Origin of the sequence: Algoriphagus halophilus (assembly GCF_900129785.1) — a bacterium.
Lineage (GTDB): Bacteria > Bacteroidota > Bacteroidia > Cytophagales > Cyclobacteriaceae > Algoriphagus > Algoriphagus halophilus.
The window spans coordinates 288,080-345,750 of record NZ_FSRC01000003.1 but is presented as its reverse complement, the minus strand read 5'-3'; the positions used below and the strand labels follow the sequence as shown (position 1 = coordinate 345,750).

Genomic DNA, 57,671 nt, shown 5'->3' with positions numbered 1-57,671 from the left:
AAAGGTCCATTTTGGAGATCCAGATAAAAACCTATACGACGTAGGCCGGATTTTCGTACAGCAGCTTCAAAAGGATGACATTGTTGAAAGAGCAGGCTCTGTAGCATTTAGCTTTACCTTGGCCCTGTTCCCCTTAATTCTGTTTCTTTTAAACATTGTCCCCTATTTACAGGATATTTTCCCAATAGTAACCACTCAAAACATTCTGACTTTTGTTCAGGAAATATTACCTGGTGAACTGTATTCACAAGCAGAAACCACGATTATGGATATTGTATCCAGACCCAGACAAAGCTTGATTTCCTTAGGTTTTTTCTTCGCTCTTTTTTCTTCCACCCAAGGAGTGGTATCCATGATGAATTCTTTCAATTCCGTTTATCAAACCAAGGAAAATAGAGGTTTTTTTCAATCCAGAATCATTGCTGCCAGTATCGTTTTTCTTTTGGTTTTGACCATTGTAGCAGCAAGCACGGTGATGATTTTGGGTAGCGTGATCATTCAAAGAGTAGATGAACTTCAGGTATTTAATTCTGGATTTATGATTTTCCTTTTTTCTACTTTAAAGTTTCTGGTGCTATTGTTTATGTTTTACATAGCGACTGCATTTATTTTCAGGTTTGCTCCCGCTGTACATGATAAATGGAAATTCTCATCTACAGGAGCAATTTTGGGAGGGTTATTGATTACGTTGGGATTTTATGGCTTTACTTTTTACCTCAACAATTTCGCCAGTTATAATAAACTTTATGGCTCCATTGGTACTTTGATCGCTTTGATGCTTTGGTTATTGATCACTTCATTGATTGTATTGGTTTGTTTTGAAGTCAATGTTAGTCTGGACTTAGTGGAAGAAGAGAAGAAACTCAGGGAATTTGAGGAGGAAGAGGGCTACGAACCTATTATCACTAAGAATAATGATTAGGCATGTAGCCCCCATTCGATATGAGTAAAAGCTTCCTTTTATTTTGATTGACTATATTTAGATAGTTAATCATGTTTTAAGGCCCATCACCAATCAAATTCCAATGAAACCCCACTTCTTTAGTCTAATTATCACCTGCCTACTGCTAGCAGGCTGCGAAACAAACAATGTACCTTTAGATCAATCTGAAGAAATCAATGCTTGGTTTGATGAGGAATATGAAGAACTCCTACAAATGAGTCCTCTCCAACTAACTGCTCAAGGAAGAAAAGATCATTATTCTGAAATCGATGATATGAGCGAAGAGGCAGAAAAGAAAACATTGGAGTGGTTGAAGAAAAGTGTGGAAGAAATGCATGAGCAATTTTCTTTCGATCAACTAAACAAAGAGGCTCAACTTTCTTGGAAACTATGGGAATACCAATATGAACAGGCGGTGTTGAGTTGGGAGTTTAGAAGATCTGGCTACATTTTCAATCAAATGAATAGCATGCATTCTACCCTGCCTCAGATGCTCATCAATTTTCACAAGGTAGATTCCATTGCAGATGCAGAAGCCTTGTTTAATAGGTACACTGAAGTAGGCCGAGCAATCAAACAACTAATACAAAGAGCCAAGCTTCAAGCAGAATCAGGATACAGGCCTCCCAAATTCGCATATGAATATGTAATTCAACAATCTGAATCCTTGATTCAGGGACCACCTTTCATGGAAGGTGATAAAAACTCTGCCTTATGGAATGACGCCATTTCAAAAATTTCAAAATTAAAGGAAGAGGGAAAAATTAATGAAGAACAGGAAGAAAAACTTTTGAGTGAGGCAAAAGAATCTCTAATAAATGGCTTCAAACCTGCCTACGAAGAATTGATTTCCTGGTTAAAATCAGAGCTGGAACACCTTGAAGATAAGCCTACTGGTCTTAGCCGGCATGATAACGGGAAGGAATATTATGCTTTCCGTTTGAAAACCTCCACCACCACTGATCTTACTGCGGAAGAAATCCATGAGATCGGATTACAAGAAGTGGCTAGAATTCAAAACGAGATGCTTGCCATCAAGGACCAAGTTGGCTTCGAAGGAGATTTGAGAGAGTTTTTTGAATTTATTAATACCGACCCACAGTTTTTTTATCCTAATACAGATGAAGGCAGAATGGGATATCTTAATGATTCAAAAGCATTTTTGGACACCATTACTCAAAAACTACCTGACTACTTTGGAATCCTTCCTAAAGCTCAATTGGAAGTAAGAAGAGTAGAAGCATTTCGAGAGCAAGATGGGGCGCCACAACATTACTCTCAAGGAACTCCTGATGGAAGTAGACCAGGAACCTATTACGTTCACCTTTCCGATATGAAATCAATGCCGAAATCCACAATGGAAGGTGTCGCCTATCATGAAGGAAATCCGGGTCATCATATGCAAATTTCGATTCAACAGGAATTAGAAAGTATTCCAAAATTCCGAACACAGTTCTTTTTCAATGCATACGTGGAAGGTTGGGCCTTGTATTCAGAAGCTTTAGCGAAGGAAATGGGGCAATATAAAAATCCATACTACGATTTTGGTCGCTTAGTTAATGAAATTTGGAGAGCAATTAGATTGGTTACAGACACGGGGCTACATGCCAAAGGTTGGACAGAAGAAGATGCCATCAACTATTTTGCAGAAAACTCTTCTATTGCCCCAGGAGCTATCCAAGCAGAGGTACGTCGATATATGGTAATTCCAGGTCAAGCTACCGGTTATAAAATCGGAATGCTAAAAATTCAGGAACTCAGAGCAAAGGCAGAAAGTCAGTTAGGAAATCAATTTGACATCAAAAAATTCCATGATAAGATTTTGGAACAAGGAGCCCTTCCTCTGAATTTGTTAGAAGAAGAAATCAATCTTTGGATTACCGAAACACAGTCAGGCAGATAACTTTTGACGCCAAGAAAATTTTTCTCTCAAATAATCAGCACCTTAGAACAAAAAGAAAGAATCTGTTTTGCAAAACACATGAATTCCCCTACTTTTGCAATCCTAATCAGGGAATAAAACCTGATAACGACCTAGAGGAGTGGCAGAGTGGTCGAATGCGGCGGTCTTGAAAACCGTTGTACCGCGAGGTACCGGGGGTTCGAATCCCTCCTCCTCTGCACTAAGCCTGATACTGAAAAGTGTCAGGCTTTTTTTGTACAAACCGATCCAATCTCCAATCCATATTAACTTATAGTTAGGAGATTGCTATTTCTTTTCGAGAAAGTCTCTTTCCCTAAAAGAAACTTTTATCTTGGGAAACAATTATTTAAAAGCTTTTCTGTATGAACCATTCCCCATTCAAACCATTATTCTTTTCACTTCTTTTCTGTTTTTTAGTTTTCGAATCCTTTGCTCAAGAACCTGTTCCTTACACAGCTCCAATATTTGATATGGAGTGGAGCAAACCAAGTGTATACCCTGATCGAATCATCATTAATTTCGGAGCAAATCCAGCCAGCGAAATCAGTGTTACTTGGAGAACCAATGAAGAAATCGATACTGCTTATGTTGAAATTGCTAAAGCCACAGGTGATCCCAAATTTTGGGAAAACAAAGAGACCCTATTAGCCAACACGGAAGTTCTAGATGCCGACACCATCGAAACTGCAGAAGTATTGGCCCACTACCATTCCTTGGAAATAAAAGACCTAGAACCTAAAACAATCTATGGATATCGCGTTGGGGATGGAGAGCGATGGAGTGAATGGTTCCAGTTTGAAACTGCCTCCGACCAATTGGATGATAAATTCTCCTTTTTATATGTAGGCGATGCCCAAAATTACATTTTGGAACTCTGGTCCAGGCTTATTCGGGAAGGATTCAAAACTGCTCCTGAGGCTAAATTTTTCATACATGCTGGAGACTTGGTCAATACTGCACATAAAGAGCAAGATTGGCACGAATGGTTTACTGCAGGAGGTTTCATCCATAGTATGATCCCTGCTGTTCCTACCCCAGGAAATCATGAATACAGAGCGAAAGATTCTTTAGAAAATGCTGCCAAAGAAAGAAGTTTATCCATTCAATGGAATCCACAGTTTACTCTCCCTCAAAATGGTCCTGAAGGGTTAGAAGAAACGGTCTATTACATGGATTACCAAGATGCAAGAATCATTTCTTTAAATAGTAATCGTGAATTGGAAGTCCAAGCTGAATGGTTAGAAAATTTATTACAAAAAACTACTCAAAAGTGGATCATCGTCACCTATCATCACCCCATGTATTCTGCCTCTTCAGGAAGAGATAACCCGACTCTGAGAGAAATCTGGAAACCAATTTTTGACAAATACCATGTGGACCTTGCCTTGCAAGGACATGACCATAGCTATGCTAGAGGAAGGGTCTCACCTGGAGAAAATATATTAGAAGGGGTAAATCTCAGAGATCAAACCGGAACGGTGTATGTGGTCTCTGTCAGTGGAGGGAAAATGTATGACGTAGGCGGAGACTGGACAGACCTAGGAGCAACCAAAGATCGAAGTGGGGAAAACACCCAATTATTTCAGGTCATCACAGTGGAGGGAAATCACTTACTTTTTGAAAGCTACACAGCAGTTGGCGAATTGTATGATTCATTTGAATTGATCAAGACCGAAGATGGCCCAAATAAATTCATTGAGCTACGAGCAAAAGCCATTAATGAAAGAGTAGAACCAGAAAATTAAATCTGACCTCATCATAGGGCATAGGGTTGAAGAAATGAAATGTATTTCTAAGAATCCTATATTCATTCAACCACTCATCCAATGAAGCAATAGGTTCAACAAGGAATCAAAGCATCTTAAGGCTTAAAGTATTTGAATCTTTTATATTTGAGGGCTCAAAAAATCAGCATTTAATAAAAAAGTAACCTATTTACATTTTAGCATGACTAAAATCAGAATTCCAATTTTAAGCACCCTGTTGCTTTCTTTACTTTTTGGTTGTTCCAAATACAAACCTGCCACCACGTTAGATAATGATGAACTGAAGGCCTACTTCAGCCCTGCCAATGTCGACCCTAGCAATATCCCGGCAGACAGCACTCTACTTGACATGACCAACATTGCAGGCCCAGATATCGTGCCGAGTCCTGCTTGTTTGGCTGTGAGCCCCAATGGTGAAATTTTCGTGGGAGTAGATATGATGGGTTCTTTGGGTAAAGAGCCTGGAAAAGGAAGTATTGTCAAGTTGATAGACCGCGACAACGATGGGGTTTATGAAACTCATATTGAGTTTGCAAAAGCAGACAACCCACGTGGTATCATGCCTGTAGGAGATCAAGTCTTTGTCCTGCATACGGTGTTCAACGAAACTACCGGGGAAGCGGAAAGAATGGATTTAGTGGAGTTTGTTGATAAAGATCATGACGGTGTTGCTGACGGTCCTGCAAATCCTCTGATCAAAAACATTTGTTCTCCAGAATCATTAAGAAGCAGAGGAACGGACCACGCTACCAATGGCATCAGAATGGGTATCGATGGATGGATCTATGTAGCGGTTGGTGACTTTGGCTTCCATGAGGCAGAAGATAGAAGTGGCAAAAAGATGACCATGCTTGGTGGTGGAATCGTAAGAGTTCGACCTGATGGAACAGAAATGGAAGTGTATGCACACGGTACTAGAAATATTTACGATGTAGCCATTGACCCATTTATGAATATCTATACCCGAGGAAACACCAATGATGGAGGTGGATGGAACATTCGCTTTATCCATTATGTCCAAAGTGGAGAGTATGGCTATCCTAGCCTATTTAAAAACTTTACTGACGAAATCATTCCTGCCTTAGCTGACCTAGGTGGTGGTTCAGGAACAGGTTCCTACTTCATGGATGATGACCGTTGGCCAGCGGAATTCAATCACGTACCGATGATGGCTGATTGGGGTAGAAGCCAACTTTTCATTCACAGAGTAACTATGGATGGACCTGGTTTCACCCAGCAAGACGAACGGTTTATCAAACTTTCACAGATCACCGATGTGGATGTGGATGGATCAGGAAGAATGTTCTTGGCTGCATGGGATGGTGCCGGTTATAAAGGAAGCCCTGAAAAAGGATATGTAGTAAAAGTGGTTCCAAAAGATTGGACTTACGAAGCATTTCCTGATTTGAAAGCTGCCTCAGTCGCTGAACTTGGAGAATTGTTGAAAGCAGGTAATTCTGTGACTCGTTTCCATGCGCAGCAAGAGCTTTTAAAAAGACCTTTGGACGAAGTAGCTATGGAGGCTTTGAAAATTGCGCAAGACAAAACTTTACCGCTTCAAAATCGAGTAGCTGGTATTTTCACTTATGCCCAAGCGGCATGTACAAACGGAGTCGAAGAATTATTAAAGCTTAGCGAAGAAGATAAAATCCGAGAATTCGCGTTAAGAGCTCTTACTGATCGAAAGTCTTGTTTGAGCAATGTTCCCGAGGAGCCATTTCTAGCTGCAGTGCATGATGCTAATCCAAGAGTACAAGTAGCAGCTATTGTTGGGTTGGGCAGATTGGGCAAGAAAGATGCAGCGAAAACATTGCTTGAAATTAATGTTCCTGCTTCTGCAAAAATCCCTCAACCTGGAATAGAAGGTCCGCATGCCACACCAAATTCAGACATTATCTTACCACATTTGGCGGTGAAGTCTTTGGTGGAGCTAGACGCTGTGGATGCGACAGTAGAGGCCATCAGGACAAATCCCAAATTGGCACTTTGGACCTTAAGATACATGCATGACCCAAAGGCAGTTGAAGGCTTGATGAATGCCTATGAAGGATCAAGCGACCAAGAATTAAAAGATGAAATCCTAAGTACCTTAGCCAGACTTTATATGGAAGAAGCTCCCTATGATGGCAGCTGGTGGTGGAGTACCAGACCTGATACGCATGGCCCTTATTATAAAGGAATTACTTGGGATTCTTCTGATAAAATCAAAACATTCCTAGTTCAGGAATTTGAAAAGTCTAATCCTTCCAAAAAGAATTTCTTTGCAGGATTAAATGATCGAAATAGATTGGAAATCTCTGAATTGGGAACCGTTTCTGAGGAAGTAATTATCGAAGAAAACCCACAGGTAGACTTTGAAGCTATCAAAAATAAAAAAGGCCAGGTAGGAGAATCTTCCATCGAAGATGTAATCTTGGCTGTTGCTGCCATCAAAGGTGATCCTGTAAAAGGAAAAGCATTATTCACTAGCCAAGGTTGCATTGCATGCCATAGCATCGAAAAGGGTGATGTAATGAAAGGTCCGTTTATGGGGCAAATTGGTTCGATCATGAATCGTGATCAGATCACGGAATCCATCATGAAACCAAATGCCTCTATTTCACAAGGTTTTGCTTCTTTTATGATTGATACCAAGGATGGGGATACTTATATGGGCTTTATCACCGCAGAATCTGCGGATGAATTAACTCTTCGTGATATCACAGGAAAAGCGACGACCATCCAAAAGAATAACATCAGAAGTAGAAAAGAGATGGAAAATTCTATCATGCCTGCTGGATTAGCCAATTCGCTTTCATTTGAGGAATTAGCATCACTAGTTACTTATCTTCAGCAACAAAAATAACCAATAGGTCATTTTTACTTGAAAGGTCTCAATGGCAAATGCTAATTGAGACCTTTTTTTTGTCTTGATCTATTCTCATCCTTAAAAACATGATATAAATCACATCTAACGCTGATTAAAGGCACCCCCTATTAGGCCCTTGCAGGAGATTTCCTTGGTAATTTTGAACCTAAATTTTATTGGAACTATTATGAATCAAGCTATCTCTCCTCATTCTTTTCATATTCCTGTGATGGGATTAGGATTTACTGTGGACAGTCCGATCAAAGTTGCCAAGTATGGTATCTCCAGTGTGATTTCCATTATGGATGACCATCTGTTGGAAGATATGAGAAGAATCTACTCTGAAAAATTCGATCTTCCTTATTCTCCTATTTCCGAAAAAGAAGAAGATTTCAAAGCCAAAAGAACAACTGCATTTTTAGACCTGACCCAGTTGCTGGTGGACAAACAAATCCAAGAAATCAAAAATGCTATTCCTGAGAAAGGTCAATTATTCCAAAACTACATCGATCTACTTCCTGAAGCCCACCCACTGAAGCACTTAGCCCAGGAATTAATACATCAAGATCTTACCCCTCAACAGGTTGAAACCATAAAATCCATGATTCTTCCCGGAGCAATTGATGTCAACATCATGACCAAGGTAGACAAGATGAATTATGACCAAAATGGTGATTTGCTTCCAAGGGAATTCTCAGATGCTTTGGCCGCTTTAAGAGGTTTTGCTAACAGTAAATTATCTAGCTCTGTAATCTTTTCTGCTGGACTAAACCCAGCACTCTATAGCTATGCTGAGCAATTTGATTGCTTTTTCCCAACGCCTCAACATCCAAATTCTAAAAGTATTATTCTAAAAGTTTCTGATTACAGATCGGCCTTGATACAAGGTAAATTTCTAGCTAAAAAAGGGCTTTGGGTTTCAGAATTTAGAATTGAATCAGGATTGAATTGCGGAGGCCATGCATTTGCCACAGATGGTTTGTTGGTCGGCCCTATTTTAGAAGAATTCAAAACCAATAAAAAAGAACTGCAATCTTCATTGATGGAGGTCTACGAGAAAGCCTTAGAAGCAAAAGAACTAAGTGTGCCCCAAACACCTGGGATAAAAATCACTTACCAAGGTGGAATCGGAACTTCCAAAGAAGATAGCTTTTTACGAAATTATTACCAATTAGACGGGACAGGTTGGGGAAGTCCGTTTTTATTAGTTCCTGAGGCAACTTCAGTCGATGAAGACACACTCCAGCGAATCTTGAAAGCAAAAAAATCAGATTTTTACCTGAGCAATGCTTCTCCACTTGGAGTCCCTTTCAACAATCTAAAAACCAGCAGTGGAGAGGATCAACGCAAGCAAAGGTTAGAGCGAAATAGACCTGGAAGTCCTTGCTATAAAAAGTTCTTGTCTTTTAGTACAGAGTTTACCGATAAACCTATTTGTACAGCATCCAGACAATATCAAAACCTGAAAAGTAAGCAATTTCAAAATGGTGAAATTTCAGAAAAAGAATGGAATGAAGTGGCTGAAAAAGACTGCTTGTGTGAAGGGTTAAGCGCTCCGGCTATTTTATCCAATGGGTCCACTCCAAGGAGAAACCTAAATGCAGTGACCATTTGTCCTGGCCCTAACCTAGCGTATTTCAAAGGCACCTTTAGTTTAAAAGAAATGGTCTCTCATATCTACGGAAAATTAAACCTTAATCTGGATTCAGAAAGACCTCATGTATTTGTCAAAGAGGCCCAGTTGTATGTCAGCCATTTGAAAAAGGAATTTCAAAACCTTATCGCTAGTCCTTCTAGCAAGCAAGAAAATTACCTGGACAAATTTCAAAAAAATCTAGACCAGGGAATTGAGTATTACCAACACTTAATCCAAACAGTACAGCTAGATTCTGAAGAGATGCTTGAAAAAATGAAAGTTCAATTAAAAAACCTTCAACAGGAACTCAGTGTATTAAAACCCACATTAGCCTAATTGAATATCATATCCCTGTTTACCTTAAGCAGGGATATTTTTTTACTATATTTTTTTCATAACCTTCTAAAAACCTGCAAGTAGATTGGCTAACCTACCTAAAAATTCTACTTTAGAAGTTGGATTAGATTTAATCCTATCAGATGCCCATATACCTATTCAAAATGAAAAGACCTATTTATTCTATTCTACTAGCAGCAAGTGTAATTTTTTCCTGCTCAAAATCGCAGAAATCAAAACTTACAGATGCACAATATGCTCAATTGACGGAAGAAGAAAAGAGATCTTCCGAACACGCGCTTGATGGCATTGTGGTGGAGGATGAGCGGATTGAATTGACATTATTTGCTTCCGAACCCATGATGATCAATCCCACCAACATGGATGTAGATGATCGCGGAAGAGTTTGGATTACGGAAGCCTATAATTATAGATCGCACTTAAACCCAAGAAACCCGACCAATGAAGAGGGGGACCGAATTTTAATCATGACGGACACTAATGGAGATGGTGTGGCAGACGAATCAAAAGTATTCTACCAAGGAAATGACATCAATGCCGCATTAGGGATAGCGGTATTGGGAGAGAAGGTTTACGTTTCTGTCAGCCCCTATGTATATGTTTTCACGGATGCGGATGGAGATGATGTGCCCGAGAAAAAAGAAATCCTGTTTGAAGGTGTTGGCGGAGTTCAACATGATCATGGAATGCATGCTTTCACCTTTGGACCAGATGGCAAACTATATTTCAACTACGGTAATGAAGGTAAAGGTATTCATTATGCGGATGGCTCCCCCATCCTGGATCCATTAGGCAGGCCAGTGAACAGTGAAACACATCCCTATCGTGAAGGAATGGTTTTCCGAATGGATCCTGACGGCACGGATGTGGAAGTACTAGCCTGGAATTTCCGGAATAATTACGAGGTAGCAGTGGATAGCTATGGCAGAATGTGGCAATCTGATAACGATGATGATGGAAACAGAGGCACCAGAATAAATTACGTGATGGATTACGGGAATTATGGGTTCAAAGATGAAATGACTGGAGCTGATTGGAGAACCAGAAGAATCAACATGGAAGATTCTATCCCATTGCAACATTGGCATCTGAATGATCCAGGAGTAGTTCCCAATATGTTACAGACTTATGCGGGTTCCCCGACTGGAATTCTGGTCTATGAGGGAGATTTATTACCTGATGATTATCATAATCAACTCATTCATTCTGATGCAGGCCCAAATATCGTAAGAGCATATATCACAAAACCTGATGGTGCCGGATTTTCAGCGAGCATCAAAAACTTAATGAATGGAAATGGTAGAGACAACTGGTTCAGACCATCGGATGTGACAGTAGCTCCGGATGGCTCCCTATTCGTTTCGGATTGGTACGATCCAGGAGTCGGAGGCCATGCCATGGGAGACCAGGAAAGAGGGCGAGTTTATCGACTGGCGCCACACGGGGTTGATTACGATTTGCCAAAACACAATTATAACAACATTGAATCCTTGGTTTTTCTACTTCAAAACCCGAATAGAGCTACTCATTTTAAAGCATTTATGGCCTTGGTAGAAAAAGGGGAAGAGGCGAAAGAGACCTTGGAGACATTATATGCCGATGGGGACTCTAGAATGAGAGCAAGAGCCTTCTGGGTATTGACTAAATTACCGGAAGGAAACAATTTCATTCAATTAGCTTCTTCAGATCCTGATCCAAATATCCGTGTGGCAGCTATTAGAGCCTCAAGAATCAATCAGCTAAACGATCCTAATTTCCTTTTACGAATGGCGGAGGATGAAAACATTCAAGTAAGACGAGAAGTGGCTTTGGCCATCAGATATCAAAAAAATGAGGATGTTTGGCTGAAATTAGCCGCTTCCTACCAAAGTGGCGATCGTTGGTTCCTGGAAGCACTAGGGATAGCTGCAGATGGATTCTGGGATGAGTATATAAGCGCTTATTTAGCAAATAAGCAGGATTCTTGGATGCAAATTCCTGAAGCAACAGATATTGTATGGAGGTCAAGAAGCAGCCAAACTTCGGAATTACTAGGAAAAATTATCCTCTCTCAGCCTGGTAGAAATAATCAGCGCTACTATAGAGCCTTGGATTTTCAAGAGCCAAGTAGTAAAACCAAAGTATTGAAATCTCTATTGGCATCTGCTCCTGAAGAAGATCAGCTAATCATTTTAAGACAAATCAATTTTGATCCTACTTCCCCAGACAGGGAGTTGCTTTCTTTAGCAAAGAAAACAGCAGGAGACATCGTTGATGATCGCGACTTTCTGGATATCGTTAGCAAATACGGTATTTCGGATCAAAAAGAACGGTTAAAGTCACTTGTATATCAATCTGAAAACAATCGTCATTCTCAAATGGCGGCAATTATTTATGCCTCACTTTATGGTTTGGATGATATCAAAAATGAGTTTGACACAGGAGATCAAGTGAAAATCGTCACTGCCCTCGAGAAGTTTGGGACCATAGACAATGAAAATATGGCCAAACTGTTGGCTCAATATTATACCGATGAATCCAAGCCAGTAGAAATTAGAACGGCAGCAATGGAAGCCGCCAAGGGATATAATTCCGAACCTTACTTAATGGAATTGGCCAAAGCTGGAAAAATACCTGCGGATGTACTGCCCATTGCCCAGAAAATCCTCCTTTCCTCATGGAATGGAAATCTCCGTGCAGAAGCCAATGAATTGTTTGGAGACGCCGCTGGAAAAGAATATGACATGGCAAAATTAGTTGCCGCAAATGGATCAGTAGAAAATGGAAAAACCATCGCTTCCAATTATTGCCTTGCTTGTCATAAAATTGGAAATGAAGGGATTGATTTTGGACCAGGTTTATCTGAAATCGGAGACAAGCTTTCTAAAGAAGGACTTTTTAATGCCATCATCAATCCTTCTGAAGGAATGGGATTTGGCTATGAAACCCAATTAGTAAAAATGAAAGATGGAACGGAGTTCACTTGTATTGTCAATTCCAAAACGGAAAATGACCTGATTGTGAAATTGGTGGGTAGCAGTGAACAAAAAATCTATAAACTGGACCAGGTAGAAAGTGTCACGCAATTAGATGAATCATTAATGCCAAAATTCCCACTATCGGAATCAGAATTAGTAGATCTGGTAAGTTATCTGGAAACATTACGAAAATAAGTTTCCAAAAATCGGTTTTCAAATCCCAGTTTATGAAAATAGGCTGGGGTTTTGTTTTGGAATAATTGAATCAGTTCTAATCCTTATCCATCTTCCACCACCATGAAAACACTACTTTTTGGCCTCTTTTTTCTATTACTCTGTAAAATCAGCGCCGCACAAAGCCAAGAGAAAAACTTTATTTATGAATCTGAGACGCTGCAGATTGAACAGATTGCGCCACATACATTCGTCCATATTAGTTACCTCAATACGGATGATTTTGGAAAGGTAGCCTGTAATGGGATGATCGTGATTAACCAAAATGAAGCTTTGGTAATTGACACACCAGCCAATGGAGAAGCGAGCGATGAATTAATCAACTGGTTAGAAACTGAGCAAAAAGTAATTATAAAAGCGGTAGTTGCTACTCATTTTCATTGGGATTGTCTGGGAGGATTGAATGAATTTCATGAAAAGGGAATTCCTTCATATGCCTCCGAAAAAACCATAGAATTGGCAAAAGCAGCTGCTTATCCAATTCCCGAAAATAGCTTTAAGAATAAATTAAAACTTCAGGCAGGAAATCAGAAAGTAATCAATCAATTTCTGGGAGAAGGTCATACAAAGGACAATTTTGTTTCCTACGTCCCTTCGGATCATGTCATTTTTGGAGGTTGCATGATCAAAACCCTAGGAGCTGGAAATGGAAATTTGGAAGACGCCAATGTTGCTGCCTGGCCTGAAACAGTAAAGAAAGTTAAAAGCACCTTCCCGAAAACTCAGGTTGTCATTCCAGGTCATGGCAAAATCGGAGGAGTTGAATTGTTGGATTACACCATCGAGCTGTTTTCAAAATAACTAAGTACAGTTTTTCCTGTCATAAGAATACTTGATGAATTCTTATGGTTGTTTAACTCGAATCCTTTAATGCAACAATGTTGCATTAAAGGATTTTTATTGTACCTTTGGAATTCAATCAGGCAAGAAATGAGACAGAATAATTTTGAAGTTATCATTATAGGTGGGAGTTACGCAGGATTAGCAGCAGCCATGGCATTAGGCAGGTCTTTGCGTCAAGTATTAGTCATCGATGCGGGTGAACCCTGCAATAAGCAAACTCCACATTCACATAATTTTTTAACACAGGACGGGAAATCGCCTAGAGAAATTTCTTCCATAGCCCGGAAACAAGCGGAAGCATATCCAACAGTCCAATTTACCTCAGACTTAGCGGTGGAAGGAAATAAGATGGAAGAAGGGTTCGAAATAAAAACGAAGAAAGGAAGCATCTACAAATCCAAAAAATTAATTTTGGCAACGGGAATTAAGGACTTATTACCTGCTATTCCTGGATTGAAGGCATGCTGGGGAATTTCTGTTATACATTGCCCCTATTGTCATGGTTATGAGGTAAGAAACCAATCCACAGGGCTTCTGGCCAATGGAGATTTTGGATTTGAGTTTGGCAAAATGATTACCAATTGGACCAAAGACCTGACATTATTTACCAACGGGAAATCTACACTAACTGAGGAACAAACCTCCATATTACTTAGTAAAAACATCAACATTATTGAATCCCCAGTTAAAGAGCTAACCCATCAAAATGGAGCGCTGAAATCCGTCAAATTGGTTAATGGAAATGCTATTCACTTAAAAGCGTTGTATGCCAAACCAGATTTTGACCAAAATTTAGGCATCATCAGTTCCCTAGGTTGTGAGTTGAAGCAAAATGGTTTCCTTGAAGTGGATCAATTCCAAAAAACAACGGTTGCCGGAGTTTATGCATGTGGAGACAATACGAATATGTTCAGATCAGTTGCCTTTGCTGTTTCTTCAGGCAACATGGCTGGAGCAGCTTGTAATAAAGAATTGATTGACGAATCCTATTCATTATAAAAAAATCAGCCGTCCGGATTTGATTGTAAATCCGAACGGCTGAAAACTTTTGGATTAAGAGGGATCAGAATTAATGTTCGACCGCTTTTTTGATCCCATTGTAAACATCCTCTTTTAATTTCATATCTCTATCAAATGGCAAGGGGTAATTGGTTCTGCCTCTCACAGGGAAATTATTTAACCAGGATCTACCATCATACAATCCCCAAAAAGTAACCCTGCTGATTTTATCTTTATGCTTTTCAAATAATTTGAAAATTTCCTCATATCGTTTCGCAAGTTGCACCTTTCCTTCCGGTGTGATTCCTTCTTTGTAGGGATTGAATTCAGGAGAATTAGCATAATTGATAGTTAAATCTGCCCCTTCGGAATTTCTTGGCCTTGGCAACACGTCCACATCTAATTCAGTGATGGCCACTTGAAACCCAGCCTCAGAAATCTCTAAAATTCCTTTTTCAATTTCTTCAATGGATGGTCCATTGACTGTATAATGTCCTTGCATTCCTATTGCATCGATCTGAATTCCCTCTGCTTTCATTTCCTTGGCAAAATCGAGAATTCCTTTTCGCTTGGAAGCTCTCCAGACATTGTAATCATTGTAATAAAGTTCGGCTTCCGGATCTACTTCATGTGCCTTCTTAAAAGCAGCTTTGATAAAATCTTTTCCTGCAATTTCAAACCATCTGGATTGCCTAAAAGAACCATCTTCATTAAATGCCTCATTGACCACATCCCACCCTTTTATCTTTCCTTTGTATCGGCCCATCACTGTTTCGATATGAGCTTCCATTCGATTAATCAGGGCCTCTTTATCTAGCTTTTCTCCAGTCTCGCTTTCAAAAACCCAATTCGGTACCTGCTGATGCCAAACCAAGCAATGTCCAATAGTAAAAGCTCCAAGTTTTTCTCCTAATGCCACATATTCATCTCCAAATTGAAAGTTATAGGTTTCGAGTTGGGGATGAACCAAAGCCCACTTCAATCCATTTTCCGGACTCAAGCTATTAAAATGGGAACTAATCAAGGCATACTCTTGAGTAGCCTCGGGAGCAACCTGCCGTGAATTCAAAGCCACCCCTATGTAAAAGCTATCTTCAAAAATATCTTTCAAACCTTGCTCATTGGGTTTTTGAGCCGTCAAAAGGATGGCTATTGCTAAAAAAAGAAAAGTATTTTTAATCATAGGTTCATAGGTTCTAAGTGTTATAAAATCTGATATCAGAAATCCTACCTCTTAAGAACCACTTCCTTTAAATTGGTCTTCTTTGTAGGCAAAGAGTACATTGAAAGTCGTCAAAGAGCCATAGCAACGAGTAATATATTGCTGTAAGTGTACCCGATCTTCATCATCCAATTTAGGATGATTATTGATGTTTTGTTCTAATACCCGAAGTTTCTCCCTCACCATCACGATTTTGTGAAAGAATGTGGCCATTGGAATCTCCTTGGCCTGTAGGTTTTTATCATTGGGTTCAAAAACCACATTTCCACCCATCCACTTTCCACCTAAAGGAACAATTGGAGCTCGCTCAGAAGTTTGATTTAAAGCCTCTCGAATGGCTTTTTCCACATCCTTCATTGTCAACATGGGGAAGTCAGGAACTTTTGCTTCTTCTACGGTAAATCCCTCATAATCCCTCGCTAAAGTCTTCACTTCTTCGGAGTTGTAAAAATAGATTTTGTAATAAGTTTCATCCACAGATAGAATCATCCCTGTTCCGAATTTCGGATGGCTGAGTTTACTTCCTGGAGCTAATTCACTTGCTGTTGCCATATTTTTAAAAGATTTAATGAGTCAAAATAATGATTTTGGAAGAATTAATCAGATGAAAAAATTCAAACGGCGAAGAAATAAAAATCTTCGCCGCATTCAAGGTTCATCTATTAAAAAGTAGATCATAACCAGTTTAAACATTCACCAATTCTCTTCTGATTTTCACTTTTCCTTTCTTGTCCTTTTTCTTCCTGCCCCACCAAATTAAAAAACCTGTCACCGGCAAAGAGGCTATGATTGCACTCAGACAAAATGCCAACACCTTTCCTGGTAATCCAGCAATAGCACCAACATGCACATCATAATTAAGACGCATGACTTTTTGCGCGAAAGTGGCTTCTTCCAATCGATTGTAGAAATGATCTACTGGAAGCTCTTCCAACGTATGTTGATCAAAATATCGATAATCTGATTTCCAATAAGTAGAAGCATCAGGATTGGCATTGGCAGCAATGGCGGCCCCTTCATATTCCGGGGGATGAACTTCTATCCATTCTGCATCTGGATAATAGGCGTTCATTTTCATCCATACTGCATCCAATACTGGAATATCATTGGACCAAACCTTAGTAGAATCAGAAGGGGGAGTGTAATATTCCACAAATTCCTCGCCCCCAGACAAAGCGGAGTATAAACCACTTCTAATCCAACTAAAACCCCAAACCAATCCAGTTACTGAAAAAACAAAGGCAAAAATCATTACATAAAATCCAAGCACCTGGTGCAAGTCATAGTTCTTCCTTCTCCATCTTCCAGACCATTTGATTTTCAGGCTTTGCTTGAGGTTACTTTTCTTTTTAGGCCACCAAAGAATCAATCCAGAAATTACCATAAACAAAAAAATCAAGGTAAATGAAGCTACCACTGGCTGGCCGATTTCTGGAGGAAGCCATAGATAAAAATGACCATCTAATACCACTCTAAAAAAATCTGCGTATTCATCCTTGAGTTTTAGCACTTCCCCAGAGTAAGGGTTAATATAGGCAATCTTGTAATGATCATTCCCCTCCCCATAGCTAAAGAATATTGCTTGAGCAGACCTTTCACTGGTTGGATAAAGTACCGCATGAAGATGTCCTTCCGGAAAAGCTTGATAAGCTATTTCACTGATTTTACTGGGCGGCAATACTTCTTTCTTCTCCGATTCTACAAAAAGAAAAGAATAAGTCAAATCCTTGATTTCTGCCTGGAAGGCATAAATACATCCAGTAATAGCGACAATAAACACCACCAGCCCGGAAGAAAGTCCGAGCCATAGGTGCAATCTATTGATGATCTTTTTGAAATTCATTAAAATCGGTAATTAAGGCTGAGCGCAACATTTCTTAGATTTTGTGGAGTCACAGTGGACCATCCAGAATAGTATTTCTGGTTAGTAAGATTATTTAGTTTTAGGGTTAAGAAATACTGTGAACCTGTATATGAAATCGATGCATTAACCACTTGATACGCTGGTAAGGCAAAAGCACCGATATTATCCCTGTTTAGGGTCAAAAATTCACTTGCTGCATTTCCACCAAAACCTAATCCAAATCCTTTCAAGGCTCCTGCAGAGAAGTTATAGCTTGCCCAGAAATTGACAAGGCTTTCGGGTCCCGCAGACTCAGGGCGCATGCCCAAATACCCACTTTCGGGAAAATCTTCAGTTACTTTTGCATCATTGTGACTAAAACCAGCGACCAGATTCAAACCCTGAACAGGGCTAGCGATCACACTCAGTTCAACTCCCTTGCTCACTACTTCTCCCCCCTGAATGGAATTGTTTACGTTGGTTGGATCAGTCATAACTCGGTTACTTACCTTGATATTGTAATAACTCGCTGTTGCTGCAATTTTATCTCCTAGCAAATTGGTTTTGAATCCAAATTCATATTGGTTGGCTTTTTCAGGGTCAAAAACTTTAAACCTAGGATTGGTGCCATCTTGATCGGAAACGGTGGTTGGAGCAATATTTTGAAATCCATTCATATAATTACCGAAGATGGAAACCTTGTTGGGGATCAGTTTGTACACTGCTCCGAATTTCGGAGATACAGCTGTTTGTGTATTTTGATCACTATCAGTTCCCCAAGCTTCATTTTTAAAATGATCCACTCTGACACTGGCCATCACTGAAAGTTGAGAAGTTAATTCAATCACATCTGACACATAAGCACTCACTACTTGAGTCGTCCCTGTGCTATTACCCTCAAAGGTATCTTTCAACAATTCATCCACTCCAGCTTGAGTCAACACACCTGTATCATTTCCGTCTGAAAGCGTAACAACGCCATTTCCAACCCAACCTGTGCTACTGTTTTTGATGTCCTGATCGTAGTAATCCAACCCTAGGATCATTTTGTTTTTAAAAGAACCGATTTGAAAATTGCCTATAAAATTCTGCTGAATATCTGTGGTCAAAGTCTGCCCATTCCTATCGGAAATATATCTGTAAAAAGAATCTCCATCACTTCCATCAAACAGGTAATGGTAATAACCATCTGTTTTGGTATAGCTTCTAGAAAGGACAGTTTGTGAGGTCCAGTTATTAGACAGTTGATAGAAGGCCTGGGCTTGAAGTGCATAAGAATTATTATTGATACTTAGCTCATCACTCGTAAAGGATCGCTCATAATTTCTTTCAAACAGGTCAATTGAATCAAAAGTCAAAGGATTTGATCTGTTCAAAAAGATCATTGGCGCATTTACCGAATTGGAATTCAAAAACTCGGTATTAACTAGAAAAGTCAATCTTTCACTAGCCTTAAATTTGAAGGAAGGAGCAACAAAAAAAGAGGTTTTTCCTCCAGCATCCTGAAAAGTATTGTTTTGCTGATAGGCAGTATTTACCCGCATGGAAGCATGCTCGTTTAATGGCACATTCACATCTCCAGTGATCCTGTTGAGACCGTAATTCCCTGTAATAAACCCTACTTCCCCCTTGAAATTGTCTGTAGGTCTTTTGGTGGTAATATTGATTAATCCCCCATAAGAAATCACAGAACTTCCAAATAGGGTACCTGAAGGACCTTTGATTACATCTACAGTTTCAATATTTGCAGGGTCTAAGCCTCCGTTATTTAGGCTGGGCATTCCGTTTACCATGGTTGGCTGCACAGAAAACCCTCTCATAGAATAATATTCTGCCCCATCTCCTCCACGTCCTGTAGATTCCCATAAACGAGTTACTCCGGTGGCATTCTTTAAGGCATCATTCATGTTGGTGACTACCTGTTCTTTCAAAAGTTTTGAGCTTACGGAATTGTAGACCTGAGGATTCTCTAAATCTGTCAATGGTAATTTTGCAACCGTAAAGTTACTATCGGAATAAAACCGATTGGAGCTCATATCAGTGACAATGACTTCATTTAAATCAGTGGAGCTTTCCGATAAAATGAAATTTAATGTAAGCGTCTCTCCTTCCCCTAGAACTACCTGCTTTTCTTGTTTTTCAACCCCGACAAATGAGGCGAAAATGGTATAATTCCCTGCAGAAAGGTTTTTGATTTCATAAAACCCTTTCCTATCAGTAGAATTTCCCTTAGCAAGTCCCTTTACACCTACATTTACAAATTCTATTGGCTGATTATCGGAGGTAGACACAAGTCCGCTGATACTCCCGTTTTGTCCAATAGCATGGAAAGTATTCAGCAAAAAGCTGGTGAACAATAGTATAAATAGTCGATTCATATGGATTAAGATTTCAATGATGCGACAAAAATATTATTTGGATTAATTCTAAACAAGTGTTATTTAGAATTAATCTAAAAAAAATTAAGAATTGATTTAAGCGGCTAACTAAACTTCTTTTTAATCAATCTTTTATCCATCTAAAGCACTCCTCAAGAACAAACACTATATTTATTATTAGGATCACAACGACTTCCATGAAAAGAATACCCTACTATCTAATTCAAGGGATTTCCATTTTTCTTGGTTTTACTTTCTGGGGAGCTGGAATGGCAAAACTTTATTATGAACACCAGTTTTTTGGATGGATAGGCCCTGTTTGGTTAATTGATGAGTTAGCAAAACATGGCTTGGGCTTATATGGAGTCTTTATAGCCTATTGCCAAATTATTATTGGGTATCTTTTAGTAACCACACGTTATAAGCTTTTGGGCAGCATCATGATGATTCCAATGATCGGTAACATATTAATGGTTACTATTTCATTGAACTGGAAAGGAACCCCTTTGGTGTTGGCTTTTTTACTGTTGTTGAATTTTATTTTATTGATCCAATACAAAGATTTTTTTCGTCCTTTAATTGATGAGGGCAATACCAGCTATGATGTAAAAAAGAGACCGCAAAGAACCCGAGTTGGACATTTAGTTTGGTTGGCAGGATTGGCTTTGCAAATTATCTCCATTCAGATTTCTTATTTCAATTGGGTCTTGGCCTGTACAGTGGTGATTATAGGACTGATATTGTCATATTTGAGTTTTAAAACAGACCAAAACACAAGCAAAATCACGAAATTGTAATGCATTCACTTTTAATTACTTAACCAAAATATTATGAACATTCATCCTTATTTAAATTTTGACGGTCAAGCTGAAGAAGCAATGAATTTTTACAAGAAGACATTGGGTGGTGAATTCGAGGGAGGAATCAATTACTTCAGTGAAATCCCTGGCATGGAAATCAGCGAGGAAGAAAAGCATCGCGTAATGCATATTACACTTAAACTTTCAGATGAAGTAAAAATTATGGCCAGTGATAATATGCCGAGTATGGGACATCAATTAACTGTGGGCAACCATAATTATATTTCTTTGATGCCGGACTCCAAAGAACAAGGAAATAAATTCTTTGAAGGCCTATCAGAAGGAGGGAAAATAGAAATGCCATATGAAAAAGCATTTTGGGGAGCGTATTTCGGAAGCTTTACCGATAAATACGGAAATGGTTGGATGGTCAATTATACGCTGAAAGAAGGGGAAGAATAAAAGAATCCCTTAAAATGCCTGAAATTATCTTTCAGACATTTTTTTACCCATTTTTTTTCATTTAATCCCTACACACCATTTGAAGATCATGAAAACTCATCTGGTACATACAAAACTGTAACTTATTTATTACTAAATATTTACGGATCTTTTATATTATTTAAACAGTTAGTTTTTAAGAATGATATTCCTTAGATTAAATCATTCTTTTTCAAATTTTTACTTTTAAACATCTTCTTTCATGTCCTATTTAAATTCGCCTCGACTGACTTTTTCGGGGCAGTTTCAAGCTGATCCATCCACCGTTAACAACGACCCCACTCACTTTAATAACCAAACCTTCGAGCCTGATTTTCAAAAATGGGGGCTTGGTGCAACCAATGGATGGTGGAATCCTGATGGTACCGGAAGTTGGAGGTTTTTAAGTTGCACCGTGCAAGGCGTCACCTACCTAGATGGAACCTCTACATCAGACCCAAAAGAAGATCCCGTAATAGGAATGAGTATCATGGATTCCAATCAAAAGGTGGCAGGAAAAATTGTCGATTTGGATTCCCAACAACAAATGGTATCTGCGCTTTGGGGATTGGTAGTGCGTTTAGTAGCTGGTGATCAAGAGATTATAAAGTCAGATTATGAAGTTGCTTCCTTTACCAATATCTGGATGAAACGAGCTCCTGAATTAGGAGGAGATACCAGAGCTGCAGCCATCTTCCAATCTACTTTAACCAATATCAACTGGAATATTGAATCTTGTAATTCAAGGTATTTAAAGGAATTATTTGAAGTCAGCAAAAATCAACTTTCTATACAATTTACAACCGACCTCTATGATATGGATCATACCTCTCCTGCATTCACCATTGGAAGAATCGTAGGATCCATTGGACCTTATTTTGAAGGAGAACCAAAATATTTCACGCAAGGCCGTCCACTGTTTCCTCAGACCAGCACTATCAATTATGCCAATGCCATTATTGACAAAAACTTAAATCAAGTGGTCATCGATTTGGCCAATTCCTTTCCCATCTTTCCAAATGGCACCATTAAGAACACTTTACCTTTAACTTTAGGAGTAAATACCGGGAAAGTGGGTTTTGATGACATCACAAAAATCGGAGAAATACATCTTGCAGATCCCAATTGGTACAAAGGCCAATCAGGTATTAACACGATTCCTCTAGGGCCCAACACCTCCTTGGTAGAAGAAAACCCTTTGGTTATTCTAAACTCCGAGGGGGAGGTGATTTTTAGAGAAAGTGAGGAATACGTCTGCGCTGATAAATTTGTTTTTTATTTAAATCCAGAGGAAGAATGCCAAGTTAATTTTTATGCGAGTAAACTGGGAAAACCATTACCTGACAAAGAAATAGAATTCCAATTGATCGATAGCCCATTCGGCCCCACTCCACCGGTAGTAGGAGTTCCCAAATCTGCAATGGTTTTCCCAAAAACAATAAAAACCGATACACTAGGCAAAGCAAGCCTAACTGTAAAAGCCAATGATCCTGGCAACCCAAGGGGATACATTGACGGACAGGTTTATGGAATCTCCTATAATTTCAGCGATGGCTATTTCTCAGAATGTAATCAAAATAATTTCCTGAGCTTCTTGGTATTTGATTCGGTAGATCCAGAAAAAATAGCTAATCCCACTTGGGAGGACATCCAACCTATCATGCAGCAATACGCCAATTTATATCCCTTGATGTCAAAAGGGATTTTTAACCTCGCAGATCAATCAATTGTAGACAAGAATGCGGAGATCCTACAATTTGTTTTTAGTAAAGACAAAGAAGACCCCAATTACATGCCGGCAACCCGGGATCTTTCCAGAGATAAGTCTGCGATGATTATCAATTATTTAAACGCTGTTATTTCAAAAGCAGGAACGAAAGATTCCATCACTTTTAAAAAATTATAACCCAAGCACCATGATTTTTCTCAAAGCAATAAAAATAGACACCCTAGATGACCTTCGTTCGGCCATTCAAACGGCAATCGAATTAGAACATTCCACCATACCACCGTACCTGACCGCAAATTTCACCCTAGCCAATACAGGAAATGATGAGATTTCGAATCTGATTGGGTCGGTCGTGGGGGAAGAAATGCTTCATCTCTCTATCGCATGTAATCTTCTCAATGCAATAGGTGGATCACCCGTGCTAAATCAACCAGGTTTTATTCCGACTTACCCTGGCCCACTTCCTGGAGGCGTAGATTACGGACTTACTGTTCCTTTGGAAAAATTTTCCCTTTCATTAATTAAAAATGTCTTCATGTCGATAGAAGAACCAGAAAAACCAATTCCTATTAAATCCATGGAGTTGCAGGAAGATACTATGACAATTGGGCAGTTTTATCAAAAAATCAAGGAAAAGATCTCCCTTTTGGAAGGGGAAGCTAAAAAATCGGGAAAAACCATATTTACCGGAGATCCTACCTATCAGCTTACCTATGAGAAATTCTTTCCAAAGAATTTATTATTCCCAATTACTGATGAAACAATGGCATTTCAAGGGATAGATCTTATCGTTGACCAAGGAGAAGGAACCAGTACAGATCCATTTGTAGATGGAGAGGATTCTGACAAAACAGAACCTGCGCATTATTACCGTTTTGAAGAAATCTACAAAGGAAAAACTCTAGTCAAAGACCCAAGTGCCACTTCTGGTTATTCCTATTCCGGAACCCCAATCGTTTTTAATGAAAAGGAGGTTCCTAACATGAAACCAAATCCAAAAATGACCGAATTGCCTGAAAACACGCTAGCTTTTCAATACAGTAAGTTATTTAACTATACCTACACCTGCTTATTAAATAGTTTACATCTGACCTTCAACGGACAAACTGATCAAATCAATCAAGCCATGGGCTTAATGTTTTCTTTAAGGCTCTATGCTGGAAAACTGCTATCTACTCCCTATCCAAATCAACCAGGATTTGTTGCCGGCCCTAGTTTTGAATACGTCTCAAACGAGGATTTATCAAGCGCTGAAATCACTTTGTTAAATCAAATAACATCATGATTTTTTCAAGTTCGCTTCTGGTTACTAAAATTTCATCGAGTAATCTTAATCGGTCAAAGGAGTTTTACGAACGTGTACTGGGGTTTAAATTAGACCCAAAGTATTCCATTACTCATCCTACTGGAACCGACCTTCCCTACCTCCAAATGAATCTTACTGGCCCCAATGGAAGCAAAATAGTATTTGGACTGTATCAAGACATTCCCAGTCCTTTTTCCCCAAAGCCAACTAATGGAACTGTTCCAAGTTTTTTGGTAGATGATATAGAGTCCACACTCGCCTTTTTTCAGGAAAATCAAGTGAGCATTGATAAAGCAGGCGACAGCTACATCCTTACTAACAAATCCGATGAAGGGTATATTGATCAGTTTTTCTTTTTTAGGGATCCCGACAATAACTCTTTAGTAATTCGACAAAACATCAATTAAAAGCTATACTGATCAAAGTTAAATCCTCACCAATTTGCGTGAGGATTTTTATTTTCATCACAATTCATTTTGGATAGATAAAGAAAAAAACATTTACACATGGATGAAGAACTTTAACATCCTCAATTAATTTCCTGAATATTACATGGTTATTCCTTTGATTATTTTAAATTTTACTAGAGATAATAAATTTCAAATTGTTATTTCTGTAACATTCTGGCCTACTTCTTGGTCTTTAATCTAGGATGTTCAAATTTCGTCTTTGACCAATTCTTTAACGGGTAATTATTAAACGAATTCTAATAAAATTTTTAAAGGTCATTGGGTTTTCATTAGCAGGTCTAATGATTCTTTTACTGGCAGTGATCCTATTTATTCGGAGCCCTTGGGGTCAGGGGATTCTTGTGGAAAAAGCAATCTCTTATCTTGAGGGTAAAACTGGGGCCCAAGTAGGCATTGAACGATTATTTGTCACATTTTCAGGAAATATTTTTTTAGAAAACTTCTATATCTCAGATGTCAATGGTGACACTTTAGTATTTTCCAAAGACCTTGAAGCAGGGCTCGCCTTTGTCCCTTTGATTCGATCTGGGGCTATCCATGTCAGCAAATTTGAATGGGAAGGTTTAAAAGCTAGAATTAAAAGATCTGAGGACACGGGAGCTTTCAACTTTGATTACATCCTCACTTCCTTTGCTTCTACCGGACCAGATAGTAGCACAGTAGAGAGTCCTGAACCAGACGCCACGTCCCTCAACATTACTTTATCCCCGATTAGCATCCGGGATTTTGACATCAGGTATCAAGATGAAGTTCTCGGCATTGAAACTTCCTTGGCACTTGGAGACTTTGAATTAAACATACCGGAATTAGATCTAAATGCATTTTCATTTGGAATAGAAGACATACAGCTTTCCAATACTCAAATCAAGTATAAACAAACCAAAGCCTTCCCTCCCTCAGAAGCTAGTTCAGAAGGTTCAACCTTGCCTAAAATAAAAATTGAAAATCTTGGTCTACAAGAGGTTTCCCTTATTTATGACAATCAAGTGGACCAACAATTTGCAGAATTAGAAATCTATAATTTCGGTATTTCTGCACCCTCTATAGACTTGGTAAACCAGGATATCCTGATCGAATCCATACAATTATCTGATTCAAAAGTACTCTTCCATGATTTTTCACCAAGCACTACATCTTCAGATTCACCACAAGATTCTGCCCCTTTTTCCTGGCCAGATTGGAAAGTGAAATTAAGCTCATTGGTTTTGGAGAATAATACCATCGATTATAAAACCTCCGATAGTAAAATCACCGAAGGAGTCTTCAATCCTGAAGTCCTTCTTCTTGAAGACTTAGGTTTAGAAATCTCGGATGTTTTGTTGGAAAATGAGAAAGCAAGCTTGAATTTGAAAGCACTCTCATTTCGAGAAGGAAGTGGGTTCCAGATTAAGGATTTGATTCTCAATGGTTCTGTTGAAAACACAAAAGCGGAGATCAAGCAACTCTTTGTTTCTACAAATTACAGTCAACTCAATTCCACAGGTAATTTCTCTTATCCTTCCATTCAAACGCTAATCGATTCTCCTGAAGAAACACTTATCAACCTTTCTGTTGATCAATTCTCTTTGGATGTAAGGGACAGTTACTTTTTTGCCCCAGAGCTTGCTTCTGACACTTTAATTCAGGAATTGGCGATTGCACCTTTTGCAGGAAATCTAGCTATCAGCGGAGGTCTTTCTAAGTTAGAAATCCCAACATTCCAATTGAATTGGAGGGAAACTGATTTTTATACTAAGGGATCTGTTCGCTCACCACTCGACCTAGACTCACTCTATGTAGATTTCCCGCAAATTGAATTAAATACCAACAAGAAATCACTGCAACTTTTTGCCAGTGAGTCTGACCTCGGTATCACTTTCCCAGATTCGATTGGCATTACAGCTCAAGCAAAAGGATCCATGAATGATCTCATCGCATCATTGGATTTACAAACTGACTTAGGACAAGTACTATTGGATGCTGGATATAAGGATCAGGGATTATTGGAGTTTGATGTAAATCTCCAAGTTCAACAACTTCAATTAGGAACCTTACTTCAAAACCCTGATTTAGACACTTTATCCATGGAAATTAATGCCAAAGGTCAGGGAAATTCCATTTATGATCTTACTGCTCAACTTGAATCCCATTTTGACAAATTAAATCTATATGGTTCTGATTATTCAGGTCTCCAACTCAATGGACAGTTAGCGAATGGAGATGGAGACGTCAGCCTAATCTTGGATTCTGAATATCTTGATTTTGATTTAATCAGCTCCATCCAACTTGATTCAGTAAACTCAAAAGTGGGTTTTAATTTAAATTTAAAAGGTGCTGACTTTAATAAGTTAGGTTTCTCCCCCAAAGAATTCCGCGTACGTTTACAATTGGAAGGGAATTTTGAAGGAAATCCCGATAATTTTCAAGCATCTATCGGGTTAAGTGACGGCTTGGTTCTTTACGATAAAAAAACCTATCCTACCGGAAACTTAAATTTAGAGAGCTTGGTAAAACCCGACTCCACCAGTCTAATTATAGAAAGTGATGTCGTCAAAGGGTTTGTTCATACCAATACCAACCCTGCCTCATTAGGAGTTGCCTTAGAAAATCATTTCTTAAATTATTTAGCCATCAAAGACAGTTCGTATACAGAATTGGATAGTGGAATAATCATGAATATGGACCTTTCCATTTTCGAATCCCCACTATTGAACGAAGTGCTACTTCAAGGATTGGAACAGTTAGATTCTGGACGGGTGCAATTAGCCTATTATCAAGATCTAGACTCTTTGGATGCAGTGGTAAGCTTTCCTTACATAAATTTCTCTGGAACTGAAATCGACAGTTTGGAATTCAATGTCCATTCCAATTTATCCAACTTGAATATGGAATTAGGCTTCCTCAACTTAGTTGCTGGGCCATTAAATATGGATGAGACTTCACTTACTGGAGTGATGGAAAATTCAAGAATTTACTTTGATTTCTCTTCATATAACGAAACTGAACCAGTATTCCACATTTCCTCAGACCTGGGTCTTTTGGGTGATACTATTAGTTTTCATATTAATCCTGAGAACTTATTATTGAAAAAAAACCAATGGGTGATTCCGGAGAATAATCAGATTCTATATTCTAGTAATAACCTTGATTTTCAAAATTTCAGTTTCACGCAAAATGGACAGGAGCTTAGCTTCAAAAAGAACATTGAAGGTTTTACAGATGAAAATATCGCAGTGCTATTCCAAAATTTCAGATTGTCCACATTTACCAGTTTGTTGAATCCAGATGAACTTTTGGTTGGCGGAAAAATGAATGGGCAGCTTGTAGTTGAAAATCCATTTGGAGCAATAGGATTGATGGGTAATTTAAAAATTGACAGCCTAAAAGCAGTGGGTGTTTCTTTAGGAAACTTATCCTTAGATGCTACCGCTGAAAGTTTAGGGAATTACAACTTAGCCTTAACATTAAGAGATGACGGCATAGATCTGGATGTCAACGGTCAGTTTATGGCGAATGAATCCGGAGGGGAATTTGACTTGAAGTTGGACTTGATAAAAGCTGAAATGAAGAAAATTGCAGCGCTTTCACAAGACCAGATTTTAGATGCATCAGGTTATTTGAAAGGCACTATCAGTGCCAATGGCACAACAAATTCCCCTAACTATCAAGGAGAATTTCAATTTTTCGAAACCTCTTTTGTACCTGCCCAACTCAGCACCAAATACATACTTTCCAACGAAAAAATCCAAGCGGATAATGATGGAATATACTTCAATCAATTTACCGTCAAAGACACTGACAACAATACCTTTACCGTAGATGGTACGGTGACTACTACAGATCTAAACAACCCCGGATTTGACCTTAGCCTCGTAGCCAAAAACTTCATGGTGGTCAATTCCACAGATCAAGAAAATGAACTACTCTATGGAAGAGGGACAATCGATGCAGATGTGACCATCCAAGGGGATCTAAATTTACCTATCGTTAGAGCTAATTTAAACATCAAGGAAAATACCAATTTGACCATGCTGATCCCAGAGTCTCAACTGGATCTGGTGGAGCGTGACGGAGTGGTGTTATTTGTAAACAAGGAAAATCCAGATGACATTCTTACTTCCCAAACAGAGCAATCCACCACTGCATTTTTGGGGTATGATATACAAGCTTCCCTTAAAACAGACCCTAAAGCAAAATTTACAGTAATCATAGATCCTAAAACCGGGGATAATTTATTGATATCAGGAAGTGCTAATTTGCGAATGGACATTACTCCAAATGGAAGAATCACACTCTCTGGAGATTATGAAATATCTGATGGACATTATGAAATGTCTTTATATAACCTGATCAGCAAAAAATTCCTAATCAACCCTGGAAGTAGAATAACTTGGAATGGGGATCCTATGGATGCTAATATGGACATTCGAGCCATTTATGAAGTTGATGCTTCCGCATCAGCATTGATGTCTTCCCAGTTGACAGGCAGTAGCCAAAGTACCAAATCCCAGTACCAAAGAAGATTACCATTTTTAGTGTATTTAAATGTGGATGGGGAGTTATTGAGGCCTGAAATTTCATTTGCATTGGATATGCCTGAAAACGAACGGGGAGCATTTGGAGGAAATGTTTACTCCCAAGTACTTCAAATCAATGACCAAGAAGACGAATTAAACAAACAAGTTTTTTCCCTCTTGGTATTGAATAGATTCTTCCCTTCAAGAGGAAGTGATGGTTCCAATGGAGGTGCAGAAACAATTGCTAGAAGTAGCGCAAGCCAAATTCTATCCGATCAAATGAATGCATTATCCAGTAAGCTTTTTGGGGATAGTGGCTTTCAATTAGGTTTTGATGTCGATACTTATGAGGATTACCAATCCGGTAGTAGTCAAAATCGAACCGATCTAAACATCAATGCCCAACAAACCCTCTTCAATGACCGACTGATCGTGGAAGTAGGTAGTCAAGTTGGGCTAGAAGGGAGTTCTCAGGAGCCTGAACAATCCAATGCTATTTTAGCAAATGTAAGTTTTGAATACATCCTTACCGAAGATGGAAGATGGAGAGTTCGAGTTTTTAGAAAAAATCAATATGAAAGTATCATTGATGGGCAACTAGTGGTAACTGGTGGCGGGTTAATTTTCAATCGGGAATTCAATGAGTTTTATGAGCTTTGGCATAAATCCAAGCAAGCTCTAGAAGAATCTAATTCTATAGATTCAAACAATAAAGGAAAGGAGGAAAATGAAAAATAATAAAAGCATTTTCTTCTTTTTAGCCTTCTTGACTTCCTTCACTGGATGTCAAATAAAGAAACATATTCCCGAGGGGGAGCTACTTTATACGGGAGCCACTTTGGATCTAGAGGCTCCAGAAGTTCAAGACTTAAAGAAAATTGAATCTGAATTAAATGACTTGCTCAGACCAGAGCCTAATTCGAAGTTTCTCGGAATGTATTTTGGCCTATGGGCCTATTACAAAGGAGAAAAAGAAAAGCCTGGATTCATCAATCGCTTTCTCAATAAAAAATTTGGTCAAGAACCCGTTTATTTTAGCCAGGTAAATACGGAGCGTACGGAAGAGTTGATTTTGAATAGGTTAGAAAACCGAGGCTTTTTTTATGGACAAGCTAGCTCTGAAAGTATAAGAGGTGAAAAGTTTGCTGAAGTAAACTACACTGCAAAAGTAGGCCAACCTTATGTCTTGAAAGAATTCCAACTGGAAAGAGATTCACTGGAAATTGAACATGAAATCCAACGTCTATTAGGAGAAACTTTACTTCAACCAGGCAACCGATTTGATTTAAACACCTTGAACTCCGAAAGGGAAAGGCTTGACCAGGGCCTAAAGCAAAAAGGGTATTACAATTTCAATAATGACTTCCTAATCTTTGAAGCTGACACCAATATTACAGACAGTGCCCGTCAGTTTAACCTTTACCTCAGACTGAAAAACAACGTCCCAAAAAACAGCTTGGTAAAATATAAAATTGACCAAATTCAAGTATTCCCCAATTATTCCTTAGATGAAAATACCGACCAAGCAGACACCGTCCAACTTGACGGAAAAGAATTCATTCAAAACGGTGTCGTTTTCAAACCAGAATTGTTAAACCAATACATTTTAATTGAGAACGGGGAATATTATAGCCCTAATAAATCCAGACTTTCAAGCAACCGTCTAAGTTCAATAGGTAATTACCAATATGTCAATTTACGATACGATGAACTGATCAATGAAGATAGTCTAGGACATCTTGCTGCCAGTTTTTTACTTTCTCCCATGACTAAAAGATCCGTAAGGGCAGAATTATTGGGAGTGTCCAAGTCCAACAATTTTGCCGGCCCCGCACTCAACCTGGTATATAGAAACAGGAACTTGTTTAAGGGAGGTGAAAATTTCAATATTTCCGCAAAAATCGGCTATGAATTTCAGATCGCAGGTGGGGATTTAACAGGATTGCATTCTCTTGAATTAGGGTTGAGAGGAGATTTGATATTCCCAAGAGTGATTTTCTTTGTGCCAATTGAAGAGAAATTCAGTTATTCAGTACCTAAGACTAAAGTCAGTTTGGGAACAGATTATTTGAGCAGAGGTGGCTTATATACCTTAAATTCCTTTTACACGAGTTATGGATACTTCTGGAATGCCAACAGGTTTGCCTACCATGAGATTAACCCAATCAATATCAATATTACCAACCTCGCTAAATCATCTCCGGAGTTTGAAGAAATTCTGGATAAAAACCCTTTTTTAAGACGGAGTTTTGACCAAAACTTCATTATTGGAATCAATTATATTTTCAATTACAATAAAATTAACGATCCTGTCCGGAAGCATGGCTACTTCTTCGGTTTAGGTTTAGACTTCGCAGGAAACTTAGTCTATGGAATTGACAAATGGGTAGGAGAAGGCAATGGAAAGATCTTTGGCTTGGAATATGCCCAGTATGGTAAGGCTGACCTTGATTTTAGGTATCATTTCAATATAAATAAAACCCAAACCATCGCTTCAAGGCTTTTTGCTGGAGTGGGTGTACCCTTTAGAAATTCTTCGTCCTTGCCTTATGTAAAACAGTATTTCTCTGGTGGTCCAAACAGTATAAGAGCATTTAGAATTCGATCTATAGGACCTGGGAGTTATGCGCCTGAAGAAACTAACATAAACTCCTACTTTGACCAATCAGGTGACATTCGATTAGAGGGAAATATAGAATACCGATTCCCTATGGTGTCTCTCCTAAAAGGTGCTCTCTTTCTGGATGCAGGAAATATATGGTTAATGAATGAAAATGAAGCCTTACCTGGGGGTAAATTCAGCTCTAGCTGGTGGAATGAAATTGCGGTAGGAACCGGGATAGGGTTTAGAATTGATATTCAATTCTTTGTGATACGATTTGATTTTGCTACTCCGTTAAGAAAGCCTTTTTTACCGGAAGGAGAGCGATGGGGAAATACCTTTGATATAGGCAGTAAAACTTGGAGAAGAGAAAACCTTATTTTCAATTTTGCCATCGGATATCCTTTCTAACCAATTAGACTTTCCCAGAGAGAGGATTATCCGTAACTTACTTTTAAAACTTCCTCAGCATGAAATTTCCATCACTACAACAATTAAGTGAGGATGCAATCCGGAGTGCTAAGAGATTCCCGTTGAGCTTAGTCACGGCTTTTTTAGCTTCTACTTTACTGATCTATTTAATTGAAATAGACCGTTTCGACCAAGAAATACAGCTTGTCAATCTCCTTCTGGTTTTGATGCTGGGAATCCCTCTTTTCTTCTGTGTAGACATTTATGGTGAAAAACATCAATTCTCTCCAATAAAAAGAAAGATAAGCTGGATTGTAGTGGTCATTTTGTTAGGCCTTGTCTATTTTTCATTTCCTTCTGAAAACACATTTACCAATACCAGAATCCCCTATATAAGATACCTGGTATATAATCTTACCGCTCATTTGTTAGTGGCTTTTCTCTCTTATTGGGATGAAAAAAGTGATGATTCCTTCTGGAAGTTTAACGAAAATATTTTCATCCGAGTGGTGACTGGTGTCTTCTACTCATTAGTGATACATACGGGTATTTCCTTGGCAATGGGAGCTGTATCCCTTTTGTTTTCCATTGAAATTGACCCTAAAAATTACTTCTACATATTTATTCTATCCATTGGAATTTTCAACACTTGGTTCTTTTTGGCAGGCGCTCCAAAAGATTTAAACGAAGGAGTATCCCTAATCAACTATCCTAAAGGATTAAAAATCTTCACCCAGTTTATACTGATTCCTTTACTACTGGTATACATGACCATTCTCTATATCTATGGAGGAAAAATCATCTTCACATGGGATTGGCCAAAAGGAATCGTCAGCTATATGATCATTGCGATTTCAGTATTGGGGATATTTACCAATCTTCTATTATTCCCTATACAAGACCAGAAAGAAAGTAGCTGGATCAGGACATTCTACAAAGCATTTTATTTTTTGATCATCCCTTTAATCATCATTTTATTCCTAGCCATTGGAATACGAGTGAAGGAATATGGATTGACGGTCAACCGGTATATTGTGCTACTTATGGGTGTCTGGCTCACATTTATAGCAGGTTATTTTATAATTGGACCTGGAAAAATTAAGACCATCCCCATATCTCTTGCAATCTTTATGATTTTGGGTTCCTTCGGTCCTTGGGGCATGTTTAGTTTGAGTGAGTCCAACCAAATAAAAAGACTTGAGCATATTTTGACCGAATCAGAAATCCTTCAAAATGGAAAAATCCAAAATGAAGTTTTTTGGGAAATTTCTGAGAAAGGAGCTCTAAAACCTACAGTCCAAAAAAACACAAATAGAATAACTCCACAGGATCAAAATGAGGTCAACTCCATTATTCAATACTTGGAAACCTATCATGGATTAAACTCTATACTACCTTGGTTCGAGCAAGATTTAGCCACTCTTTTTCAGGAAGCTGATGACCCTGAAAAAAGAAATATCTCCTTAAACTATAGCAAATTCATAGTAGAATCCATGGGATTATCTTATGTCAATGAACTCCAAATTCAATTGAACGATAAATTACCTATTCATTTTAGATGGGAAATTCAATTTCAAGAGGTTAGACCTATTTCTGGATATGATTATGAATTGGCTTTTGATTTGAATTTGGAAACCAATCTGGATAAGACTTGGCCGGTTCCCGAGATCGGGATAGCAAAAATTTGGGTAGACGAAGACCTTTCAACTTTTCATGTAGAAATTGGGAATGTAAAGGGTCATGTGGATCTAATCGAAATGAAAAAGGAAATTGAAAATTTATATGGGCAAGGTTATGTCCAAAATATAAGTCCGGCAGACATGAGTTTTGAAATCCCAAATGACTCGATGAAGATTCAAATAGTATTTCAAAGCGTATCAAAGAACTCGGAAACTGAGAAAGAGGTAGACCAGCTTCATGGCATCATACTTTTAGGTAAAAAATAGTTTTTATGAAACTTGAGCACTTGGCAATTTGGGTTGAAAACCTGGAAATGATGAAGGATTTCTATTGTAAATACTTTGCCATGACTGCAGGAGAAAAATACCATAATCCTTCTAAAAACTTCACGTCCTACTTTTTATCATTTGAATCAGGGGCAAGAATTGAACTGATGCACAAACAGGAAATATTCACTCCAGAACAACGAAATCATTCCTTTGGGTATACTCATATTGCCCTTTCAACAGGAAGTAAAGAAAAGGTCCTTAGTTTAACAGAAAAGTTGAGAAATGATGGTTTTGAAATCGTCGGCGAACCCAGAACCACCGGTGATGGCTATTTCGAAAGTATCATTTTAGATCCGGAAGGAAATCATATTGAACTCACTATCTAACACTTAATTATAACAACTATGAAACGAATACAAATTTTTACGCTCTCATTTTTCATTGCCCTCTTTTTCAGTGGTGTTTCCAATGCTCAAGTGATCGAACCTCCAAAAGGATATTCCCATGACATTGGAAATATGGTCGCCATGTTAGACGACATCAAAGGGAGAATTTTTAGGATCACTAGTTCCATGAATCAGGAACAGGTAGATTTTCTTTTGGATGATAAAGCCAATAGAATCGGAGCCATGATTTTGCACTTGGCAGCAACCGAAGCATTCTATCAGGTTTATACATTTGAAAATAGAGAGTTTAATGAATCCGAAGAGGCCAAATGGATGAAAGGGTTAATGCTTGGAGAGGATGCCCGGGAAGAGTATAAAGGAAAGCCAATTTCATATTATTTCGAAATTTGGGATGAAGTAAGGGAACAAACCAAAGCTTTGCTGAAGGAAAAAGACGATAAATGGTTTACTTCAAAGGCAGCAGGAACTGAGATGAATAATTATTGGGCTTGGTTCCACGTAATGGAGCATCAATCAAACCATATGGGGCAAATTGCCTTACTAAGGTCTAGACTACCTCAATAAAAATTGGGTTTTACTACACATTTAAATAGCAAGAGCACCCAAATTGCCTTTGGGTGCTCTTGCTGTTTTTTACTTCTGAGAACAGTTTTATGTTAGGTAGTTTGAGCTAAAAATACCTTTTGATCGATACCCATTCTCTTCCTTATTTCATATAGGATTCACGAAGTGCCCGGAACTCGGAATTTGGCTTCCACTTAGGCCAATTACCTGAGTTGGCCAGATTTCTTCCCACCTCATATAGGACCTGAACATCATCCACCGCTCCATCTAGGTTCCATCTGCTAGGATCGTATTCATCAGAAGGTTTGTGGTAATAATTTTGAACGTACAGATCTTCCAATTCCTTCCCATATTCTTTTCCTTTTTCTACATGGTCTATACCATTACTGAAATAAAGCGCAGGAACACCGATTTTAGCAAAATTGAAATGATCTGATCTGAAATAATAACCTGCAGATGGAGTGGGATCTGGAGCAGAATACCTCCCTACTTTCTCGAGTTCTACATTCAATAAATCTTCCATTTCAGATTGTCCTATTCCTATTAAAGAAACGTCTTTCATTTTACCATATGGATTGATCCCATCCATATTGATGTTGGCGACTGTAAGCTCTTTCGGGAAAATCGGATTTTGGGCATAATATGCAGAGCCCCATAGCCCCTGTTCTTCCGCAGTTACTGCCAGAAACACGACCGTACGTTCAGGTTGAGGGTCCGTTTTAAAAGCCCTTGCCAATGCCAATAATGCCGCGGTTCCCGATGCATTATCCAATGCTCCGTTGTAAATACTATCCCCTGTTTCATCGGGAGCTCCATAACCGAAGTGATCCCAATGGGCAGTATAAATAATCACATCCTCTGGTTTAGTGGCACCAGTAACTTTAGCTACAACATTTTTTGACACATCATATTTAGCAATTACCTGCATAGAAGTACTTGCCGTTAGATTCATTGGTATTGCCTGAAAATCTGGTTTTCTCGCATCAGCTAAAAGCTTCCTTCCATCTAATCCTGCCATTTCAAAAAGTTTATTTGCTGTGGGCAAGGTCAACCATCCTTCAAAAGCAGTTTTGTAGGCATCATTTCCCCTTTCGTCCAAATATAGCAAGGAAGCATCCCACTTATTTTGGATGACATTAAAGCCGTAGCCTGCAGGGATAGTATTGTGAACAATCAAGCAACCTAAAGCTCCCTGACGAATTGCTTCTTCGTATTTATAAGTCCATCGACCATAGTAGGTCATGGTATTCCCTTTAAAAAAACTTTCATCCTCGGTCCCAAATCCAGGGTCGTTCACAAGGACAACCACAATTTTATCTTTGACATCAATGTTTTCATAATCATCCCAACCATACTCAGGAGCGATTATTCCGAAACCTGCAAATACCATTTCTGCATCTTGAAAACTAACTTCAGGATCCGTCCTCTGCGACCAGAGAACATAATCTTTTAGCCCTTCTAATTGGATGGTCTGGCTAGATGAACTAACCGTCATTTGATCTGCGGGGAGGGTCTGTATGGAAACCAAAGGAACCTCTTGAAAATAGGAATCTCCATTTCCTGGCTCTAGACCCATTTCCTTAAATTCCTTTTCCAAATAATTGACAGTAATTCTCTCTCCCTCTGTAAAGGGCATTCTACCCATAAATTCATCGGAAGCAAGCTTGGCTAACTGGGGTTCCAAATCAGAAACTTGAAACTTGTAAGTTTCTTGCTCCCTCGTTTGACAACTCCATAATATCCCAAGAAAAAGGAGTAATAAAAGTGGCTTTGAATGCATGTTCTTTAGGGTTGGATGATTCTAAATTTACCGAATTAGTAAATAAGAAATACCCTTTAGACTGAGATAGTTTTTTACAATTGAATATTCTAATAATTTCGCCCAGAAACCATTTTTATTCATGAACACCCCCTATTTCGAGTGCATTAAATCCTTTCTAGAAGAAATTGGCATTCCTTTGAAACAGAAAAAATTAGAGGATGATTGTTTCTTACCTGGGTTAAAAATTGACAAAGGAACTCTTTATTATGATCCGGAAAAATTAAAAAATACAGGTGATATCCTACATGAAGCAGGGCATATTGCCCTGATGACCAAAGAAGAAAAGAATATAATTGTGGGGAGTGTAAGTGAGTTTCGAGACCCAGGGAAAGAGGATGAAATAGGAGTTTTATGTTGGACTTTTGCAGCCATAACTCACTTGGAAATTCCACCCGAAATTGTATTCCATACAGATGGATACAAAGGAGATTCCGAAACATTAATCATGGGATTCCAAAATGGTCAGTACATTGGATTACCCTTGTTGGTTTGGATGGGACTATGTGAATATGAAAGTTTTCCAACTATGAAAAAATGGGTTCGGGAATGAGGGTTATTGGATCAGCAAATTATTCAACCAATCATTAATTTTTAAATCCATTACCAAGTGAATTCGATCAGATTTCCCTTCATTTTTGACTTGATGTGGATCTGATAATCTCAAATACCAGCACTCTCCCTCCTTCATCTTCACGGCAAGGTCATTTACCAAAAACTTAACTTTTTCATTGGTAAATATTGGAATATGAACTCGTATTTCTTCCTCATCCAAATCATAATCCTGATGCCTTTTTATCTCAGATCCAGCAGCCAATTTCATCAGTCGAACCGAGCATTTCTCACATTCAAAACTATCTAAAATGGAAGCGATATAAGGACAATGATCCAGATAGGGAGTGGGGATAAATTTAAATTCTCCCGGAATTGCTGATGCCATAAGAATAGGGTGATTTCTTCCCTCCTGAGCAGTCAATGGGATCACCGACCAATCCCCTTCGTAATTAGACGTTACAAAATGATCGATCCATTCTATATGGTTAAGGGCCTTTACATCTTGTTGCAATCTTTTTACATTAAATTGAAAAGGCAACTTAATTCTATCTTTTTGAAACATTCTTGATTTAGGTTCTTCCATAAAAAATCACTTGTAAATAACATTAGATATGGTCAATTTCCAATTGAATAAACTCTTGATCTCATGATTCGCTATTTATTTTTCTTGATGGCTCTTATCCAAACCTTTCCATCTTTTTCTCAAAACAAATTAAAAATTGGAGTTGCAGGGCTGACGCATGGACATGTAGGTTGGATTTTAGATGCCAACAAAAGAGCAGACATTGAAATTGTTGGAATTGCAGAGCCGAACCAAGAGTTAGCGGAGAGACTGACTTCACAATACGGAATTTCCATGGACTTGGTATTTGATGATTTGGAAGAGATGTTGATAACTACCCAACCGGAAGCAGTTACCGCCTTTGGAAATATTTTTGACCACTTGTCCGTGGTAGAGGCTTCTGCTCCCAAAGGGATTCACGTGATGGTGGAGAAACCTTTGGCGGTGAATTTAGATCATGCAAAAAGAATGGCTGAATTAGCCCAAAAGCATGGAATCCATCTCCTGACCAATTATGAAACCACCTGGTATCCTTCCGTAGAAAAAGCACAGCAGCTATTGGAAGGTGGGAAAGTTGGTGAAATGAGAAAACTAATTGTTAGAGACGGCCATAGAGGACCCAAGAAAATTGGGGTTAACCCTGAATTTTTGGAATGGTTGACTGACCCCAAATTAAATGGAGGAGGAGCGATCATTGACTTTGGTTGTTATGGGGCAAATCTTTCCACTTGGCTTCAAGAGGGAAAAAAGCCAATCTCCGTCACTGCTGTAACACAGCAATTACAATCTGAAAATAATCCCAAAGTGGATGACGATGCCACCATCATCTTAACCTATGAAGATTCCCAAACCATATTGGAACCTTCATGGAATTGGCCAATTGGAAGAAAAGACATGGAAATCTATGGACTCACAGGAGCTATTTTTGCAGACAATGGCCGGACTTTAAGAATTCGAATGGCAGAAGGCTACGATGGTTTTGACGAAGAAACACTGACTTTTGAATCTAGAAAAGCTCCCTTCGATGATCCTTTTTCTTACCTAATAGCTGTAATTAGAAATGAAATCGAAGTTAAGCCTTATGATTTAAGCTCTTTGGAAAATAATTTGATAGTAGTTGAAATCCTGGATGCAGCAGTCAAAAGTTCAAAAACCCATCAAACTATTTTCCTTAAATAAATCAGCTGCCTTCAATTTCTTCTCCTGGTTGATACACAGTTTTTTCAATTTTATTTGCAATAGGTTTAATGGATTTTAAATAACGATATATAGCACGAATATCCACTTCATCCATTCTGGCAAAACTTCCCCATGGCATAGGAGATGTTTCATACACCCTACCCTGTCGAAATCTAGCTACAAAAGTATCTTCATCCCAATTAGCAATCATCCCTGTTTGTTTTTCAGGAGTTAAATTAGGAGTTACATACCGGGTATTATTTACATTATTTCCACCAAATATTACTCCTCCGGAAAGGGGACCAAATCTATATTTCTTTTCCCCATATTCAACGGTTGCCATAGAGTGACATCCCACACAATTGGCGACATTATTGACTAAATAATTTCCATATTCTATTGTTGCTTCTCGTTTGATAGAAGGCAGGGTAGTCCCATGGATAATTCTAGGACGAATCTTTCCTGTACTTATTTTCCATTTACCGCTCCAATTGTAAACAGGCTTTGGTATTGGGTTTTTTACAGGCTTTTGAGATCTTAAAAAAGAAATTACTGCAACAACATCTTCATCGGTCATCAATTTGAAAGGCATAAAATTTGGCAAAATCCTACCGTCATGTCCCACAGCCTCTCGCATGGCCCTCGCAATCTCGCCATCCGTAAAACCTCCTATACCTGTTTCCACATCTGGTGTAAGGTTATATGAGACGACCACTCCATAGTTCAAATTAAATACTTCCCCACCACGCAAAGGAATCAATTCTCCCGCTTCCATCGATTCATAATCATCTATGTTGATGTGGCAAGAGGCACAATGCGCTGGTCCATAAACCAAATATTTACCACGTTCGATTACTGTTGAATCCAAACTATGGGTTATTTCAGGATATGGAAAATCATACGTTCTATCCCATCTTGATTCTACAAAAACAAACAGTGAAACTATCCCTAGTATCACAATTCCCATTAATGTAATGATCCATTTTTTCATGAGGTGTTGGGTTTAAAAGGTTATTGAAATCATTGTGGCAAGACTTCTCCTTTCACCTCATTTCCATAAGGATCTAAAAAGAAAAAATTAACTGGTCAATTAAAAATAGGTTGGTTTACTTTGTAAAAATCAGCTTCGGATTTATTAATTAGAACCTGCAGCTTGAAGCATGTACTCTGTCTTTTCAATTTTATTGGATACAGGATCTAAGGACATTAAATACCGATACAATGCCCTTAAATCCACCTCATCCATTCTCGAAAAACTTCCCCAAGGCATTGGAGAATGTTCGTATATTCTTCCCGTTTTGAACCTTTGCACAAAAGTATCCTCGGTCCAATTAGCAATGTATCCGGTTTCGGGGTCAGGCGTAAGGTTTGGTGTGATAAAACTCTCTCCTGGAGCCTCTTCAAATAAAAGTCCTCCACTGAATTTAGGACCAATAAATTCCCCACTCATCAAGTCCCTAGGAGAATGACAGCCCACACAATTGGCGACTGAATTTGCCAAATATTTCCCATACACTTCAGATGCTTCTACTTTTACTCTTTTTGGAGGAGTACCATCAGGACCTTCAGGCTTTATTAACCCAAGGGCTAAAATAGCTTTACCCATAAAATTATATTCAGTAGGTGGGATAGGGTGTTTGACGGGTTGCTGGGATCTCAAATAAGAAATCACGGCATTTACATCCTCATCTGACATATTTTGAAATGGCATTAAAGGAAAAATTGGCCTACCATCATGCCCAATGGAATACCTCATCACCCTCGCCACCTCTTGATCTGTCAAATTTCCTATTCCGGTTTCTTTATCAGGAGTCAAGTTCCTAGATCTCAATATCCCTGGTCCAAATACAAACTCTGCTCCTCCTATGAGCTCTAAGTCCATACCCAATTCCACCTGAGCAGATCTTTCTGTTGTGTTATGGCAACCCGCACAATGGGCAGGCCCAAAAACCAAATATTTTCCTCTAGCAATCATGGCAGAATCAGCACTTGCCATGGCTTCGGGATAGGGAGCTTCATATTTTTTATCCCAGGTCAGATACACAAAACTTACAAAAGCTAAAATTACCAGACCCAAAATCCCGATTACCCACCCTAAAAACTTAACTAATTTTTTCATAGGAGTATTAAATTGATGGTTATTACTTTTTATTTCACTTTGCTCTGAAAAGGCCGAAAACCTAAAAACCTTGCTGCCTAATCGAGAAAAAAAATCCTAAATTGAAAAACACTTTTGATTATTTGAAATTCATTTTTCAACCTTTTATAAGGTAAATATAATTTTTAGATAAAACATTGTACTATTTTTAGTTATTCGAAAAAAAATTCTAAGTCAAGAAAAAAGCGGCCCCATTTATGGAAACCGCTTATGAATTTTACTTGGAAAAAATTCTAAATAGAGACAGGCATTCCCGTATCTGCGGATTTTAGAATAGCTTGAACTATCCTTATATCCCTAAGTCCCTCCTCTCCAGGAACTAATACAGGTGTATCATCCATAATGGATTGAGCATCATGATCCATTTGTAAAACTTGTTGATTTGGAACTCTATATGGAAAATCTATTTCTCCCAATGGACTTTTCCCCTTATTTCCACTATAACTAGAGAAAGGCTCCATTTCTATAGGTCCATTTTCACATTGAATAGTTAAAAAATTGGTCTGCTCATAAAATGAGGTTTTTATTCGCGCTTTTACTTGGTTAGGAAACTCCAATTCTGCTTCCACAATCTCGCCTAACCCATTTTTGTAAATCTCAGGTCTTTCGGTCCAAACTTTTGCTGATGTGACTGCTATAGGCTCCATCCCAGTTCCCAAGCGGGCACCTTGAATTGAATACACACCCATATCATAAATCACTCCACCTCCCATTTCCCGTTTTTGTTTCCAATGGTTGGTTCTATCTTCTCTATAACCTGCGGCACAGTTCACACTCATCACCTTCCCTAGCTGCTTCTCTTCTACAATCTTTTGAAAAGCCATAGTATTTGGCTCATGCTGACATCGATATCCAATAGAAAGTTTGACCTTGTTTTCATTGCAAGCATCAATCATCGCTTGACATTCATCTGCAGTAACCGCCATCGGTTTTTCACACCAAACATGCTTGCCCGCTTTGGCAGCTCGAATCACATATTCTTTATGCATAGAAGGGGGTAAAACCACATATACCACATCGATATCAGGATTATCAGCTATGGAATCAAAATTCTCATAGTTATAAACATTGGATGCGGGAATATTATATTTTCCTCTCCAAACGGGAATTTTGGAGGGGGTACCTGTGACGATTCCCGCCAAGTAGCAATTCTTTGTCTTTTGTAACGCAGGAGCCAATAAATCTGTACTGTAATATCCCAGACCAACAAGGGCTACTCCAAGCGGTTCTGCTTTTGAGCTTCCTGCGAATAATGATTTTGGAGAAACTAAACTTGCTCCAGTTACAATTGACAAACCTTTGATTGCATCTCTTCTCGAAATTATGTTCATAAAAATAGATTAGGTTGGAGGTAAAATTTTGTTTTTCATTAAGTTAAGAGAAAAACTTACTCCACAAAAATTCCGAGAATTGAATTATTCAAAGAAATGAGATTGGATATCACTCCAATCTCTACTTTTTAAATATCCCATTTGACAGTTATGAGTCCATATCTAGGTTGAACTAAATAGGAATATGAACTAATTAAGTTATCAGTAAAGCTATCCCTTCGAATCGACCTGGTATCCAAAATATTCCAAACCGTCAATCTAATCTCCAATGGACTGCTTTTACCTTGATAGCTAAGGAAAGCATTCCAAAAATCAAATTCACTTTTCGTTCCTGCTCCTTTATTGGTATACGTATTCAGGGCATAATCAGTGTTCAATTTCAAGCCTTTCCAGATATCCCAATCCAATTCAATTTTCGGAGTATGGGTATTGAATGTGTTTTGGGTACTTTGTCCTTTGTACTGATTGGTGGAAAAGGTATAACTTAAATCCACTTCTACTTTTTTAAAGAAAGTGGTGGTAGCTTTTGCTTCATAAGTTTGGGAGAACTGTCTATTTTGATTGACTACATCGTTGATCAAATTATTTGTTGTAAATGTATTCCATCTTCCCCCACCGCTAATTTTGAAGGTATTGAATTTCTTATCCAGATTAATATTTCCATTCATGGTTTCATTTACTGGCTCAATATTCAATACGGTAAGAAACCTATTAATTCCTCTAAAATCAGTGGTCGTTACCATATCATTCCTTTTTCTCTGCCAGTTCAAAGAACCATAAACAGTCATTGAAGAGAAAAAATCATAATGGCTATAATTCAAGGAATGATTGGAGTAAAATCCATTTTCAAGCAATCTATTTCCAGTAAAAATTGAATTGTAGTCCTGAATGATATATCCTTCCGCCAATTGTTGCACATCCATAAAATTAGCTGTTGCCTGATACCTATAGGTCAAAGATTTATTGGACTTGATTGCCCATTTTGCATACATTCCAGGTAAGAATAATATCTTATCCTGCTCCATCAGGTCCTCAAACTGTCTGTCTTGCCAAGCATATCGATGGGTAAACAATGATGGACTTAGGATAAAATCCTTCCATTTGGTTTTATAGGTAAAGCCTAAGTAAAGATCCTGAATCCCAAATCGATTATCATTTTCAAATTCTGGGTAATTTTCACCGGAAGCTACTTGACTTAAGCTGGAAATCATATCCTGCCTAGTATCCGAATACCCCAGGCTCAAATTCACATGGTTTGTAGCATTTAAAATTTGGTAATAATTAAATGCCCCTTCCATAGTTCTGGAATGTACTTCTTGCTGTTGCAAAAAGCGATATTGTTTCTGATCCATGATTGGAAGTAGGTTTACAAATGGTTTTTGATTGGTAGTCAAATCATACAAAGGATCTTGGTATTTCTTTTCCCAGTTTACCTCCATAGAAAAGACACGTTTTTCGGAAGGAGCATGGTACCACTCTCCTTTCTGTTGGATACTATAAGGTTTTCTAGTTTGGATATTGTCAAGTTGTTGCCTAAAGGTCCCAAAATCCGAATCCATGATATTTCTATTTTGGATATCCGAAGTTTTCCCAAAAACCGAATATTTCACATAGGTTTCTTCTCGGGGTGTATAAGTTGCTGAATACTTCATTAATCCGTAGGAATTTTCCACAGTACTTGCAGACGTCAAAATCTCCTGATTATTTTCATCGTCTCGTAAATAGGTTCTCTGAGAGTTACTACCCAATTTATTTTCCGAGCTTGAACCAATGATAAATCCGGAATGTCTCCATTTAGAACTTGGGCGAAAGTTGAAATTAAATGCTCCCAATGCTGTCTCTAAAGAGGCTGCATTATTTCGTTGGGCCATAGGAATTCCCATATCTTCTCCACTCAAGGAAATTGAAGATCCTGTCCTTCTTCCAAGCCCTTCTAATCCTCCGCTAAATCGGAAATAATCCTGAAGTGTAAATGGCAATTCTCCTACATTATTGGCATCTGCGATTAAATTCAAGTTTAATTTGGGAGAGTAATAAAATGCGTTGGCATGTCCCAAATACCTTTCTTTTGGACCTCCTCCTGCTGTCAAATCTCCAAACACCATCCGTTTCTTGCCATCTTTTAACTGGATATTTAAAGCCAGGGATTCGTCTGTGTCCAAACCTCTAACAGGAGCTACTTCATTAAAATTCTTCAAAACCTGAACACGATCTACAGCATTGGCGGGAAGGTTTTTGGTTGCCAATTTTGTATCCCCATCAAAAAAGTTTTTCCCATCCACCATGACTTTATCTACTTTCTTTCCTTGAACTTTCACCCCTCCATCCTCATCAATCTCAAAACCGGGAAGCTTTTCCAGTACATCTTTTAATTTTCGTTCAGTCCCAGTGGTAAAGGCGTCTGTCTTATAAGTCAATGTATCTCCCTGCATAGTTACAGGTAGTTCAGTCACGACTTCCACCTGATCCAGCATGGTTTCGTCAGTGGATAAAATCACTTGGATAGGCTCGTCTGGAGACCAATCTGAAATGGTACGCTCAAACTTTTTATACCCTACAAATGAAATTCTGAGTAAGTACTCAGACCCTGGAGTTAAGGCCAGTTTAAAACGTCCATCCCCATTGGTGATGGCAAATGCCCCGATCTTTTGAGTAGTCTGATTGACTGCGACCACATTTGCATAGCTAATCGGCTGACTTAATGTATCCACCACCTGCCCAATCAGATTTTTTGTTTGAGAGTAAGAAGGAAAAGAAAGGAAAATCAAAAGGAGAAATCCCGCAAAAACCCTAAAAATAAATTTCATGTTGGTTTAGTTTTCTTGAAATATATGGTTTTTAATTACCGATTTTTATAGTCATTTGATGTTCTCCTCCTGGCTTTCCTTGGTATTTTTTCATCATATCTTGCATCTTCTCATCTGCAAGGGCTCTATATTCATCTGCTGTCATTTCTTTTCCCTTTTTAGGAACAATGAGCTCAAACTTCTCTTCTGGGTTCAACACAATCTTCTCACAGATCATAGTAGAACCATTGTTTTGTAACTCGAGGATTAGGCCAGGAAGTCCCCAAAATTCAGAAGGTCCATGGCTAACTGGAATTTGATCGGTATACCATGCGACCACTTGTACAGTATCCTTGAATTCTTCCATTTCTTCCATCCCTGTGGAGAACCTTTTGCTGTCTAGAATTTTTGTATAGGTCGCTTTTTGACAGGTATAATTACCAATGGTCTTGGTTTCTCCTGTAAGTTCCCATTCAAATACTTTCAGGTCATCTTTGACCAAAAATTCTTTCCCCATCAAATCCTTCTCTTCCAAGTATTTCTGTTCTGCCAAATTTTTATACAAGACTAAATCACTTCCACCAGTATTAATAACGATTGTAGCACCTCCTGAAGAAGCGGTAGCAGGCCCGGCACCTAAGCTTTCTGCTTGTTTCCAATTAGATTCTCCTTGGTTGAACGTAAGCACATATTCCTTTTCCAGTTGTTTTTTCAACTGTCTTTGAATATCTGCCATAGCCTCAGGAGCCATTTTAGTGCTATCCATTGAAAATTTGATAGTTGAAGAGGATTTGTAGTGGGCAATCCCAGTCAATCCCTGAGCCCTAGTAGTGCTTACTAGGCCCATAAAAACAATAAATCCGAGGAGTAAAATTTTGGTTTTCATATGTATTTTCTTTGATGCAAACCAATAAAAACAGCCCAAATAACTAAGTTAAGCAGTGTTAACGTGTGTTAACATTCGGTTTTTCAATTGATTAGCTCCTAATTTAGCATGGTGAAAAAGCTACAATTCAAGCGGATAGGTATTTTAATAGGATTCACTTTGTTGGTCTCCATCGGAGTACAGATCTATAGAAATATCTCTCAATTCAAACAAATAGAAACTCAACTGACCAAGGATATTCAGGTGAGTTTAGACAATGCATTAGAAGCATATTTTGCGGATTTGGCAAAAACAGATGTGCTTACCTTAACCGATGGAAAGCCACTGCAGCTCGATTTCACAGTTTCTGATTCCTTAAAAGCAGATAGTCTGAACAATAGTTTTTTTCATCGTGTAGGAAAAAGTAAAATGTTTTTCAAATCCTTGGAAACTTTAGAGGCAATTGATTCCAATGCTGCCACCTGGTCATTTTCTGATTCCTCTAAATCCATTCATTTATACAATGATTTAACGTTTGACTCGGCTACAAATATGACAGTAGATGAGCAACATCAGATCAATATTTTTCGAGGATTAGAATCTGCAGATAGTATTCATCGGCTTAAGGCATTGACTAATACCATCATCATTTCTATAACCAGAGATTCTCTGGATTTCGGAAAAATCAACGAGCTATTCCAAGCTGATTTAGATAGAAAAGGAATCAGCATCAATTATGGCTTACTTCAATTTGCCAAGGACACCATTTCCGGTTCCTATAATTATCCAGCCTTGCTGAACATGCCTTTCAAAACCGTTACCAAGTCCACTTTTTTGCCAAGGGGCCAATACTTGGAATTGTATTTCGAGAATACAGCTCTCAATATTCTAAAAAGAGGAGTATTCGAACTCCTTACCTCTCTCTTGTTTTTAGGAATTATTTCTTACGCTTTTTATTACCTCTACCATACTATTAAAAACCAAAAAGAAGTGGCAGAAATCAAACAGGACTTGATTTCGAATATTACCCATGAATTCAAAACCCCTATCGCCACTACACTATCTGCCATTGAAGGAATAGAACAATTTAATCCTACGAACGACCCAGAAAAGAACAAACGCTATCTGGGTATTTCAAAGATGCAATTGCACAAATTGAACTTGATGGTAGAAAAATTATTAGAAACAGCTACCCTGGATTCTGAGCAATTGATTTTGAGAATGGAGGAAATCGATCCCGAACCCATTCTTCGTTCTCTACTTCAGAAATACCAAACCTTGGCCCCTGAAAAGGAAGTAGAACTCCAGCTTCCTGCTCACATCAAGCCAATTTTAGTAGACACCTTCCATTTTGAAAATGTATTGTCTAATCTTTTGGACAATGCGATCAAGTACGGGGGAGATCGTATCAAAATCAGTTTGGATCAAAGCAACCAAACTAAAATTAAAATTTGGGACAGCGGCGGAAAAATCGCCTCCGGCCAAAAAGAAAGAATTTTTGAGCAATTTTATAGAATTCCTCAAGGCAATGTTCATGACGTAAAGGGCTTTGGGATTGGCCTCTATTATGTCAAAAAGATCATTGAAAAACATGGAGGAGTCATCGAACTGGACACTGCACCAAAAAGCACATCATTTACAACCATTTGGCCATGAATACCAAGACAAAAGTACTTTTAGCTGAAGACGAAATCTCTCTAGGAATGATCATCCAGGAAAGCCTGGAAAGCAGAGATTTTGAAGTAGTTCTTTGTTCCAATGGAGAAATTGCATGGGAAAAGTACAAAACCAGCAAACCTGAAATCCTGGTTCTGGATGTGATGATGCCCAAGAAGGATGGATTTACGCTTGCAGAGGAAATTCGAAAAATTGACCCATTCACTCCCATTATTTTTTTGACTTCAAAAGGGCAAACAGAAGATGTGGTCAAAGGATTTGGACAAGGAGGTAATGACTACATCCGAAAGCCATTCAGCATGGAGGAATTGATCGTAAGAATCAAGGCTCAATTGAGTCGAAAACAATTAAAAACCCAACAAAGCGACTGGTTGGAATTAGGGAAATTTGAATTCCATCCTACCAGACAATTATTGAAATTTGGAACTACAGAATCTCCGCTTACCGCTAGGGAATCCCAACTACTCCAAATCCTGCTGGAAAACTGTAATGACATTACCGACAGAAGTTTAATTTTGAATCAAATTTGGGGAGCAGATGACTTTTTTAACGCTAGAAGCATGGATGTTTTTATCACAAAGCTTCGCAAAAAACTTCAAGATGATCCCGAAATTCAAATTCTAAATATCCGAGGGTACGGCTATAAGTTAGTTTGCTAAGTGAGCTAAACTCTATTTTTCCACTGGCAATCTAGCTCCAGTTTCTTCTAACCAGTGTTCTAGCTTGTTTTGCAATTCCTCTGCAATGGCTTTGCGGGTAGAGATGACATTTACTTTTTCCTCCATGTCATAGTTCAAATTATATAGCTCTCCTTCGCTTCCATCAAAATAATGGATCAATTTATAACCCCCTGATCTGACTATGGCATAGGGAACAATATCATTTAATCGATAATGAGGAAAATGCCAAAACAAATCACGCTCCAGTTTTGACTGAGGGTTGGTCAAAGTTTCTTTCAGGGAAATACCTTCCAAACAATCCTGAACAGGATTATCGCCCATAAAATCCAATATTGTAGGAATCCAATCCATGGTAATAATTGGGTTTTCATTGATAATCCCCTCTGGCAAAGTACCGGGCCAACTTACAATGGTAGGAATTCTTATTCCACCTTCGTAAGGATAACCTTTCTGCGATTTTAAAGGGAAATTATTGGTAATGGGGTTTTCATAATTTCCGATCAATCCACCATTATCTGAGGTGAAAATCACTAAGGTCTGATCCCTTAAACCTAATCTTTCAAGCTCATGAATTACTTTTCCTACATTTTGATCAACACTTTCTACTAGCGCAGCATAGGTAGGGTTTCGCTGATTGCCCGGATCTTTTTGCTTGTATTTCTCTACCAATTCCGGTTTACCCATAATTGGCGTATGAACCGCATAAGGTGCCCAGTGAATGAAGAATTTTTCATCTTTCTTCAAATTCATAAATGACACCACCTCATCCCCTTCTCTATCAGTCAAAAACTCTCCTTTTTTCCTAGGTTTCAACGTAGTGATTTCATAAAACTCCCTTGGCTTTTCTGGAAGATAAGGATCGAAATAACTAGGGGGTTGTCCCAAATCATTACCCCCTACATTGACATCAAAACCTTGATCCTCTGGATAAAACCCTTCTTCTCCTAAATGCCATTTGCCAACGTGCATGGTAGCATAGCCCTTTGACTTCATTCTTTCAGCAATGGTCACTTCTTCCAAAGGCAAAAAGCCTTGAATTTTAGGGGTTTTCAAAGGTTTGTCTTCAAAGACTTCATAATCGCCAGGTAAACCTGAAGTGGTTACCCCTTGAAATTTAGCTCGAATCCAATCGGTGATTCCTAATCTGGCTGGGTATTTACCAGTGAGCATGGCAGCTCTTGTCGGTGAACAAATCGCTGCTGCAGCATAGGAATTTGTGAATAATATACCTTCAGAAGCAAGTGTATTGATATGGGGGGTTTCATAAAAATCACTGCCTAGAGGCTCAATATCCGCCCAACCCAAATCATCCACATGAATGATCAAAACATTGAAATCTTTTCCATCTTGTGCAAAAGAGGAAAAGGCATGAAAAATTAAAAGAGTGGCAATCAGTACTATTTTATTCATCAGGATAGATTTTGCCTAAAAGTAAAAATTCCGGAAGAAAACCCGGAATTCTTTTCATTTACTTTATCCTCTTTATTCAGTTTTGACTTGCTATCATCTCCTTCGTCTTGGCTAAATTTTTTCGAAACAGTTCCAAATCTCGATGAGACTCCACTGTACCCAATTCTATCGCTTTTTCATAAAAAGGAATAGCCTCTTCTATTTTCCCAATAGCCAATAACCCGTCCCCGTAGGAATCATACACATTGGCAGATTCAGGGTGGTTTTCCATATTTTTTTTAAATAGCACCTGTGCCTGTTCATATTGATCATGCCTCATCAAACTATAACCTAGCATATTGTAAACTCTCTCAGTTCTTAATGAGGCAGGGACATAGGTTTCTATCCCATCCAAAAAGGCATGAAAGTCTTTAGCGTTTAATTTCAATCCTGCATTCATAATTTGACCGCTCATATCTTCATACATCAGATGTCTGATATTGGATGAAATCTGAAGAGGCTTCTGATAAGGCAATATATTCATAGAACCGGATGACAGCACTAAAGTAGTATTTCGCTTTCCCAACAAGTTTTCCTCGAAAAAGGCGACCTTTCCCTCCATTAACTTTTTGTGAAATTCCTTCGAATCCATTGATAATTTCCCCATCATTGGAAATACATCATTTGCATTCCCAAGCAAAACTGTGGTCTGTTTATTAGGTAATTCTTCGGAGTCCCAAGTAACTTTATTTTCAATTAATAGAGAAAGGAAGGCAGTCACCTCATTTTGTACACCAGATTCAGTATATCTCATTCTTGAATTGAGGAATTCTATGTATTCTGAGGAAATCACTCCTCCATCTAAACCCTCCATTTCAAAATAGTCTGCCATCCCTTGTTGATTATCTAACTCAACAATCGGATCCAAGAATAGAGTGCCAAGTACGTCTTCGGGATGTTTAACAAGAAAATCTTTCGTAATTAACGATCCCCAATTATTCCCAACAAGTAGGTAAGGAGGATCAATTTTCATTTCTTTCAACAAGCCCTCCAGTTCTTCCACCCTACTGGCAATCGTAATAGTTTCGGAAGAAGCTTCAGACTTCCCAATCCCGGCCCGATTATAGGAAAGCACAGGAGCAAAATCAGAAACTTGGTTAAAAACCTGATCCCAAATAGAAAGATTTTCACCAAGCCCAGCTTCAAAAATCACTACAGGTTGAAGTAGTTTCCTTTCTTCCAATCCACTAGATTTGACTTCAACTTGCCGCCCATTTACAGAAATAAGTATAAGCTCATTTTGAGCAAAACCCGAGGATGAAAAATAAAAAAGAAATAACAGGACGAATAGAAAAATATGTCGCATAACAATTGAATTAGTTAGAACTAAAAATTACGAAACAAAATCGTAATTCAAGCCCTAGCAATCAATGTTTTACAAAAATTAACCCTTTTAAACGGATTCATCAGTCCATAAGAGGCAGTCAGTACTTCAAGCTTTTTAAATAGGCTATACTTTTTGGAAGATTCTCAAGCTCATGATCACTTTCGTCTTCTATAAACATGTGTTTGATTCCAATCTTATTGGATTCTCTCAAAATCCCCGGAATATCCAATTCACCTGTTCCTAGAGGAACATCATTTTCCGGACCAGTCAACCCAGTCATATCTTTTGGAGCACCTTTACGGAAATCCTTCAGATGTAAGGATACCCATCTGTCTCCATACTTCTTTAATAAAGACACAGGATCTCCACCTCCAAAGTGCGTCCACATGACATCCATTTGAAGAGAAACATATTCCGGGTCTGTATTTTCAATGATGTAATCCAATAAAGTTCCATTTTCATAGGGTTGGAATTCATAGCCGTGAACATGGTATTTGAAAATAATCCCATTTTCTTTTAAGACTTTTCCTCCTTCATTAAAGGCCTTAATAGCCCGATCAGCATTGGCTTTTGTGAAATCTCCTTTATGAGGGATCCAGGCACACATGACATAGTTGGCACCTAAAGCTTTCACCCGATCTGCTACCGCCTGAGGGTCTTCCTCTAATTGTTCAAAACCAGTACCTGTGGAAGGAATACTTATTCCTCTTTCTGCACATAGTTTTTTAAATTCCTCTGGGGTAAGCCCAGCCGTACCTCCTTCGTATTCAGTAAATCCCATTTCTTGGATAATATCCAAAGTATGCTCTACTCCTTTCGGGAATTCATTTCTAAAAGTATAGGCCGCAATACCCAAAGGAGCTTGAAACAAAGGATCTCCTTTTTTCTGGGCAAAGGAATCCAAAGAAATCGCCATGCCAATGAAGACAAGGATCAGTAGGACAGGTTTATATTTCATAAATCAATCTAAGTTCTTTCCAATTAAAGGTTTTGTTTATTCAATTCTTCTACTGCATGGTTGGCAGCTCTCGCAGTTAATGCCATAAAAGTTAAAGTAGGATTTTGGGTACTGGTACTGGTCATACAAGCGCCATCTGTAACAAATACATTCTTACAATGATGCAACTGATTCCACTCATTGAGTAATGATTCTTTAGGATCTTTACCCATTCTTACCCCTCCCATTTCATGAATATCCGAACCAGGATCTGAATGAGAATCTTCCACTTTGATATTTTTGAAACCAGCCCGCTCGTACATTTCAGTTTGTTGAGCCACAAAATCCGCGGTCATTTTATCGTCATTCTCCTTCCATTCTACTGAAAGAATAATCTGGGGAATGCCGTATTTATCTACTTTATCAGGGCTTAATCTCATATGATTGTCTTCTACAGGGACTGTTTCTCCTTGCATCCAAGCTGCCATCCCCCAGACATCATTGTATTTTTGGTTGAGCAGATTATCTCTTAACTGATCTCCAATCATACCAGTATCAGCACTCATTCCTCTTCCTCCAGACATCCCTATAGAATAACCTCTCAAGAAATCAGTGTCCTGCTTAAAGACATTTCGAAACCTAGGAACATAGGCATGTCCAGGGTTCCTTCCCAAATTGGCCTTATCCAGAAAGCCTTCAAATGTTGCATACCCTTTTCCTCTGTAATTATGGCAAGCCAAATACTTACCTAGGAGGCCATTTTCATTTCCTATACCTTGAGGGAAAGTAGAGGATTTTGAGTTCAATAGAATGGCATTGGAGGCAATGGTAGACGCATTTACAAAAATGATTTTTGCATAATATTCTATAGCTTCTTTAGTGTGCCTATCGATGATTCTTACCCCTGAAGCTTTTCCTTTCACATCATCATATATAATTGACTCGACTACAGCATCAGGCCTTACTGTCAGATTCCCGGTTTTTTCTGCCCAAGGTAAGGTAGAGGCATTGGCCGAAAAATATCCTCCATAAACACATCCTCTATTGCACATGGCTTGATGCTGGCATTTATTTCTTCCCTGCTGTTTATGAATTTCTTGGGGATCTGTTAAGTGGGCACATCTCCCTTGGATCAGATGTCTATCCCCATAGTTTGCCTGAAGTTGTTCTTTGTAATACTTTTCAATACAACTCAATTCAAATCCTGGCATGACAACCGAATCAGGAAGCTCAGGCAATCCATCTCTACTTCCAGCTATTCCTGCAAATTTTTCCACATAATCATACCAAGGATTCAAGTCTTTGGCTCGAATTGGCCAATCAATTGCAAATCCATCTCTTGCGGGTCCTTCAAAATCGTAATCAGACCATCTTTGAGTAGCTCTTGCCCAAAGCAAAGATTTCCCACCCACATGGTATCCCCGAAACCAGCGAAAAGGTTTTTCTTGTATGATGGGTTGTTCATCATCCGCTAATGCCCAATGGGCAGTCTCCTCCCTCAACCATCTTCCTCCACCAATTCCTGATCTTTTTTCTAAAGGTACCGCTCCCCTAAATTCAAATTCCCAAGGAGCTTTGGAAGCGGTGGGGTAATCTTCAATATGTTTCACCATTCTACCTCTTTCGAGCACCAAGGTCTTCAAGCCTTTCCCCGTCAATTCCTTTGCTGCCCAACCTCCACTGGCCCCCGAGCCAATCACAATGGCATCATACGTTCTTTTTTCTTTTGAATCTTGTAGCATACTGTTATACTGTTAGGGATTAAGCTTTTGTTTGTACTTCAGCACAGCCATTGTAGAAGCCTGGAGCAACTTGATATCCTTGGTAATCAACCATGACCTCTTTTACAGTGGTGAAACCTGTAATTGTCTGGCTCTTCAGGAGCTTAAAAAATTCTTTTTGCTTTTCATCTTCAGAATTTGCCATTTGCATCAATGATGCTTCCCGCTCTGTTTGGGGAAGATTATAAAAATCATCACCAAACTCTAGGTTAGCTTGTTGATTCAATTGATGAAGTCCATTTTTTATATTCGCTTGATCATCCTGATCATAGCAATGTTCAAATAGCTTTTTTAAATAAGAATCAGTCCCAGTACTTAAAGCACCAATTGGTTTTGCGTCAGGATTAGGAAGTTGAGGAGGAAGTCCTTCAGGAATAATCGTATCAGCGATACTACTGATTAGTTTTTCTTCTTTGTAAGAAAAGAAGCCTTGATGGGTTAATTGATCTGTAATTTGCCATTTCCAATTGACTAAAGCCAAACCAGCAATACCAACAACAGAACCACCAAGGATTTTGAGTGATTTTCTGCGATCCATACAATAAGGGTAGATTGGGTTATGAATTTTGAATATACCGAATTCATTGATATTCAGAAGAGAAATCCTTTTTGTGGTTAAACCTTTAGATCAATGGTCTTCCTAAAGGTTTCCCATCCCCACTTCTCTTATTAAACCCTTGAATACTTGAAAAATCTTTTTTTAAATTTATCTTAATCCCTTGATTTCCAAACAAACCTAATTATGAATAACCTATTTCGATTTTATTCAGCAATAATCCTTGTAATCACCTTTGCCTCCTGCAATAATTCCACAAATACTACAGATACATCGGAGGAGCCACAGACAGAAGACAGCTCTTCCAAATACCTTTCGCAGCCCTTGATTACTGATCATTTCACCGCTGACCCCTCAGCACACGTTTTTGAGGGGAAAATTTACATCTATCCTTCTCATGATATTGAATCAGATGTACCTCAAGACGATTTAGGCTCCCATTTTAACATGATGGACTATCATGTATATTCCATGGACTCTCCTACATCCTCTGTTGTGGACGAAGGAAAGGTATTGGGTGTTGAAGATATTCCTTGGGCAAAAAGACAACTTTGGGCTCCAGATGCTGCAGAAAAAGACGGGAAGTATTATTTATATTTTCCTGCGAAAGATGAGCAGGATATCTTCAAAATCGGAGTAGCAGTGGCAGACTCCCCAACTGGTCCATTTACTGCTCAGCCCGAACCGATCAAAGGGAGTTACAGTATAGATCCATCCGTTTTCGAGGACACTGATGGTGCCTATTACATGTATTTTGGTGGAATTTGGGGAGGCCAATTGCAAAAATACAGGGATAACAAATTTGATGACAAGGGTCCAGCTCCCACGGATGGAATCCCTGCAGCTGAGGAACCTGCGCTAGGACCAATCATTGCTAAAATGAGTGAGGACTTATTGGAATTTGCTGAGACTCCCAAAGAAATCCAGATTTTGGATCAAAATGGAGAACCGATTTTGAGTAGTGATCATGATAGGAGATTCTTTGAAGCCGCTTGGGTTCACAAATACAATGGCAAATATTATTTATCCTACTCTACAAGTGACACCCACTTCATCGCTTATGCCACTTCAGACAATCCTTATGGGCCTTTTACGTATCAAGGTATCGTACTAAACCCTGTAGAAGGATGGACCAATCATCATTCTATCGTAGAAATAAACGGGGAATGGTATCTATTCTATCACGACACCCAATTATCTGGAGAAACCCATTTGAGAAATATCAAGATGACTCCTTTGACACATTTGCCTGACGGATCCATCCAGACTATCGATCCGAATAATTAAAGGAGTATCCCAAAGAAATGTAAGACCTAAGTTGTTTATCTTGAGCATTGCTTGATAAGCCTACTGTTATCGGGCCAATAAAGGATTGGTAGGTCAAATCAATCCCATATCCTACATATCGGTCATCATTAAAAATATTATTGAGGTATTCTTTTTCCTTGAAAGAATAGGAGGAGCTAAAACCTAATAGATTCAAGCCAGTTCTAAGATAAATCTTTTTGAAAGGGACAATTTGAAAATCCAGTCCAGCCTTTAAAAAGTTAGGACTTTGTACTTCAGCATAATTTAACCCCCAAAATTTAATATCATTGAATCGAATCGTTTGATACCCCCCTACAAAAAAGTCCTGATGAACTTTCCCTGATGAACTGGTTAAAACAACTCCAGAAGCTATTTCAGGTCTAAACTGAAATTTTGGACCTACTGGCAAAAACTTTGAATATTTAAAAAATAAAGAAAGATATGGGTCTGGGTTGAAAATATCGGTCAATAAATCCAATTGATCTTTGGAGATAGGTATCTGTCCATTTCCAGAATCAATATATAGCGTATCTACTCCAGATCTCAAGTTAAAACTCAATCGGTTATTAAAATGGAATTTACTTTCCACTATACTTTCTGCTCCCCTTGTGGGGTAATTTCTGTTATCTTGTGAGTTTCTGAAATATCGAAACCTAATCGCCAAAGAGCTTTGTTTGGCATTTTTTAAACCATCTGAAACTCCAACATTGAAACGAAACCTTGACTTGGTTTCCTCATACATTCCGCCAATTGCAAAAGATTGTTTCAGTGAGCCGGTAGTCATTACTTGGGCCACCAATTTATTGTTTCTAGCAATGACAACATCCAGTTCATTCCCCTCTTCATAATCAGGTAATTGTTGCCTAAGTAGGTTCAAACGGACATTAAAAGCCAAGTTATTTTCTCTGGAAAAATATTTATAATAATCTATCCTTGCTTTCGGGTTTTCCGAGACGTCGAGCAAAAACACCGTCCTATTATTTCTCCCAACCAAGTCCCTAGTAGTAAAGTTGAATAGAATTCCAGCTGAAAACTGATTATCATAATGTACGGCCGTACTAATCAAGGAAGAGGGTTTCTCTTTGAGTCTAATTTTCAGATTGTAACTATTCTCACTCACTGGAATCAAGGTATAATCAACCTTGTAAAAGCCATTAATCCCATATACTCGTTCAATGGCATCTTCTAGTTCATCCCTGTTTACTTTCGAGCCTTCTCTAATGTTTAACTTTAATTGAAGGAGGTTATCAGAAAACAATTTATTTCCCACAAACTCGATGTCATTGACCAAAATTGGAGCAGGTTCAAAGCCCAGACTAGATATTTCATCCTTTCTTCCTAAGCTATCAGCTAATTGCTTGAAATCATCAAAGTAAAGTTGTCCCGCCTGATCTCCCAATTCTAAAATCTCTTTATAATTACCGAAGCTCCCTGTGGAATATTCTCCTAAATCAGGTTTGATATAAATATCACATTCTTCAATCGCTCCCTTTGTTTTTGCAAGTGACCTTGCCATCGCTACTTGCATCAAAATACC

40 protein-coding genes and 1 tRNA gene (2 of these 41 running past the window's edge) are annotated in these 57,671 nt (G+C 38.5%); 24 read left to right on the top strand and 17 right to left on the bottom strand.

All coding sequences use genetic code 11. The features are described from left to right. From BUR11_RS18180 to BUR11_RS18140, 9 genes are all read left to right on the top strand, one after another. On the top strand, nt 1-922 hold the 3' portion of the coding sequence (locus tag BUR11_RS18180; RefSeq protein ID WP_074226438.1) for a YihY/virulence factor BrkB family protein. It extends 62 nt beyond the left edge of the window; the window shows 922 of its 984 coding nt (coding positions 63-984); its start codon lies beyond the left edge, outside the window; it ends in the stop codon at nt 920-922. A gap of 103 nt (nt 923-1,025) precedes the next feature. Continuing rightward, nucleotides 1,026-2,846, top strand: a complete 1,821-nt coding sequence (locus BUR11_RS18175) for a DUF885 domain-containing protein (RefSeq protein WP_074226437.1) — start codon at nt 1,026-1,028, stop codon at nt 2,844-2,846. A 133-nt stretch (nt 2,847-2,979) separates the two neighbouring features. Continuing rightward, nucleotides 2,980-3,064 (top strand) — tRNA-Ser (locus tag BUR11_RS18170). 165 nt (nt 3,065-3,229) lie between these two features. After that, nucleotides 3,230-4,612: a purple acid phosphatase family protein gene (locus BUR11_RS18165; RefSeq protein ID WP_074226436.1), complete on the top strand. Its 1,383-nt coding sequence runs from the start codon at nt 3,230-3,232 to the stop codon at nt 4,610-4,612. A 202-nt stretch (nt 4,613-4,814) separates the two neighbouring features. Beyond that, nucleotides 4,815-7,478, top strand: coding sequence for a DUF7133 domain-containing protein (locus tag BUR11_RS18160; protein ID WP_074226435.1), 2,664 nt, complete (start codon nt 4,815-4,817; stop codon nt 7,476-7,478). Between the two features lie 190 nt (nt 7,479-7,668). Continuing rightward, nucleotides 7,669-9,453, top strand: a complete 1,785-nt coding sequence (locus BUR11_RS18155) for a hypothetical protein (RefSeq protein ID WP_074226609.1) — start codon at nt 7,669-7,671, stop codon at nt 9,451-9,453. A gap of 164 nt (nt 9,454-9,617) precedes the next feature. Beyond that, nucleotides 9,618-12,626 carry a PVC-type heme-binding CxxCH protein gene (locus BUR11_RS18150; RefSeq protein WP_074226434.1) on the top strand — a complete coding sequence of 1,003 codons (3,009 nt, stop codon included), beginning with the start codon at nt 9,618-9,620 and terminating at the stop codon, nt 12,624-12,626. 102 nt (nt 12,627-12,728) lie between these two features. Beyond that, nucleotides 12,729-13,466 (top strand): subclass B1 metallo-beta-lactamase, encoded by a 738-nt coding sequence (gene bla / locus BUR11_RS18145; RefSeq protein WP_074226433.1) that lies wholly within the window; start codon nt 12,729-12,731, stop codon nt 13,464-13,466. 129 nt (nt 13,467-13,595) lie between these two features. Next, nucleotides 13,596-14,507, top strand: coding sequence for an NAD(P)/FAD-dependent oxidoreductase (locus tag BUR11_RS18140; RefSeq protein WP_074226432.1), 912 nt, complete (start codon nt 13,596-13,598; stop codon nt 14,505-14,507). A 70-nt stretch (nt 14,508-14,577) separates the two neighbouring features. On the opposite strand, the gene BUR11_RS18135 is transcribed toward BUR11_RS18140, so the two are convergent. The 4 genes from BUR11_RS18135 to BUR11_RS18120 all read right to left on the bottom strand — a co-directional run bounded on the left by BUR11_RS18135 (nt 14,578) and on the right by BUR11_RS18120 (nt 19,950). Further along, nucleotides 14,578-15,690 carry an endo-1,4-beta-xylanase gene (locus BUR11_RS18135; RefSeq protein ID WP_074226431.1) on the bottom strand — a complete coding sequence of 371 codons (1,113 nt, stop codon included), beginning with the start codon at nt 15,688-15,690 and terminating at the stop codon, nt 14,578-14,580. Between the two features lie 51 nt (nt 15,691-15,741). Then, complete coding sequence (locus tag BUR11_RS18130) at nt 15,742-16,281, bottom strand: hypothetical protein (protein WP_074226430.1); 540 nt, start codon at nt 16,279-16,281, stop codon at nt 15,742-15,744. Nucleotides 16,282-16,414: 133 nt separating this feature from the next. Then, nucleotides 16,415-17,572 (bottom strand): PepSY-associated TM helix domain-containing protein, encoded by a 1,158-nt coding sequence (locus BUR11_RS18125; protein ID WP_074226429.1) that lies wholly within the window; start codon nt 17,570-17,572, stop codon nt 16,415-16,417. Then, on the bottom strand, nt 17,572-19,950 hold the full coding sequence (locus BUR11_RS18120; protein WP_074226428.1) for a TonB-dependent receptor: 2,379 nt from the start codon (nt 19,948-19,950) through the stop codon (nt 17,572-17,574). Before BUR11_RS18120 ends, BUR11_RS18125 begins: the two co-directional genes overlap by 1 nt. A 197-nt stretch (nt 19,951-20,147) precedes the next feature. On the opposite strand from BUR11_RS18120, the gene BUR11_RS18115 reads away from it, so the two are divergent. From BUR11_RS18115 to BUR11_RS18070, 10 genes are all read left to right on the top strand, one after another. Beyond that, nucleotides 20,148-20,747, top strand: a complete 600-nt coding sequence (locus BUR11_RS18115; protein WP_074226427.1) for a hypothetical protein — start codon at nt 20,148-20,150, stop codon at nt 20,745-20,747. Between the two features lie 33 nt (nt 20,748-20,780). After that, nucleotides 20,781-21,212: a VOC family protein gene (locus BUR11_RS18110; protein ID WP_074226426.1), complete on the top strand. Its 432-nt coding sequence runs from the start codon at nt 20,781-20,783 to the stop codon at nt 21,210-21,212. A gap of 241 nt (nt 21,213-21,453) precedes the next feature. After that, nucleotides 21,454-23,136, top strand: coding sequence for a hypothetical protein (locus BUR11_RS18105; RefSeq protein ID WP_074226425.1), 1,683 nt, complete (start codon nt 21,454-21,456; stop codon nt 23,134-23,136). Nucleotides 23,137-23,146: 10 nt separating this feature from the next. Next, nucleotides 23,147-24,244, top strand: a complete 1,098-nt coding sequence (locus tag BUR11_RS18100) for a ferritin-like domain-containing protein (protein WP_074226424.1) — start codon at nt 23,147-23,149, stop codon at nt 24,242-24,244. Next, entirely contained in the window at nt 24,241-24,672 is a 432-nt protein-coding gene (locus BUR11_RS18095; protein ID WP_074226423.1) for a VOC family protein, read from the top strand. Before BUR11_RS18100 ends, BUR11_RS18095 begins: the two co-directional genes overlap by 4 nt. 344 nt (nt 24,673-25,016) lie before the next feature. Continuing rightward, nucleotides 25,017-29,969 carry a translocation/assembly module TamB domain-containing protein gene (locus BUR11_RS18090; protein WP_074226422.1) on the top strand — a complete coding sequence of 1,651 codons (4,953 nt, stop codon included), beginning with the start codon at nt 25,017-25,019 and terminating at the stop codon, nt 29,967-29,969. Beyond that, entirely contained in the window at nt 29,959-32,244 is a 2,286-nt protein-coding gene (gene tamL / locus BUR11_RS18085) for a translocation and assembly module lipoprotein TamL (protein ID WP_074226421.1), read from the top strand. Before BUR11_RS18090 ends, tamL begins: the two co-directional genes overlap by 11 nt. Nucleotides 32,245-32,303: 59 nt before the next feature. After that, on the top strand, nt 32,304-34,190 hold the full coding sequence (locus tag BUR11_RS18080) for a DUF4153 domain-containing protein (protein ID WP_074226420.1): 1,887 nt from the start codon (nt 32,304-32,306) through the stop codon (nt 34,188-34,190). Nucleotides 34,191-34,195: 5 nt separating this feature from the next. Then, complete coding sequence (locus BUR11_RS18075) at nt 34,196-34,579, top strand: VOC family protein (protein ID WP_074226419.1); 384 nt, start codon at nt 34,196-34,198, stop codon at nt 34,577-34,579. A gap of 18 nt (nt 34,580-34,597) precedes the next feature. Beyond that, on the top strand, nt 34,598-35,164 hold the full coding sequence (locus BUR11_RS18070; protein WP_074226418.1) for a DinB family protein: 567 nt from the start codon (nt 34,598-34,600) through the stop codon (nt 35,162-35,164). Between the two features lie 142 nt (nt 35,165-35,306). Here the strand turns inward: BUR11_RS18070 and BUR11_RS18065 are convergent, their stop codons facing one another. After that, on the bottom strand, nt 35,307-36,944 hold the full coding sequence (locus BUR11_RS18065; protein ID WP_074226417.1) for a M28 family metallopeptidase: 1,638 nt from the start codon (nt 36,942-36,944) through the stop codon (nt 35,307-35,309). Nucleotides 36,945-37,065: 121 nt separating this feature from the next. Between BUR11_RS18065 and BUR11_RS18060 the strand changes: the two genes are divergently transcribed. After that, a complete protein-coding gene (locus tag BUR11_RS18060) occupies nt 37,066-37,536 on the top strand; it encodes a hypothetical protein (protein ID WP_074226416.1) in 471 nt (156 codons plus the stop codon). 3 nt (nt 37,537-37,539) lie between these two features. Here BUR11_RS18060 and BUR11_RS18055 read toward each other — a convergent pair whose 3' ends face one another. After that, nucleotides 37,540-38,100 carry an aspartyl/asparaginyl beta-hydroxylase domain-containing protein gene (locus tag BUR11_RS18055; protein WP_074226608.1) on the bottom strand — a complete coding sequence of 187 codons (561 nt, stop codon included), beginning with the start codon at nt 38,098-38,100 and terminating at the stop codon, nt 37,540-37,542. A gap of 84 nt (nt 38,101-38,184) precedes the next feature. Between BUR11_RS18055 and BUR11_RS18050 the strand changes: the two genes are divergently transcribed. Continuing rightward, nucleotides 38,185-39,279 carry a Gfo/Idh/MocA family protein gene (locus BUR11_RS18050; protein WP_074226415.1) on the top strand — a complete coding sequence of 365 codons (1,095 nt, stop codon included), beginning with the start codon at nt 38,185-38,187 and terminating at the stop codon, nt 39,277-39,279. Nucleotide 39,280: 1 nt separating this feature from the next. On the opposite strand, the gene BUR11_RS18045 is transcribed toward BUR11_RS18050, so the two are convergent. The 5 genes from BUR11_RS18045 to BUR11_RS18025 form a co-directional block, all read right to left on the bottom strand. After that, complete coding sequence (locus tag BUR11_RS18045) at nt 39,281-40,270, bottom strand: cytochrome c family protein (RefSeq protein WP_074226414.1); 990 nt, start codon at nt 40,268-40,270, stop codon at nt 39,281-39,283. A 144-nt stretch (nt 40,271-40,414) separates the two neighbouring features. Beyond that, nucleotides 40,415-41,398, bottom strand: a complete 984-nt coding sequence (locus BUR11_RS18040; RefSeq protein ID WP_074226413.1) for a c-type cytochrome — start codon at nt 41,396-41,398, stop codon at nt 40,415-40,417. A 272-nt stretch (nt 41,399-41,670) separates the two neighbouring features. Beyond that, nucleotides 41,671-42,768, bottom strand: a complete 1,098-nt coding sequence (locus tag BUR11_RS18035; RefSeq protein ID WP_074226412.1) for a Gfo/Idh/MocA family protein — start codon at nt 42,766-42,768, stop codon at nt 41,671-41,673. 128 nt (nt 42,769-42,896) lie between these two features. After that, nucleotides 42,897-45,575 (bottom strand): TonB-dependent receptor, encoded by a 2,679-nt coding sequence (locus BUR11_RS18030; RefSeq protein WP_074226411.1) that lies wholly within the window; start codon nt 45,573-45,575, stop codon nt 42,897-42,899. A gap of 31 nt (nt 45,576-45,606) precedes the next feature. Next, on the bottom strand, nt 45,607-46,440 hold the full coding sequence (locus tag BUR11_RS18025) for a GLPGLI family protein (protein WP_074226410.1): 834 nt from the start codon (nt 46,438-46,440) through the stop codon (nt 45,607-45,609). 108 nt (nt 46,441-46,548) lie between these two features. Here BUR11_RS18025 and BUR11_RS18020 point away from each other — a divergent pair, with 108 nt between their 5' ends. Both BUR11_RS18020 and BUR11_RS18015 read left to right on the top strand, forming a co-directional pair. Beyond that, nucleotides 46,549-48,075, top strand: a complete 1,527-nt coding sequence (locus BUR11_RS18020) for a sensor histidine kinase (protein ID WP_074226409.1) — start codon at nt 46,549-46,551, stop codon at nt 48,073-48,075. Beyond that, nucleotides 48,072-48,755, top strand: a complete 684-nt coding sequence (locus BUR11_RS18015) for a response regulator transcription factor (RefSeq protein ID WP_074226408.1) — start codon at nt 48,072-48,074, stop codon at nt 48,753-48,755. Before BUR11_RS18020 ends, BUR11_RS18015 begins: the two co-directional genes overlap by 4 nt. Nucleotides 48,756-48,767: 12 nt before the next feature. Here the strand turns inward: BUR11_RS18015 and BUR11_RS18010 are convergent, their stop codons facing one another. From BUR11_RS18010 to BUR11_RS17990, 5 genes are all read right to left on the bottom strand, one after another. Continuing rightward, nucleotides 48,768-50,186, bottom strand: coding sequence for a sulfatase (locus BUR11_RS18010; RefSeq protein ID WP_074226407.1), 1,419 nt, complete (start codon nt 50,184-50,186; stop codon nt 48,768-48,770). A 76-nt stretch (nt 50,187-50,262) separates the two neighbouring features. Next, entirely contained in the window at nt 50,263-51,531 is a 1,269-nt protein-coding gene (locus BUR11_RS18005; protein ID WP_074226406.1) for an alpha/beta fold hydrolase, read from the bottom strand. A gap of 118 nt (nt 51,532-51,649) precedes the next feature. Next, entirely contained in the window at nt 51,650-52,510 is an 861-nt protein-coding gene (locus tag BUR11_RS18000; protein ID WP_074226405.1) for a sugar phosphate isomerase/epimerase family protein, read from the bottom strand. 23 nt (nt 52,511-52,533) lie between these two features. Continuing rightward, entirely contained in the window at nt 52,534-54,231 is a 1,698-nt protein-coding gene (locus BUR11_RS17995) for a GMC oxidoreductase (RefSeq protein WP_074226404.1), read from the bottom strand. A 19-nt stretch (nt 54,232-54,250) separates the two neighbouring features. Beyond that, the gene (locus tag BUR11_RS17990; protein ID WP_074226403.1) at nt 54,251-54,808 is read right to left on the bottom strand and encodes a gluconate 2-dehydrogenase subunit 3 family protein; all 558 of its coding nucleotides are present in this window, start codon (nt 54,806-54,808) and stop codon (nt 54,251-54,253) included. A gap of 204 nt (nt 54,809-55,012) precedes the next feature. Here BUR11_RS17990 and BUR11_RS17985 point away from each other — a divergent pair, with 204 nt between their 5' ends. Further along, nucleotides 55,013-56,113 carry a glycoside hydrolase family 43 protein gene (locus BUR11_RS17985; RefSeq protein ID WP_074226402.1) on the top strand — a complete coding sequence of 367 codons (1,101 nt, stop codon included), beginning with the start codon at nt 55,013-55,015 and terminating at the stop codon, nt 56,111-56,113. Here BUR11_RS17985 and BUR11_RS17980 read toward each other — a convergent pair. Next, a protein-coding gene (locus BUR11_RS17980; protein WP_074226401.1) for a patatin-like phospholipase family protein crosses the window boundary here: on the bottom strand, nt 56,094-57,671 show its 3' portion. It continues 771 nt past the right edge of the window; the window shows 1,578 of its 2,349 coding nt (coding positions 772-2,349); its start codon lies beyond the right edge, outside the window; the stop codon is at nt 56,094-56,096. The genes BUR11_RS17985 and BUR11_RS17980 overlap by 20 nt on opposite strands.

Excerpts from the sequence above, each read along its gene's own strand:
- BUR11_RS18105 (WP_074226425.1), top strand. The coding sequence starts at position 21,454 with ATGTCCTATTTAAATTCGCCTCGACTGACTTTTTCGGGGCAGTTTCAA.
- BUR11_RS18065 (WP_074226417.1), bottom strand. The coding sequence starts at position 36,944 with ATGCATTCAAAGCCACTTTTATTACTCCTTTTTCTTGGGATATTATGG.
- BUR11_RS18005 (WP_074226406.1), bottom strand. The coding sequence starts at position 51,531 with ATGCGACATATTTTTCTATTCGTCCTGTTATTTCTTTTTTATTTTTCA.
- BUR11_RS18040 (WP_074226413.1), bottom strand. The coding sequence starts at position 41,398 with ATGAAAAAATTAGTTAAGTTTTTAGGGTGGGTAATCGGGATTTTGGGT.
- BUR11_RS18070 (WP_074226418.1), top strand. The coding sequence starts at position 34,598 with ATGAAACGAATACAAATTTTTACGCTCTCATTTTTCATTGCCCTCTTT.
- BUR11_RS18080 (WP_074226420.1), top strand. The coding sequence starts at position 32,304 with ATGAAATTTCCATCACTACAACAATTAAGTGAGGATGCAATCCGGAGT.
- BUR11_RS18130 (WP_074226430.1), bottom strand. The coding sequence starts at position 16,281 with ATGGCAACAGCAAGTGAATTAGCTCCAGGAAGTAAACTCAGCCATCCG.
- BUR11_RS18050 (WP_074226415.1), top strand. The coding sequence starts at position 38,185 with ATGATTCGCTATTTATTTTTCTTGATGGCTCTTATCCAAACCTTTCCA.
- BUR11_RS18150 (WP_074226434.1), top strand. The coding sequence starts at position 9,618 with ATGAAAAGACCTATTTATTCTATTCTACTAGCAGCAAGTGTAATTTTT.
- BUR11_RS18155 (WP_074226609.1), top strand. The coding sequence starts at position 7,669 with ATGAATCAAGCTATCTCTCCTCATTCTTTTCATATTCCTGTGATGGGA.
- BUR11_RS18175 (WP_074226437.1), top strand. The coding sequence starts at position 1,026 with ATGAAACCCCACTTCTTTAGTCTAATTATCACCTGCCTACTGCTAGCA.
- BUR11_RS17990 (WP_074226403.1), bottom strand. The coding sequence starts at position 54,808 with ATGGATCGCAGAAAATCACTCAAAATCCTTGGTGGTTCTGTTGTTGGT.
- BUR11_RS18015 (WP_074226408.1), top strand. The coding sequence starts at position 48,072 with ATGAATACCAAGACAAAAGTACTTTTAGCTGAAGACGAAATCTCTCTA.
- BUR11_RS18090 (WP_074226422.1), top strand. The coding sequence starts at position 25,017 with ATGATTCTTTTACTGGCAGTGATCCTATTTATTCGGAGCCCTTGGGGT.
- bla (WP_074226433.1), top strand. The coding sequence starts at position 12,729 with ATGAAAACACTACTTTTTGGCCTCTTTTTTCTATTACTCTGTAAAATC.
- BUR11_RS18110 (WP_074226426.1), top strand. The coding sequence starts at position 20,781 with ATGAACATTCATCCTTATTTAAATTTTGACGGTCAAGCTGAAGAAGCA.
- BUR11_RS18030 (WP_074226411.1), bottom strand. The coding sequence starts at position 45,575 with ATGAAATTTATTTTTAGGGTTTTTGCGGGATTTCTCCTTTTGATTTTC.
- BUR11_RS18000 (WP_074226405.1), bottom strand. The coding sequence starts at position 52,510 with ATGAAATATAAACCTGTCCTACTGATCCTTGTCTTCATTGGCATGGCG.
- BUR11_RS18120 (WP_074226428.1), bottom strand. The coding sequence starts at position 19,950 with ATGAATCGACTATTTATACTATTGTTCACCAGCTTTTTGCTGAATACT.
- BUR11_RS18140 (WP_074226432.1), top strand. The coding sequence starts at position 13,596 with ATGAGACAGAATAATTTTGAAGTTATCATTATAGGTGGGAGTTACGCA.
- BUR11_RS18125 (WP_074226429.1), bottom strand. The coding sequence starts at position 17,572 with ATGAATTTCAAAAAGATCATCAATAGATTGCACCTATGGCTCGGACTT.
- BUR11_RS17985 (WP_074226402.1), top strand. The coding sequence starts at position 55,013 with ATGAATAACCTATTTCGATTTTATTCAGCAATAATCCTTGTAATCACC.
- BUR11_RS18075 (WP_074226419.1), top strand. The coding sequence starts at position 34,196 with ATGAAACTTGAGCACTTGGCAATTTGGGTTGAAAACCTGGAAATGATG.
- BUR11_RS18100 (WP_074226424.1), top strand. The coding sequence starts at position 23,147 with ATGATTTTTCTCAAAGCAATAAAAATAGACACCCTAGATGACCTTCGT.
- BUR11_RS18135 (WP_074226431.1), bottom strand. The coding sequence starts at position 15,690 with ATGATTAAAAATACTTTTCTTTTTTTAGCAATAGCCATCCTTTTGACG.
- BUR11_RS18045 (WP_074226414.1), bottom strand. The coding sequence starts at position 40,270 with ATGAAAAAATGGATCATTACATTAATGGGAATTGTGATACTAGGGATA.
- BUR11_RS18055 (WP_074226608.1), bottom strand. The coding sequence starts at position 38,100 with ATGTTTCAAAAAGATAGAATTAAGTTGCCTTTTCAATTTAATGTAAAA.
- BUR11_RS18060 (WP_074226416.1), top strand. The coding sequence starts at position 37,066 with ATGAACACCCCCTATTTCGAGTGCATTAAATCCTTTCTAGAAGAAATT.
- BUR11_RS18010 (WP_074226407.1), bottom strand. The coding sequence starts at position 50,186 with ATGAATAAAATAGTACTGATTGCCACTCTTTTAATTTTTCATGCCTTT.
- BUR11_RS18095 (WP_074226423.1), top strand. The coding sequence starts at position 24,241 with ATGATTTTTTCAAGTTCGCTTCTGGTTACTAAAATTTCATCGAGTAAT.
- BUR11_RS18160 (WP_074226435.1), top strand. The coding sequence starts at position 4,815 with ATGACTAAAATCAGAATTCCAATTTTAAGCACCCTGTTGCTTTCTTTA.
- BUR11_RS18025 (WP_074226410.1), bottom strand. The coding sequence starts at position 46,440 with ATGAAAACCAAAATTTTACTCCTCGGATTTATTGTTTTTATGGGCCTA.
- tamL (WP_074226421.1), top strand. The coding sequence starts at position 29,959 with ATGAAAAATAATAAAAGCATTTTCTTCTTTTTAGCCTTCTTGACTTCC.
- BUR11_RS18035 (WP_074226412.1), bottom strand. The coding sequence starts at position 42,768 with ATGAACATAATTTCGAGAAGAGATGCAATCAAAGGTTTGTCAATTGTA.
- BUR11_RS18115 (WP_074226427.1), top strand. The coding sequence starts at position 20,148 with ATGAAAAGAATACCCTACTATCTAATTCAAGGGATTTCCATTTTTCTT.
- BUR11_RS18165 (WP_074226436.1), top strand. The coding sequence starts at position 3,230 with ATGAACCATTCCCCATTCAAACCATTATTCTTTTCACTTCTTTTCTGT.
- BUR11_RS17995 (WP_074226404.1), bottom strand. The coding sequence starts at position 54,231 with ATGCTACAAGATTCAAAAGAAAAAAGAACGTATGATGCCATTGTGATT.
- BUR11_RS18020 (WP_074226409.1), top strand. The coding sequence starts at position 46,549 with ATGGTGAAAAAGCTACAATTCAAGCGGATAGGTATTTTAATAGGATTC.